Origin of the sequence: Methyloceanibacter methanicus (genome assembly GCF_001723285.1) — a bacterium.
GTDB classification, from domain to species: Bacteria; Pseudomonadota; Alphaproteobacteria; order Rhizobiales; family Methyloligellaceae; genus Methyloceanibacter; species Methyloceanibacter methanicus.
In genome coordinates this window covers 167,907-222,267 of sequence record NZ_LPWG01000011.1, presented here as the reverse complement: position 1 = coordinate 222,267, position 54,361 = coordinate 167,907, and the positions used below count along the sequence as shown (strand labels likewise).

Below are 54,361 nucleotides of genomic sequence, written 5' to 3'. Positions count from 1 at the left end.
TCGGGCGAGATCTCGGCGCCGCCCGGCGGCGGCGGCGGATTCCCATGACCATTCTCGCCGAACGGGCGGGCATACATCGTGAGACCCTGGGCAAGATTGAAAAGGGTGATCCCGGTGTGCTGATGGCCCACTACGCTTCCGTGCTGTTCGTGTTGGGGTTTGAGAAGCAGCTCGCCGACATTGCCGACATCACCCATGACCAGCTCGGCCGTGACCTTGAGGAAGAAGCGCTGCCCAAGCGCATTCATACCAAGCGGCGCAAACCGTCCCCGGAGCGTGAGTGATGGACAAAGAGGTTTTTGTGTATGTCGATCTTCACGGGACGCCCCACCTGGTCGGGCGTTTGTGGGCGCGTACGCGTAATGGCCGGGACAGCGCCTCCTTTGAGTATGATCGCGCCTGGCTGGATAATCGCGAGCGCTTTGCACTCGAACCGGCGCTCACGCTAGGTGAGGGCGCTTTTCATACGGATCGCGCGCTGTTTGGGGCCATCGGCGATTCAGCGCCGGACCGCTGGGGACGTGTCCTTATGCGCCGCGCGGAGCGGCGGCGGGCAGAACAAGCCGGTGAGCAGCGGCATACCCTTCGTGAGATCGACTTCCTTCTGGGCGTCAATGATGAGGCGCGGCAGGGCGCGCTGCGTTTTACCGCGGAGGAAGGCGGTCCCTTCCTTGCCGAAGATGGTGCGGTAAGGATCCCGCCGCTTGTCGATCTGCCAAGGCTTCTGAATGCTGCCGATCGGGTTCTTCCGATGACGCGCGCGATGAAGATTTGCGCTTGATCCTGGCGCCTGGATCATCGCTGGGTGGGCGGCGCCCCAAAGCCTCTGTTCGCGATCGCGACGGTCATCTCGCCATCGCCAAGTTTCCAAGCCGTGATGATGATTACGATCATGTGCGCTGGGAAGCTGTCGCGTTGACGCTTGCCGGTGATGCCGGGCTCAGGCTGCCTGACTGGCGGCTTGAGCAGGCTGGCGAGAAGCCCGTGCTATTACTGCGGCGCTTTGATCGCGTCGGCGCTGAACGGATACCCTTCTTGTCGGCGATGAGTATGCTGGGCGCGCAGGACAATGAAGCGCGCAGCTATCTCGAGTTTGTCGATGCGCTGCGCCGCTATGGCGCCGCTCCGAAAGAAGATATGCACGCCCTGTGGCGTCAGATCGTCTTTAACGTCCTGATCTCAAATACCGACGATCATCTGCGCAACCACGCCTTTCTCTATGAGGGCACGGCAGGCTGGCGCCTTGCACCCGCCTACGATCTCAATCCCGTGCGACCGACATCAAGCCAAGGGTCCTCACCACGGCGATCGATCTCGATAGCAACGATGCTTCGCTCGCCCTGGCGATGAGCGTTGCGGCGTATTTTGAGCTGAATGAGTCTGAAGCAAAGCAGATCGCCGCACAGGTTGGCGCGGCTGTCGCGAACTGGCGCGCGCGCGCGGCGGAGCTGGGGCTCTCGCGCACTGAAATCAATCGCATGGCGTCTGCCTTCGAGCATGACGATCTGGACGAAGCGCGTGCCCTGGCAGCAGCCTGAACGGCCCGATCTTTAAGTTAAAGATTGGCCGCCGGGGCGCGTCCCGGCGGCGTCGGCTTAGGGCCGCAATCCAGGGCCGACCGGGCGCGTCAGGGCCCTGCGGATATTCGTCAGGTTGAAATGCGCCGCGCGCAGTTCCGGCGCGTTCTCCGCCAGGTCCGGAAGCTCTGCGCAAATCCTTTGCAGCAGGACCATCAGCTCGGGTCTCGTCATGCGCGAAAGCTCGGTTTGAGTCAGCACTCTCATTATTTCCTCCATCGGTTTGACCGCGCCCATCGCGGCCTTCATGGAGGTCGTCCTGCGCCTTCGGCTGCGGGCTGCACCGCGAAGCGGCCGGAACGTCAAGAGGAGGAGGCTTTCGGCAACGAAAACTTGCGGCCGTCAAGTCGTCGAAGGTGCGAGGCATTGCAATGAAAAGGTCCGCATGGGAAGGGCGGAACGATGCGAAGGAAACAATGACTGACTCAAAACGGACGAGCGCAGCGCGGGCGGGTATGAGAGGAACGCAAGAAGTAGCTTTGCGCGTGACGGATCGCGCTCCAGCGATGCCGTGGGTAGTTCAATCTAGCGGGCAGTTGCGGGGCGCGTGCCGTCACACGGAACCGGGCTCTAGCGCTGCACGCCCGAACCCCGTCCTGGCCCCTGCGGAACCGCGGGCGGGTTTCGGCCCATCCGGTTCACGATCCCTCGCGCGGATCTTAACGGGGCTGTTGCCAGCACCGCGAGCGAGCGGCAATGCGGAGGAGCTGTCAGGTTCGCCGGCGTGAGCCGTCGCTGCCTGTGTGGCGGCCGAAAAGAACGAGCCGGGCGAAGTGGCACGTTCCGCTTTCCAAATATCATCCAGATCGCGCTGACCGCGATTCGGCCCGTCTTTTCACGGGTGATTCCAACTTCCGACATCGATTTCTTCTGGCGCTGCCATGGGCTGCTCCTTTTCGGCGCCGCATGGGGTTGTGTTCATTCAGTACGCCAAACCTGACCTGGCGGATCGGATGATGCAACGGGCGGCCCGCTCCGTTCGCTGCGCTCCCGCGTTGCCCGTTCCCCTCCGGTGCATCGCTCCGCTCATCGCCGGTCTGACCGGATGGCGTTGAAACAACACCATGCAGCAAAGGAGAAATCGTCATGGCTACCAACACGAAGAAGTCCAAGAAGTCCAAAAACCAACCCGTCGAAAAGATGCGCAACGGTTCCATCGTCGCCACGATCTGGAAGAACGAAAGCGAGAAGGGTGCCTTCTTCTCCGTCACATTCGCCCGCACCTACAAAGACGCTGACGGCGACTACCACGACGTCAACAGCTTCTCCGGCACGCAGCTTTTGCAGCTCGCAAAGCTCGCCAACGAAGCCGATACCCGCGTCCGCAAGCTCCGTCAGGACGAGCGCGCCACCGATGACGATGAGGACGATCAGGAGGAGGCCGCGTAAGCGGCCTTTTCTTTTCGAGGAAAATCAAAACCGAGGACCGGGAAGCAGCCGCCTAAAACGGCTCTTCTCACCTCACCAAAGAAAGGAACGACACGATGAGAAATCCGGCCCTCAATTGTTACAGTCTGGACGACGATGTCCTCGACGCTGAACAACGCGAAGTCATGGAGCTAATCGGCGAGCGCTGTGACTTCGGTCACTGGATCGACGACTATCTGATCGATCTCGACCTCAATCATGAGGCTCCGGCCGACACGATTCGTACGGTCCGTCCCGTTCGCGATGGCGAGCTCCCCTTCTAGGCGGTCTTTCCATGCACCATCAGCCACCAAAAACAAAAAGGAGAACGCTTATGGCCACGCTACCTCCCAACCCCGACGGTCAAAACAACCGGCGCGCCGCATTCGCTGAAACCGCGCTTGCCGCCTATATGAGAAATAACGCTGTTGACCCTGACAGCTGCCTTGCCGACCTGCTCTGCGATCTTATGCACTGGTCAGACCGCAACGACTTCAACTTTGCAGATGAGCTGTTGCGCGCGCAGGGCAACTACGACGCAGAGACCGCCAGCGCCTAATCAATCGCGTCCGGTCATAGGGATCCCATCGCGAAGAACCCTCGATGTCATCTGCGGCCGCCATGCCACGATAAACGCGCCGTCTTCACCGTTGCCGCTCACGCGCAGCGCGCCATCGATTACGTGCGCGGCTTGCAGGCGCGTGCCGAAGTTGCCGCCGCCTAGATCATGATCGTCATCGCCGTCGGCCATGGCGGCGGCGATCATGGCCATGGTGACCATGGCGGTCAGGTCTGTGGTTTGAGAATAGGCGGATTAATTCACTTTGAGTGAAGGAATGCGATGTTTTTCAAACTAGAGAGATGGTTTGAGAATATGCTATTCTATTCAGCGTGAGTGAAGACACGTATAACTCTCCTGCGCCTGACTTCAAATCCAACGTCAATTTGTGCGTACGGGTGCGAACGGTGCGCAGGCTCAGCGCGACGCCTGTGCGCGCCGGCGGCAGCTCCCACTCGTTGAGCGCGAAGTCCCGCCGCGAACCGTCAGCTTCGATAAGGCCGCGCAGACTGGTGCCATGCTGGGGCAAGAGGGCTGGGGCACACGCATAGTCGCCAAGCGTCGCGCCAAGTACCAGGGTCGAGAGCGGATTGTCGATGACCTTGCCAGCGACAACACCATCGACAATCGGGCTCTACAAGGCGCGAAGCAGCTTAGGCTGGCGACTATCTCAGGTCCAAGTGGCAACGATTGAAACCAGCGCCAAGGCGGCTCGGTAGTTGCGCGGCAGCCAATCGTATCTAGTGGTGATGCGGCGCCAGTTTATCAGCCGCCCGAACATGCGCCTGGTGACGTTGCGCCGCCGGTATGCGACACGGTCAAGTCGGGTCGATGGGGGTCCGCAATGGCATAGGCGTTCATTGCTTTGCATCTCCGGAAGGCCAGGCGACTATCTTCGGCCTGTCGCGCTCGAAGCCGCCGGGGAAGAAGACATTCAGCAAGTGTGCATTTCTGGACGTAGAAGATTTCGTCATTCGTCTAATGGCTGTGCGCACCGACACCGTCCTGTCCCGGTTTCAGTATCCACTCTGAAACGCAATACCGGCATCCGGTCTTGGCTTCATCTGCCTTGAACACCGCAGCCAGTTTTCCCATCTCGTAGCGCCGCTCGCCATCGGCAGGCAGGCTATGACGTCTCGTGCGGACATTGCACACCCGGCATCTGCCATTGACGCAGCACTCATGATCCGGGCTCCTCGTCCCAGCGGCGCTGCATCTCGTCAGGGTTCAGTTTCTCGATGGTTTGCGACAGCATCCATCGGTGGCCGAACGGGTCCAGCACCATCGCATTTCGCTCACCGAAACTCTGATCGGTCGGGGCGCGCAGGACTGTTGCGCCAGCATCGACGGCACGGGCCAGATCGTCATCGACCGCTTTCGTCGACAGGTGCAGCGTGACTGGCGAACCGCCGATCGTGTCAGGGCTGAGAGCCCCGAAATCCGGGTATTCGTCGGCGAGCATGACGATGCTGTCGCCGAATTTCAGTTCCGCATGACCGACCCTGCCGTCGGAGGGATCCGTCATGCGGAACTCTTCAGTCGCACCAAATGCAGCAATGTAGAATGCGATGGCCGCCTTGGCGTCTTTTGTGACGATGTAGGGACTAACCGTTGTGATCGAAGACATGGTTCATCCTTGCATTCTCTTTTTAATTACGTTACGAGTCGTAATGTAATGAGTCAAGGTCGATCAGATAAAAAAAGGCCCCGCGGCCGCCCGCCCAGCCAGGCTTCCCGGAAACGGGCGCTTTCGGCGGCGCACGACATCCTCATGGAAGAGGGGTTCGGGCGTCTGTCGATCGAGGCAGTGGCGGCGAAATCGGGAGTCGGAAAACCCACGATCTACCGGAATTGGGCGAATGCGTGTGAACTCGCCATGGCAGCGCTGATGGTGGCCGAGCCAGTGGATCTATTCGAGCGGGACGGCTCCCTGAAGTCCGGCTTGACCACGCAGATGAGAACGCTGGTGAAAGCATTCGCGACGACGCGGGGCCGACAGATCACCATGGCACTCGCGGCGGCAGACCCGGAAAGCGAAATGACGAAGGCATTTCGCAACCATGTGATCCTGTCCAGTCGGGAAGCAGGGCGGGGCCTGATTGAGCGGGCCGCTAAAAAGGGTGACATCACCGAACCAAGCGACATCGACGTTGTTCTGGACATCGTCTACGGACCGGTCTTTTACCGGTTGCTGGTTGGCCATCGGCCCCTGGATCGAACCTTTGCGGATCATCTGGTGGCCGCGGCACTCAAGATTCTCGAGTGAGCCGTCGATGACCAGAACACCAGCGGCATGCCTCGCGCCCAATGGTGCGTTGAGGATCGCACCGACCGAAATGCAGTCCCGCTGGTAGGAGGAGAAGGCCGGATGAACGATGATAGTCAAGTGCAGCTTGAAGCCGCCGAACAGGCCTTCAACGCGGCGATGGTCAGCAACGATCCGGATGAGATCCGAAAGTGTATTACAGATGACTGGGTACTTGTCACACCGGAAAGTGGCCCCTTGCCGGCAGAGAAGATGCTGGGCCTGATCGCGTCCGGCAGTCTTACGCACGACACGATGACGAAGACGATATATCACACCCACGACCTGGGCGACGTCGCAACGGTTACGGGACGCTGCCAGAACTCCGGGAGGTTTCAGGGTGCTCCCATCACCGCTGACAAATGGGTCACCGATGTCTATCGCCGGGTGGACGGCGAATGGCGCTGCGTCCTGACCCATCTTGCACCTGCCCTTGGTGAGCCGGACGGAGGGTCACCCGCAGATGACGACGAGTGATACCTTTCACGACTTGTCGCTTTCGCTGCATGGCGCGGTCGAGGTAGTTCATTTTGACAGGCGGGCCTACACGGTACGCCGAATCTTCGCGTCGCTCGCGTCAGACGGCGAAACGGCAAACCTTTACCTCACACCACCTGAGCAGGAGCATTGGTGCGGCCTCTTTCCTGATACTTTTGCGCCCGTCCCGAACAAGTGGGGTGCCAGGGGTTGGACTCAGGTCAGGCTTGCGACGATCGAGCCGATGGAGCTTCTTCCTGTGCTACGCGCAGCATGGTCCAATGGCGGTGGTTCGGAGCCGCCGGAATGACGACTGTACGGGTGAATGGCCATAAAAACTGACTGTGCCGGGCAGTGCCACGGACCCATCCGGGCCAAACGGACGTTCGAGCGGCGCGCGGCGAATTAGGCAGATGAGACCATATCGCAAGATTTCCACGTCGCGGCTAATGGCGGTTCTGCGGAACTTCCAGGATGTCTTCGTGCGCGCCGGTTGCGCCCCATCTGACGATTTCCGTCAGAATTGGAAGAAGCGCCTTGCCACGCGGTGCGAGTGAATACTCCACTCTTTTGGGCACGACCGGATATTCCTTGCGATGAAGCAATCCGAGTTCGGTCATGTCCTTCAATTCGCGGCTGAGGATGCGCGGGGTAATCGGTTTGCCCAGACAGCCCTTCACCAGCGACCTCCCGATTTCTCCGAAGCGCAGTGGACCACGGTGAAGGACGCACAGGATGTGCAGCTTGTAGCGACCGCCCACAATCTTGTTGAACGGCGATGGCCGGGCAGAGCGTGATATGGCTCATGTCGAGGCCAGTCAGGATCGAAACCCCTGGACCTCGATAGGTTTCATCATCCAGCGCCATGACAAATCTCCATACTATCGTTTTTCTCCGTATTTACGAAATCGTACTACTCCATGTAGCCTGCAATCAACGACGAAAAGGAGATCATAGATGGCAGGTGCAACAACCCTCGGCGACGATGGCAAGGTGACGGCGACGACGGACCCGAAATCGGGTGATATCCAAGCGGCGGCAGTCTTCGACACCACGCCAGAACGTCTGTTTCGTGCTCTCACCACCAAAGAAGTTTGCGACTGGTGGGTCCGGCCGGGCGTCTTCAATACCCAAGAATGGACCGGTGATGTCCGCGAAGGAGGGCTCTGGGCCGCGGCGGGTGTCGGTGGTGGTCGGCCCTACCAGCTTGAAGGTGAATTCATCACAGTAGATGGGCCGCGCGAGCTCGTGCATACTTGGAAGCCCGTAGGTGCGCCAATCGAACCGGCAACGCTGTCCTACAACATCGAACCTCGGGCGGACGGCGTGCGCCTGACCCTGCGCCATGCTGGCCTGCCGAATGAGGAGGTTCGCGAGAAAACGCGCGCGGGCTGGGAAACGAGTCTTGTTCGGCTTGGGGAAATCATTTTGGCGGAAAAGGGCTAACTTGCCCCGTGGCCTATGATGAAGTACTTGCCGCCGGCGTCCGCAACGCCTTGTCGGACGCGGGCAATCGATGGGAGTAGAAAATGGTGGGCGAAGGTTGCTTCATGGTCGGGGGCCAAATGTGCTGCAGCGTCATCAAGGACGCTTTGATGGTCAGCGTTGGGCGCGACGAATGCAACATGGCCTTGGCGGATATCTCTACCGTTCAGGCGAGTGGGGTGAGCCGATCTTCTCGCGTCCCGTTCTGCTTGAAGTCATTGGGCGCTTCATGCACCTCGAAGTCGTCGGCAAGTCGGAAACGATGATCTTCCCGCGCTTCCAGCAGCTTGATGCCGTGCGTAAGTTGATGGCTCACGCGCGCGATCATGGTGCGGGGAACGGCTATCGGGTCATGGCTTCAGGTGCTGGGCAACGACAAACGCGCCGTCTTCACCGCTGCTGCGCACGCGCAGCGCGCCGTTGATTGCCTGCGCGGCTTGCAGGGCGAACGGGGCATGCAAGGCGGCTGAAGCCGGCCGAGTCTTTTACGGCTTTGGCTTTAATTGACGAATAGGTTGCCCATCACTTTGCACGGTGCAATTAGCACCCTGTTGATGACTCTGATGAGCTTCCTGCACGTCGTCGTAGAGTCTGGTTCCCAAAACAGCGAGTGGAATAAATATCGCGGCAAGATAACTTGCGTGCTTAAAGCCTTTTTTGTATTCTTTTGTTTTCATAATAATCAAGTCAGTATCAGTAATAATAAACGACACGTTGTCACAAGATGGAAATTAAATCAACGCCCCAATTTATTGGGCTTGATGTCGTTATTAAGCACGATAAACCATTTATCGCGCCTGTATTATTGTGGACTTTTATTGATCTTGAGCGGGCGGTTTCTGACGCAAGCCGGAAACAAATTGAAGAAATAGCCGAAACCTATCCTGATTTATCAAACGAGTTTCTTGGTTTTGCACTGGATGCGCTCGAACGAAACAGATATCGCCTGGTCTGGCTTGAAGGCGTTGAGCCCGGCTCCAATAAGTTTAAGGGCAGCCTTGCAGGAGTTGTCGGCTGGCTGGCTCTGCTCTTTGCCACCAACGTTACGGGCGATGTTCTTGAGAAGAAGGAGTGGTACGGGGAACTCGTTGAGCAGCTGGACAAAAGTACAGATCGCCTTGGCGAACTGATTGTGGATGATCTGAGAAGAACTTTTCATCCGCAGGGCCTTCCGGACGGCGTCAAAATAGACGCCCAGATCGTCGGGGGATCGCGTACGCCTGGTTGTCTATCCGAGCCCCGAACAAACGGACCCCGCGTTCTTTGATATTCCGCCGCCTCCCAAAAAATGAGCGGCATGATCCGGGGCGTGAAGTAGTACACCTTGAGGGTTCGGCTGCTTTGACCAGCCTGTGACCAATCCCTGCCTGCGCGGGGTGCCTATCTTCCGATCAGTCGCGGCCGTGAAGGCATCCGCGGCAGAACAGGAGGAATTGAGATGGTCAATCAAGCACATGCCGATCACGGCACGGTTCTTCGCCCCGATCAGGCGGCCTTCGTCGTCAATGCCGACGGCAGCTTCTCTCTTCTTGTTCCCGATCTAGCGGAAGGAGAAGCCTACTCAGCCGCTCAAATGCTCGTCGTGGCCTTTGCAGCCCGTCTTGAGGACGAGGATTTTCGCGAGGATATGTTTGATTTCCTTAGCGATCTCCATGCTGAGGGCGGACGGCACTGAGCTGCCCTGTCGGGGAGATGGGTGTTTGCCGGACTCAGAGTCCGTTATTTGCGATTTTCACGCATTAGCATTAGAAATACCTGTTTTTCATGTATATTTCCATGTGTTATGATATTTCACAGAAAGGAAGCGTTTTTCGACATTGGGGCCGGTTAGGGGGCGGTTTTTGTCGGATAGAACAGTTTTGTCATAGCTATGAGCGATCAAAATCATTTTTCAGGGCCAGTTACGGTTTTTCACGAGCGGCGGCTTGCGGAAAGGGCCACGCCCGCTGGCTATGCTGCGCTCATCGACGCCTATGATCTGAACGTCCCTTTGCCACGCACTCTGTCCGCCATCGGCGCTCATCACAGGATCGTGGAGGAGGGCGGCTGGCGCATCTACACACCAAGATATGCGCCGGACCCCACGCTCGCAGATCACCTGACCTTTGCCCTCAAGAATGAGAGCCTCGACCTGGCCGTACTCAAGCGCCTGTTCCTGAAGACCGGAGCGGGGCCGATCGAAGAGGTCGTCAAGGCCAAGCCGACGGGCAGCTATGCTCGCCGTCTCTGGTTCTTGTATGAGTGGCTGACCGGGGAGCGCCTCGACCTGCCAGACGCCGATCGCGGCGCTTACGTCGAAATCGTCAACCGTGACCAACAATATGCCGGCAAGAGCGAAACCTCTGCACGCCATCGCGTAAAGAACAATCTGCCGGGCACGCCTGACTTTTGCCCGCTTGTCTTTCGCACGGAAACGCTGGAGCGCTTTATCGCGATGGACCTTCAGGCGCGTGCGCAGGAAGTTGTCGCCGCTGTACCGCGCGACTTGCTGGCGCGTACGGCGGCTTTCCTGCTGCTAAAGGATTCAAAGTCCAGCTTTGCCATTGAAGGCGAGCGCCCGCCTCAGGACCGTATTCAACGGTGGGGCCGGGCCATCGGTGAAGCTGGAAAGCAGCCAATTGACCTCGATGAATTGCTGCGCTTGCAACGCATCGTTATTGGCGATGCGCGCTTCGTGCATCTTGGCCTGAGAAGAGAAGGCGGGTTTGTTGGCGAGCATGATCGCGACACGCGTATGCCCATACCAGAGCATATCAGTGCCCGGCATGAAGACTTGGACTCACTGGTTGCTGGAATGACAGCCTTTGATGCACAGACGGTCCAGGAACTCGACCCTGTCATTGCTGCAACGGTGCTCGCCTTCGGCTTTGTCTATATCCATCCCTTTGAGGACGGGAATGGCCGCCTGCACCGTTATCTCATTCATCACGTGCTGACCGAGCGCCGCTTCAATCCGCCCGGCGTTATCTTCCCGGTCTCGGCGGCCATTCTGGAACGTATAGATGACTACCGCACCGTTCTTGAAGATTACTCAAGGCGGCTATTGCCTGTCGTTGAGTGGGAGCCGACCGAAAATGGCAATGTCCGGGTCTGAACGACACGGGGGACTTCTATCGATTCTTCGATGCGACACCGCAGGCTGAGTTCCTCTTCGCCTGCGTTCAGAAGACGATAGAGGAAGACCTTCCCGAAGAAGCTGCCTTTCTCCGGCGCTATGACGCGTTTCGGAGTGGGCTTAGCCTCGTTGTCGATATGCCAGACCGGCTCTCAGACCTTCTCTTCCGCTTTCTGGACCGGAACGGGGGGCAACTCTCTCAGCGCGCGCGCGCCAGAGAATTTGCCGCGCTCAGTGACGAAGAGGCCGCGCGCATTGAGGCCATTTATAGCGAAACATTCGAGGGCTGAGTAGCTCTGTGCCCGCTTGGCCCGTGACCATTCTTCAACGTGATTCCACGCGTGGAATGGCTTCGCTACGCCTAGCAAGTCCAAATTCTGTTGCCGTCACATCGCAAAGATCCAGCGAGTCGACTCAGCCCGCTTGCAGTGCGTTGCCATGGCGCACGACGCCCTCGTGACAATTTCTGCTAAAGACAGATACCTGCGGCTAGCTGCGCGACAGAAAGGAAGCAATGACGAACGTCACAAACATAGCCTTGGTGCATCGTCTTTTCGAGGACGGCTTCTCCAATAACAACGCAGACATTTTGCGGGAGGTGCTGGCGGAGGATTTTGTGCAGAATTCGGTTGGCGCCATGACAGGAGACGAGATAGCTGCGGATGGTGCCTGCGAGACCGTTATCCGAGAAATGCGTCAGTATCACCAGGCGTTTTCGGGCTGGAGCGTCACGTTAGAACACATCATGGCTGAAGGGGATCATGTGGCGGTCCGCTGGATCGGAAAGGGGCGGCACACCGGCTCCTTCTATGGCGACTCGCCGACCGATAACGAAGTGTTGCTGGGCGGCAATTCGCTCTACCGTATCGCTGACGGCAAGATTGCGCAGGGCTGGGTATACAGCAATGAGACAGGTTTCCGCAGCACGTTGGGACTCTCCGAGGGTCCGCCTGCAGGGCCAGGCGAGGCCCTGGTACGCCGCTTCTGGAAAGAGGTCATCAACGGGCACAATCCCGATGCGGCGGACGCGCTCCTTTCACCGGACTACCGTCAACATGCTCCGGGCATTGCGCAAGGTCCTGAAGGCTTCAAAGCGTTCTTTCGCGATCTGCTGGAGGGCAGCAGCGGGATGCGCGCCGATGTTCTCGCAATAGTTGACACCGGTGCCATCATTGTCTCGTTGACCGAGATCAGCTTCGACGTGCCGGGGCCGGGTTGGCCGAGACAACTGCGCATTGTGGACGTATTTCGAACCGACGGTGACCGTCTGACAGAGCACTGGGATACGTCTGGTACCTAGGCCGTTGACTCATATCCATGATCTGATCCCAGACGCCAGCCTGGCGCCAGCGAACGAAGCGATTGTAGCACGTTATTTGGGGACCGCAGCCCTCTGGCACATCGCGCCATAGTGCACCCGAGCGCAAGACCCAAAAGATGCCGTTCAGAACGCGTCTGTCATCCACGCGGGGAATGCCGCGTGGCTTGTTCGGCAGCATCGGCTTAATGATGTTCCACTCGTAGTCGCTGAGTTCATAGCGCATGATTCGAAGCTCCCAAAACGGGAGCTGGAATCACATCTATGCCGACGGCATCAAAACGCCATTTCCGCAGTTGGAGGTAATGCGGACTAGACGCGGGCATGGCCTTTTGGGCCGGCTTTGATCCAAAGCGGCTGTGACGCTCAGCCAGAGGATGCGACCCCGCACGAGGGGCCACATCCGATACTATTGTCGGTACTCAGTTATCCCTGATGACGGGCGGCGGGTTCCACTTCCCTGTCAGAGCGGGCGACTTGGGTGCGTAGAGGCGCATCGTCAGATTGAATGGCCCCTTGGGCGCCGGCAGCCAGTTCGCCTCCTTGTCTTTCCCGGGGCTCTCGTGCTGGAAGTAGAGATCGAGCGAACCGTCGTCGTTGTACTTGAACGGCATCCAGTTCGACACGGCAAAACGGTTGAGTTCGTTCGCCACCTGAAAGCCCTTCGGGTCGTACAGTGTAATCGACCAGAAGGCGTTTACCGGCGGAATCTCATCTTTTTCGAAGTGAATCTTATAATTGTTATTGCCGTCGAGCGGCTTGCCCTCCTTGTCGCCGATGTTCAGCGGATAGACGGCATCTTCAGGCACATTCGCGCCAAGGCCTTGCTGCGTGACGATCGAGCGCTTCAGGTAGTAATTGCCGTAGACTCCCATCGTGTCGGTGTTCATCGACCAATAGTTCACGACCTCGGCCAGCTTCGGCAGCTTCCACGCCATCAGCTCTTGCGCAGCTTTTGGTGCCTGTTCGATCGCCCTTTTGACGACCGGATCGGCGCCGTCGAAGTCAAAGCTCTTCCCACGCTCGATACCGAGCCGTTCCATGCGCGCGATGATCGGTTGATCGGTAAAGTGTGGCGGGTGCAGTTTCAGAAGTTCAGCCGCATAGGTGAAGAACTTGGCCCCGCTCATGGTATCGACCTGCTCCTTGGGCGGCGTCTTCATGTCGACGTCGGGGTCGATTTTCCTCGGCTCCGGCCTCCAGTCCTCGTTGTCAATCTGAGACAGCGGCCGTAGCGTGATGGCGTCCTGGATCTTATGGACGGCATCGTAGTCTGCCGGACCGTCCGTCTTGATGCGGCCGATGATCCACACATAGGGCGTGGACGCCTTGAGCTCGGTGACACCTTCCGGAATGGAGCCCGTCCAACCTGGCGGCGTGACGAGGAAAGTTTGCGCCTCGGTGCCGGTGGTGCGCCAGCCGGGAGACGCAAAGACGTCGGTCCACATGTCGAGCACAGGCAACAGGTAGTAGCGCCCATCCGTATTCGGCACCGAAACGACCATCGGCTCCTTAGTCAGGTCGAGCCACGCGGCCGAGTACAGCGTATCGAAGTTCGGCCGCACCACGGTCTTAAACTCCGCCGTGGGATAGGTAGGGACGTTGACGAACATGTTTGTGGGGGCTTTGAAGTCACCGACCTTGTCGACATTCGTGGATTGCCGGCGCGTCAAGTCCATCGTCACCAGAGAGTAGAGATAGACATAGGCCTCGGTCGCGATGTCATTCGCCTCGTCCTGCGACAGCGCCTTAGCCGGGGTGGCATAGGCTGGCGCGACTAGCAATGCGAGCCCTAAAGCAACTATCCGTATCATCATCTTTGAAACCCTCCGAGTTTGTTTATACGTTCCACCGGGAAGAGGAAAATCAGATTGACTTGCAGACCCCAAGTCGGATGTCCCTTGGGACACGTTTATGTCGCTCTAATGACAAATCTAGTCATCCCCCATGTCTCCTTGTGGGCACACCCCGGAATTGCCGCCCGCCGCGAAGGAAGGCCGCTTACCGGTCCAAAGCGGACTCTGGCAGGTCGTGTTTATGTGTTCACGCCCTAGTAGGCAGCAGCGGACGCATCTTGCGCCGAACTCCATTGCTTCTGCCGACTTGCGGTATTCGAGCATTCGACTTCGGCGTCTGCTAGCGCGGAGAACTTCGGGGCCCATGGTTTGGTCCGTTGGACTGTTGTTGCATTCTGCGCCTGATGGATGAACACAGGGAGCCCGAGGCAGAATTGGCGCTCAATGAGTTCGCTTGCTAGTCAACGTCATGTGGTCCGGCAGCTCGCTTCCGGCCAGTCACCATGGCGCGCACTAGGTTTTCGCGATGCCTGAAGCTCGTCCACAACACGCCGGCGACGTGCAGGCCCACCAGGACCAAGGCGACGTTGGCCAGAGTTTCATGGATCGCTTCCACAAGCTCAGATCCCCAATAGGCATCGGTAGTCATCAGCCATCCAGAGAGGCAGAGACCGAGGAGCGTAACAAGCAGGGCGATGATCATGGCGCCGCCCGCCGGGTTGTGGCCGAGATGCCGCACTTCGCGGCCCGTCACCAAATCTTTGAGGTACCCGGCGACGACAAGGGGAGACTTCACGAAGCGGCTGAATCGGGCGTGATCGGGGCCAACAATGCCCCAAACGAGACGCAGCGCGATCAAAGCCGCCACCGCGTATCCCGCCCACAAGTGGAGCGATTTCCACCCGTCGCCGGAGAGCCAGGCAACCACGAAGCTGGCTGCCAAACTCCAATGAAATACGCGGACAAAGACGTCCCAAACCCTTGTCGTCGCCATGGCACTTAACCCTCCTTGACGACTTCGAAGGTCTTGGGATCGAAGTAGGTCTCGGCCCGCTGACCTTTGCCGTCGAAGCCGTAGACCTCGTAGCAACCGTCATCGATTTTGACGCGCTTGATCTTCCAGCCTTCCGCTTTGAGCTTTTGGCGCAGTGCCGGCTCTGGCTGCCACTCGGACTTTGGAACGTTGCAGCCTTCGCCCGCAGCCGCAAAGCCGGTCATGATGAGCGTTAGGCCTGTCGCGACAAGAAGTGCTTTTCGCATTTCTACCTCCATGGGGTTGGTTGTCGATGTCCAAAGAGATAGAGGGAACTGCTGACGCTTGCCTGAAGGCTGGACAGCTGGATTTTCAGCGTGCTGTAAGGTTCTGAGGGCAATCCTCGCTGCTGCTATATCCGCCGGTTCCCATGCGTATTCTCCTGATCGAAGACGAACCTCTCCTTGGCGACGCCATTGCCACACACCTCAAGCGTGCCAATCATGCTGTTGATTGGGTGCAGCGGCTCGATGATGGAGAGGCAGCGCTACGAGCGGTGGACTATGGCCTGGTCCTGCTCGATCTTCATCTCCCGGACGGAAGGGGGCTCGATCTCCTTCGCGCGCTCCGCGCGGTGGATGACAATCGGCCAGTCATCATCCTCACGGCTCGCGACCAGATCCGAGACCGCATCGACGGCCTCAACGCCGGGGCAGACGATTACCTCGTCAAGCCCTTCGATCTTGATGAGCTGGTCGCGCGCATTGCAGCGGTGCAGCGAAGGTCGGCGGAAAAGGCGAGTTCATCGTTCCGAGTAGGCGACCTCGTTGTCGATCAACTCGCCCGCAAGATTTGTCGCGACGGTGCAGAGATTCAGCTCACGGCACGCGAGTGGGCGGTCCTTGACTGTCTGGCCGGGCGTTTGGGGGCGACCTTTTCGAGGGCGCAACTGGAGGAGTCCTTGTATGCGTTCGGCTCCGAGATCGAGAGCAACGCGGTTGAGGTCTACGTCAGCAGATTGCGCAAAAAGCTCGGCACCGACGTCATCCGTACGGTGCGCGGCGTCGGCTACCGGTTGGATGGTTAGACCATGCGCGCTTGGAGCATGAGCCGCCGCTTAGTCGGCACTCTCGTTATCCTGGTCGGCGCTCTCTGGCTCGTCGGCGTCGGGATCGCCGCCATGTCCATTCGGCATGAGATCGACGAAGTGTTCGATAGCGCGTTGCAGGAAACGGCGCAGCGTCTCCTGCCGTTGGCGCTGGACGACCTTGATAGCCATGATGATGAAGAGGCGCCGGAGCGAGAACTCGCCGACCCATTTCCGATGGAAGAGCACGAGGAGTATCTGCTCTATCAAGTCCGCGACGCGCGGGGCCGGGTGCTATTGCGCTCCCACGATGCACCTGTGATTGCCTTTCCAGTTCCACTGAGCCGCGGTTACTTTGAGGACAACGGCCGAAGATACTTCACCGAAGAGTCCGCGAATGGGCAACTCTTCATACAAGTAGCGGAGGTCGCTGAAGAACGACAGGAAGCGGTCGCCGCGCTGTGGATGGGTTTGATAGCCCCGCTGCTTGGTCTGTTGCCAATCTCTGCAATCGCTGTCGACTGGATGGTCCGACGCGCAACGCAACCGATTACAAAGGTGCAGAGCCAGATTGCCAAACGTGGCGGGGAGAACCTCGACCCCATCGATCCATATGGTTTGCCTCTGGAGCTGATGCCGATCATCCAGGACATGAACCGGCTTCTTCAACGACTTGAGGCTGCGCTCGATGCAGAACGATCATTCGCCGCCAATAGCGCACATGAGCTGCGTAACCCTATAGCCGCGGCTCGTGCGCAAGCAGAGATTGTCGCGGAAGTCTTGCGGGATACGCCTGACGAGGTTCGTGCACGTCAGCTCGTGGATACACTGGGACGGCTGAGTAAGCAGATCGAAAAGATGCTCCAGTTAGCGCGCGCCGAGGCTGGGCTCGGCTATGCGCGTCCCGAGACCGATCTTGTCCAGGTCGCGCGTTTGTTGGTGAACGATTATTCGCAGCGACCCAAACTGGTCGATCGCCTTCGCTTTGATGCTGGAGACGAGGATAGCGTGATTGTTGGCATCGATCCCGATGCGCTCGGTATTGCGTTGCAGAATCTGATCGACAACGCTCTAGCACATGGAGCCCCTGATACGCCCATTATGATAGCGGTCGGCCCCGGCGCCATCGTTAGCGTCGTCAACGAAGGGCCTGCCGTAAGTGCAAGCGAACTCCCAGCACTCACCAAGCCCTTTGAGCGCGGCGACGCGCGGAGAGCACCAGGCGCTGGACTTGGGCTTTCCATTGTCAAGCAACTGATGCGTCAGGCCGATGCGCGTCTGGAGCTTTTCTCTCCGGCCCGAGGAAAGGATAGCGGCTTCGAAGCAATACTGATATTTCCTCGCGTGCACGCTCGGCTCGATCTCAAGGGCTAAGCCGCCACGTAACGAATGCCTGATCGTTGCGGGCGGTAAGTTGGCCGATGCCGGCGCACACTCGTGCACATTGGGCGACGACACGCAAGGTGCCCAAGAGGAGGTCAAGTTCAAGAAGACTAGTGGACTGGATCTTCGCATGTGTCAGGGGCGACTTGGGCCGATCTCCAAGAACACGCATCAAGACGACCCAGAGGGGCGACGACTTCCGAGGCACGTTGGGTTGTCGATGGGTTCGGATCAACGATTGCGGACCGAAACGCCCGGCGACGCATTCGGACAGCGGTTTGCTCGGTACGATCTGTTCTATAACGTCGAGATCTAGGACGCCGACAGTTAGCCGACTTTCACTGACTGTCGGCGGTGTGCGGACGTTCAGACCGTCCATGTATGGACGGCCTTGACGGATCTGCCTTCCGCAGTGCGGTTGGGCTAGTCTGTTCGTCTTGCCGGTGAAAAGCGAACCGAGGCATGGCGCAACGGGCCGTGCCGGAGGGTCCCTCGCAACGCTGCACGAACTGGAGGTGCGTGCGACGGAGCCGAACCTAGCGATAGTCGTTTGGACCAGCAATCAGACGGAAGGGCCTATGGATTTTCCGAGGCGGGTTCGTAGAAGGTATGCCCATTTTCCTGCCTCTGTCGCGCGATGCTCTCAGCGGCGGCAGCGCACACCGCAGCGGTCTCGATCATAGCGTCGTAGAAGTTGTCCGTATCCTCCCGCGTCCAGCTATGAGGGTCACGCATCCATCGGACAGAACAATATGAGATGTAGGCACACCAGCGCCATGGGTCATTCAGAGTATCATCCAACTCGTGGCCCCACATGCGGTCCTGCATCGATCGAACCCGCATGATGTTTTCAAACACAGTTGGATCGCCACACAAGGGGTATTCTTGCAGTCTGTTACGAGACTCGAGCAAGTCACTGCTTACCATTTGTTTTGCGAGGTTTAGCATGTGACGTGTTATTTCGGCCTGCAGGGTGAATGGATGCATGAACATTACTCCCGATAGCAGTTCAAACCGGGGCTCCAATGAAAAGGCTTCATTCTGGACAACGCCAGTCCAAGGCCATGCGTTAGGAACTCGCTCGTGGCCCCGCTGCTTCAACGTTAGCCCGAAGCCGAAGCCACTTGCGTCCTTTATTATACCAGCCGGACGACACGGTCCTTGAAGATTACTTGAGGCCGCTATTACCCGTCGTTGAGTGGGGGCCCGCCTAATGTGGCAACGTTCGGGTTTTGAACGACACCAGGGGCTTCTATCGGCATCTTCGATGCGACACTGCAGCCCGAGTTCCTCTTCGCCTGCGTTCAGATGACGACCGAAGAAGACCTGCCCGAAGAAGCGGCCTTTCTCCGGCGCTATGACGCATCTCGGAGCCAGCTTAGCCTCGTCGTCGATAACCGGACCGACTCTCAGACCTTCTCTTCCGCTTTCTGGATCAGACCATCGGGAAGTTCTCTCAGCGCGCGCCAATGAGATTGCCGCACTTGGCGATGACGAGATCGCGCGGACTGGGGCTATCTACGACGAGATATTTGAGGACTGAAATTGCGGCTTATCGCCTATAGATTCGCACTGTTTTGAGCTGCGCGTCGATGGCTTCGATGACGCGCCTGGCTTGCCCTCTTTCGACTGTTGCTCTGCGGATCCAGCTTGTCCGCCCTGAGCCAAGTCAGACGAAACTGCGGTCAGTCCGCCTTGGACGATACGTGCGGATCAGGTATGCCCGGTGGCATCGGACGATACATTTTGAACGATGCCCGATGCCCTCGTCAATCGAGGCAGCGCCGTACATGGCTGGCACGGAGCGGACATGGCCTTGGGCAGCCGCAAGGCCTGCTTCTGGGACGAGGCGGCCGTGCCATGTGGGTCCTTACAAAGTCAGCCTTTCACTGCCCATGGCGGACACCCACCAACATGTCTTAGGTCGGCCCCGATCACTTTTCTCGCGAGGGTTTTGCCCAGGCCCACCGTCGAGAGTGGCCCCTCCGTCTTCCGTTAATCGTTCAGCTCCGAAAATTTGGGCTAACTGCGCTCAAGAATGTCCTTCAATATTGCAGCACTGCTGTGCCCTTCGTCTCTAGCTGCAAAGACCAGAGTGACGGGACCCTCGGCGCGCAACGCCCGCAGTTGATCCAAAAGGTGTTGTTTCTCCGTCAACTCCGCCTGATAGCGCTCTCTAAATTCCTCCCACCGGGCCAGATCGTGACCATACCACTTGCGCAAATCTGGGCTTGGAGCGATGTCTTTCAACCAATCGTGCAAAGCGGCCTCGGCTTTCGCCACACCTCTTGGCCACAGGCGTTCCACGAGGATGCGATAGCCGTCGGTCTTTGCGGCTGGTTCATAAATTCTTTTGATACGGAACAATTTGGATCCCTTCCCACAGTCCCAAGTCGCACATTAACCGTAGCACCCGTGCGTTGCGGGCTGCTCCAATCCACGCGCTCCGTCGGTCAGTCCGCAGTGCAGGACCCGGCTGGCGACGGCAGAGCATCCAAAATCTGGGCCGCCATCAACCTGGCACAGCGGGCGGGTGCGGCCGAGCGGGTCACATGGGCGACCGCCGTCGCTCCTTCGATCAGCAGGTTGATCTCTTGAGCGAGCCGCTTGGGTTCGGCGAAACCGCCGGTGTGGGTAAGCTCTTCCAGATAGGCAACGACTAAGCGCTTGTGGGCTGCTGCCTCTCGGAATACCGCGCTCGTTTCGTCCCCAAACTCGGCCGCGGCGCTGATGAACGGGCAGCCATGGAATGCCTCGCTTTCAAACCATTCCTCCAAGTAATCAAAGGTAGCGAGTATTCGGTCTCGCGGCGTGCGGCCATGTTCCTCCACAAAGCGGCGCATGTCGTCGCGGAACCCCTCGTCAATGTGGCGCAGCACCGCGAGGATGAGGCTGTCCTTCGTCTCGAAGTGCCGATAGAGGGTGGTCTTGGCAATGCCGGCCTCTTCGATCAGACGATCGATGCCGGCGGCGTGATAGCCGTTTCGGTTGAATAGGGTAGCGGCAACGTCGATCAAGTGATCCCGTTTTTCGGCTCGCTTCATGGCCTACCTCGACAAGTTAAAGATACCGATCTGTTTCATATAAATGCCGAGGCCGGGCAGCGCAAGAAGTGTCCTTCTCGCCGTCTGATTAGGCTCCGCTCACTCGATCGTTACCGCAACTGAATTGCAAAACAATACAGATCTGTCTATTTTCAGAATCGATACAGATCAGTATCGAATTTGCGTACCCTCTGATCAAAGACAAATGAAGGAGCACAATGATGGACATCCGCTTCGTTACCCGCCGAATCCACGCGTATCTCGACTATCCCGTCGCCTTTGGGCTGATTGGCTTGCCGTTCCTGCTAGGGCTCGGCGCCAGCAATCCGCTGGCTCTCTGGCTGTCGGTCGCAACCGGCGTCGCAGCTTTCGTGCTAACGGTTCTGACCGATCATGAGACCGGCATCATCCGCGTGGTGCCCTATTCGCTGCATGTCGCCGTCGATTTCCTGGTGGGACTGGTATTCGTTGCAGCACCGTTCTTGTTCGGCTTTTCGGGATTGGATGCCTGGTTTTACTGGCTGAGTGGCGGGGCAGTGCTGACCGTGATCGCGCTCAGCCGACCCTTGTCCGAGGCGCGCGAACCAGTGTCCGCCTGAGCAGACCTTCCGTTCGCACGCCGCTCGACATTCGACGGCGAGGGACAGACTTCGCCGTCGATGAGCATGAACAACTGAGTTGGGCGAATTAATTGGTGCCCAAGGAGTACCTCACATGACACGCTTTATTGTCGCCGCCTTTGGCCTGCTCTCCCTTTCGGCAGTCCTTATCAACGCCGCCCAGAGCGCTCCCGAAGCAAAAGCAGTCGCCGAATTGGAGGCGCTGTTGCATGTCCCAGCCGCAAACTACCGGCGCGACTGGGTTCTGCTCGGCACGTTCTCCGTTCTGGCCGACGATCCCTCGAAGGGTGCCAAGGAATTACACGTGGTCTATGCGGAGCCGGAAACCGTGGACGCTTATCGCCGGACCGGCGCTTTTCCCGACGGCTCGGTGCTCGTAAAAGACGTCCTTGCGGCCAAGAGCGAGAGGCTCACCACAGGCCTTGCAAGTTATGCCGAAACCCTTGTGGGACGTTTCGTCATGGTCAAGGACGAAGGCGAGAAACATGCGGGCAAATCTCCGCTCTGGGGCGACGGCTGGGGCTGGGCGTTCTACGAAGGAAACGAAACCGAAGAGACCGTCACTACCGACTACAGGCAAAACTGTCTCGGTTGCCATGAGCCCGCGCGCAGTCAAGATCTGATCTATGTTCAGGGCTATCCGGTGTTGCAGCGGTAAAGGCCTGGGCGTCCGGACACTGCTAGCGCAACATCCGCTCCTGAAGCGACGCGCACTTTAGACGGTGTCTGTGTCATGCCTTCAGCTTGGGCGCGTTTTTTTCTTGCAAGGCCAAGGCGGCGGGCGCGCCGAAGTGTGGGTCAGGCAGCCCCCTGACGGTCACGGCCAAGCTGCGACACCAGAAAAGGTTCGTTGATCGTCAGCCAGGTCTCGGCGATCAGGCCATCCTCCATCCGGTAGAGCGCGACACCGTCGAAGAAGACGAGCGCACCATCCGGCTCAATGCCCTGGAATAAGTCGGAATGGGTTGCGTGGATTTCCCAATGGGCTGAGACGAAGTCCTCAGCGGCGATGGTCTTCAGCGTTTCGAAGGTCATTTCGCTGAAGGACCGGCGGAAGATGCGGAAGAAGGCTTTGTAGCTTTCCCGGTCATAGAACTCGCCGCCCGGAAAGCCGTGGCAGATGATATGCGGTACAACGGTTTCATCGATGACCTCGACATCCTCGATATTCGTGGAATGGTCCCGGCCAAAAACCTTGCGACCGTAGCTTTATTGCGTTCGAACAATTGGTGGGCCACGCCGTTTCCTTTCGTGGTGATGTGCCTCAGCCGATGGCGGCTTCGATATGCGCAATGTGCTCGGGGCCGACTGCGTCGGAAGTGCCACGGCCATATGCGCTGCGGATGATGCCGGTCAAACCGTCGATGCCGCGCGCCACCGGAAGGTGACCTGAGAGGACATGAGCCGGAGCGAGGTCATTGAGGTGGTTCAGGATCGCAGCAAGGGCCATCCCATCCATATGTGCTAGCCATGGCGCGTCAATCGACGACCAGCCGACAAGCCCCTCGCGCAGCGTTGCGGCGGGCACTTCCGCAATGTCGCCGACCATGCCTGGCAACAATGCACCGAAGGCATCGACGGTGAAGAGGACCCGTTCGTCCGAGTCCAGGAATCCCATGGTTTCGGGCGCGTCGTAGTAAGGCGGGCGGACCTGGTGCAGGCGGCGGCCGCTGACCTCCAGCACTTCGCCTGGTTCAAGCAGGCGAAGCCGCTCTGCCGCGCCCACGCCCATCATGCCCATCTTCCCGGCGCCGAGGAAGTTGGTGATGACCTGCGCATTCGGCGCGGCGGAGAGGAGGCGATTGAGATTGCCGATATGGTCGGCATCGGTGTGACTGAGCCAGATCCAGCGCAAATCCTCGAGATCGAGTTCCGCTTCTAGACGGCCGATGAAATCCCCAGACAATGACGCAAGGCCGGTATCGACGAGCATCGGCTCGCGCCCTTTGAGCAGGAAGGCATTTACGGGGAGCGCGCCCAGACCGGGAACCGGAAGCCAAGCTGGGAGAACTGACCAGTCGTTGGTAATTGCGGCGGCGGGCAGGGATATAGGGTGTTCTATCGGGGTCATGAGATGTCCATTTAGATAAACATATGCGATTATTGAAATTGCGTATACTGGCCCACATTCCGTTTGTCAAGATTTCAATAGCCACTATTGTTCCTTCAATGACCGAACATAAACGTCCTTACCGAATGCGCCGGCGTGCGGCGTCCCAGGAAGAGACCCGGCGGAAAATCGTCGAGGCGACGATGCACCTGCATGAGGAGCTGGGGCCCCGGAACACGACAATCAGCAGCATTGCCGAACGGGCAGGGGTGCAAAGGCTGACGGTCTACCGTCACTTCCCCGATGAAATGGCGGTCTTTCAGGCCTGCACGTCGCATTGGCTGGAGCAGCATCCACTTCCCGATCCGGCCGACTGGGCAAACGAGCGCGATCCGCTTGCCCGATACCGCGCGGCAATCCGGGCGTTCTACGACTACTTTGCGGGTACGCGGCGAATGTGGACGGTTTCGTTCCGTGATGTGGCCGAGGTTCCAGCGCTGCAGCAGCCGATGGCCGACGTGGCGGCCTTTCTGGATGACGTGGCAGATGACCTTATCCGCGCATTCGGAAAGGCAGCGTCAAGCGACCAAATCGCGGCAACGATCCGCCACGCGCTGCACTTCCTGACCTGGGCCGAACTCGAGGATCAGGGGCTCGACACTGATCGCAAGCTCGAGCTGGTGACGCATTGGCTTTGCTGTAGCCGGTCCTAGGCGCTCGCGGGGGACTTGGCCGCCGGTCAATCGCGTCGACAATGTCCACGGTGACCGCCAGCTGGTTTGCTCGTGTCCGCCCATGAAGTCTACATCAAAGCCGGGCAGACGGACCAAGAAACGCGGGTCTCGCAGGCAGAACCCTGCATCGTATTGTGACAGGTCTCCTCTGGTACTCTGACGAAGCAGTGGACGAATGGCTTTGCTGAGGGAGGGCCGCCAAGTTTGAAACAGTGCCTTGGCGGCTTCCTCTAAGCCGCCACTTTCGCGTGCAAGCGTTTTGAGACGCAGCCGACGTGCCGATGATCAGTTCCACAGCAACCACCCACAACGCGCAGGTTCGGCAACAATCCAACAAGGTCTGCATGAAGCGAACCAAACTCCTCAGGATCGCCATCGTCTAGAGACTCAGCCACGTCGAGTTCCGCGTGGCTCAGGCGAGATGCGTTCGCGCGAACGCCTCCGATCCGGCCGATCCAGTCTCCCCCCGCACATAGAGCGTCACGAAAGTGGTCGGGATGAGCGCAGTTCACCATGTAGTAGATCGGCGCTGTGCCAGTAGCAGCGTCGACGCGCCCAACCGCTTCCTCCAACGATTCGCCCGTTGGGAGGCATCCGTTGGTCTCCACCGTGAACGACACCACGATCGGCCGTCCCACCGCAATGGCCGCCTGCGCAATCCCGGTGGCCTCATTGATGTTGGTCATGGTTATTGCAGAAATCATATCAACACCGGCGCGTGCTAGGCAGTCAATTTGTGGCCGATGCAGGCGGTAGGCAAGCCCGGCCTCCGGCACTTCATCTGGCGCATAGCCATCGCCCGCAGGGCCGACGACACCGTTCAGCACGATCGGCGAAACACGAGACTGCCAGTTAGCGCGGATGTCCTTGGCGAAGGCAACGGCGTCTGCGGTCAGCCGCAGCATCTGATCCGCGGATTTGTCGAGTGCCGGTCCCCAGCGCGTACAGCCGCGCCACGTGTTCGTGTCGAGCACAAACCCTGTTTGTGCGTTCAGGGCCATCTTCAAGAATCTATCGAAATAGCTACGCATGGCCTGCCGCGCATCGTCGTCGTCCATCAGAACGATGGCAGCAAACTGGGGCGCTTCGAAACCCTGCTGGAAGAACAGCCACGTTTCGAATCCGCCATCGGTCAAGAACAGCCGGTCGGTTTTCAATAGCGCTTCTACGTACGACATCTGCCGCCTCCATACGGTGTGAACGTCAGACACGGTATGTAGGTCGAGCCCTCTAGGAGAAAAGTCGACTTGTGGTACAGGTCGCACAAGATAATTTTGCTGGGAGCGCCAGAGAGTTACGCGCTAGTAGATTGCCGGTTGCCATTGAGGGACGTAAAGTTCCGCACCGATGGTACTGTACTCGCAGTAGGGATTTGGAGGGCAACGTCGTGGCGCGTGGGGAGGAGACACGCAAAAGGATTCTGGACGTCGCTCAAGATGCCGTCCTGGCCAAGGGCTTCGATGCAACCTCAATTGATGAGATTGTGGTCAACGCCGAGCTAACAAAGAGCGGATTTTTCTATCACTTCAGGGATAAGAATGCACTCGCACTCGCTTTGATCGAGCGCCACATCGAAGTCGAGGATCAACTCTTCGACGACCTGCTTCAACGCGCGTACGAGCTCACGGAAGACCCTCTGCAAAGGGCATTGATCGCTCTCAAGCTATTGGCCGAATTGATTGAAGATATGCCCAATGGGCATCCCGGTTGCGTGGTGGCGACGGCGGTCTACCAGGATCGACTGTTCGACCGCGAGGTCCGCGAAGCGAACCGTCGCGCAGTTCTCGGCTGGCGCCGCCGGTTCCGCGCCATGTTCGACGATGTCGTCGCGGTCTACACCCCACATGACGACGTGGATTTGGACCAACTCGCGGACATGGTGAGCTCTGTCATTGAGGGCGGCATCGTCATGGCGCGCGCACTCGCGGAGCCATCAGTCACTGCTCAACAGATCATGCTGTTGCGCTCCTACGTGAATATGCTCTTCTCGCCACGAATCAAGCTGGCGGAGAAGTGAAGGTCAGTCCGTTCTTGGCACTTAGGGGACAGGCGTGCAGGCGCTAGGCAGGTCCGGTTTTGCAAGAGAGACGGACGCTCTTTGCAGTCCGAGCGAAGTTTTCCGCTGAACCCAACTAGCTATCAAGTGACTGATTTTTTGGAGGCCTCTCTTGCAATCAGCCCAGATGCATCCCAGAGCCTATCAAAGGTATTGCGAGCCCTGGAACATCGCCCCTTAGCTTGTGCTGCGGTCATCAGCGTACGCTTATCGGCAACCCAACCTGACCCCGAAGTTGTCTCCTTCCAGGTCGTTTCGATGCGCGTCCATGGAGATCGGCCCAAGCCGCCCCTGGCACATGCGAAGATCCAGTCTAGCTGGCCTTCTTGAACTTCACCGCCTCCTGGGCACCCTGCGTGGCATCGCCCGGTGTATAGGAGTGTGCGCCCGTGCCGGCCAACTTGCCACCCGCAACGATCAGGTATTCATCACGTAGCGGTCTACCGGCGAAGAAGTCCTCCAATATCTCACGCGTGCCCGCAGCATACCGTGCCTGAGCGGTCAAGCTTGTGCCGGAGACATGTGGAGTCATGCCGTGGTGTGACATCGTTCGCCAGGGATGGTCGCTTGGAGCCGGTTGCGGGAACCATACATCGCCCGCATAGCCCGCGAGTTGACCGCTCTCAAGCGCGCGCACGACGGCGTCGCGGTCGGCAATCTTGCCGCGGGCCGTGTTCACGAGATACGCGCCGCGTTTCATCTGCCCAATGAGTTCGTCGTTGAACATATGCTCCGTTTCGGGATGAAGCGGTGCATTGACCGTCACCACGTCACAGACCTCAACCAGAGCTTCGGCGCTCGGGTGATACTCCAACCCAAGCTCCTTCTCTATCTTGTTGGACAGGCGGTACTTGTCCGTATAATGCAGTTTGACGTCGAACGGTTTAAGCCGCTTCAACACCGCAAGCCCAATGCGGCCGGAACCGACCGTTCCAACGTGCATGCCTTCTAGATCGTATGCACGCTCGACGCAGTCGGCGATATTCCAGCCGCCCTTGATCACCCACTGGTACGACGGGATGTAGTTGCGCACCAGCGACAGGATCATCATCACCACGTGTTCGGCGACACTGATCGAATTGCAGAACGTCACCTCGGCGACAGTGATGTTCCTGTCGATTGCGGCTTGCAAATCGACATGATCCGAACCGATACCGGCAGTGATGGCGAGCTTCAGATTTTTGGCCTTGGCGATTCGCTCCTCGGTCAAATAGGCCGGCCAGAATGGTTGGGAAATCACCACATCGGCGTCCACCAACTCCCTCTCGAACTCGGAATCGGGTCCGTCCTTGTCGGACGTCACCACGAACTCGTGCCCGGCATCCTCGAGAAACTTGCGAAGTCCAAGTTCGCCGGAGACGCAGCCAAGCAAGTCGCCCGGCGTGAAGTCGACCGTGCTCGGGGTCGGTATCGTCATTCCGTCGGGGTAGCGATCGATTTTAGGGATGCCGTCTCGCGCATATTTGGGCGGGTAGCCATCGACGGGATCGTCGTAGAGGACACAAAGAACCTTTGCCATATTCAGCACTCCTTTGCGACATGGACTCGCGTGGGATGCTTCCGCCTGTGCCCGAAGCAGGAATCAACGACGACGTGTTGTCACATGCCGCTGTTTTGGGACCAGGACGCCGATTGAGACGATCGGCCAGATCCGCGTTCATTTCCAAAGCCGGCGGGCCTTTTTTTCTGATGCGCTAGCTCGACGCCGGCGTCGTGGCCGCGCCCTCTTAATGCGCCCCCTCGGACCGGACTGTCCGATCAATTCTGTGTATGGCCCATTATGTGGTGATCACAGGCTTCGCTGGCAACCTGCACGCGGCGCGCGGCTATCGATCGCCATGGATGAAGTGTTCCAACTGTTCAATTACGAATTGCTGATCGCTGATGACACTGTTGACCATGTCACCAATCGATACGAGCCCGACGACGCCCCCTCCTTCCAGCACCGGCAAGTGCCGAACGCCCCTTTTGGTCATGATCGCCATACACTCTTCCACCGTTTGGTCAGGTCGGACGCACGCAACGCGTGTTGACATGATGTCGGCAACCAACGTTCCCGACGATGTGCGTCCCTTCAACGCGATCTGGCGCGCATAGTGCCGTTCGGTGATGATACCCACAAGCTTTTCCCCCTCCATCACGACCAGCGACCCGACATTGTTGTCCGCCATCATTTGAAGGGCATCGAATACGAGCGCGCTTGGATGGATGACGTGGACCTCGCGTCCCTTTACGTCGAGAACATGTTTCACCAAGGTCATTGGACGTTACCTGTTAGCGCCATGAAGCCGCGCAAGAACAGTACATGTGCGGAGCTGGGGACCTTTCTCGCGAGCGCAGACGCTCATCGCCAGCCCTCCGCAACTTGCCATGGGCGCGTCATCCGTGTCCCGCTCATACGACCACCTTGCGGTACAAATGCCAGGTGGCATGCCCGAGTATCGGCAACACGATGATAAGGCCGATGAACGCCGGCAGAGATCCGATCGCCAGGCTACACGCAACGATGAAACCCCAAACGGCCATGGTGCCTGGATTCGTGGCGACGGCGCGAACAGAGGTAATTACGGCTCTGTAGAGCCCCACATCGCGGTCGAGCAGCAGCGGGAACGACACGACACTGATCGTAAGTACCAGCGCCGCGAAAAGGAAGCCAACGCCCATGCCGATAACAATCATCCACCAGCCCGTGCCTGTGGTAAAAACGTCGCTCGCGAATGCCGTGATGGAAGCCGGCTGCTCGGGTCCAACCGTGAACTGGAATATGGCATAGGCTGCGGCGAGCCAGAGCACGAAAACCCCAAGCAGGCCTATCCCCAACATCACGATCGCAGCGAAGGCCGGAGAGTGAGCCACGCCGAATGCGTCTACCCAGTTGACCGTGGCACCTTGCTCACGGCGGCGGCTCATCTCATACAGGCCCACTGCCACCACGGGACCGACGAGCGCAAAGCCGGACGCGAGCGGAAACAGCAGCGGCAGCACATCGTAGCCAATAGTGAACCACGCGAGCGCAAGGCCTATCACCGGGTACACGAGGCAGAGGAAGACGACGTCACTTCGGCACGCCTCGAAGTCGTCAATGCCTTGTGCCAGGGCCTCCCGGAGATCGGCGACGCCAATACGGCGGACCGTTGGCAGAGGAGCTTTCTGGGCTTCAGAACTACCCAGAAGCGCTTGCCCAATCGAGGCGGCCGATACGGCGGTGGCGCCGACTTGATGCCATATCCACTCAACGGGATTCCTAATATGTTGTGCGTCGGTCATCGTTGCTCCTCCCAAGAAAACCTGGTTCGAGCGGGTGCAAACTGTCCCCCGACGACTTACCGAACCGCGTGCGAACCGCGTGCGAACCGCGTCAAGCTCAGTAATTATACTCCCTTTTGCACAACAAGTCGTGCTGCGGCGCGGGAGGCGCTTGATTGTGAATCGGCGCGCAAAAGGTCTGGGTCGTCAGCAACTGTGAACATTTGACGGGTTTGTCGTAACGCAGGATTTTCGGCTCATCGTAGCCCTTGAGGGAGCGAAAATGAGACGAAAATCCGTGCCCTGGTCTAGTTGGGACAGGTTTGCCATATCGTGCCCGCAGCTTCTCCGGGGGCGCGGGTTTCTCAACTGATGCCGCGATACTTGGCGCGCGTGCGTTTCTGTCAATGCCCGGCCCGCACCGACCGTGTGGGGCATGACAGGTCCGCGTCTTCGCCCGCCGGCTTCGTCCGCGTTGATGAGAAACCGCTTACAACGGGAGGAGCAGTATGCGGATCAAAGACCTGATGGCTCACCTGGAGACCTACCATCCTGACGATCCCGTCGCGGCCTCGATCTGGCTTGGCCCTGATGTCGAGGCACGTGTTGCCGGTCTCGGCTGCTGCCTGACGGAGGATCAGATCGCCGATGTGCTTGCCGACGTTCACTACGACTTCGATGCCAATTACGGCATCAGATGGGACACGTTTGACGGCTACATCCGCGGCATGGCGGTGGACGAGGGCGCCTGATCGATTGCCGGTCGTGCTAGTGCCGGCATGGCCAGCCATGTGCGGTCAGAGCTGGTGGGCTACGGCTAACGCTACCGTACAGTCGAACCACAGAAATTCGCAAAATTGGCGAACTCACGCAGTGCTCGTGTACTAGCAAAGCATAAAACTCCTGCAACAATTCTCGCTTTACGCGAACTTTTGCAGGATGATTATATGCGTAATGTTTTGAGATGCGCATCGATTCTCGCGGTCACGCGCTTGTATTGCGGTAGGTGATCCTTCTCGGCCTGCCACACCTCATGGAACCGTGCCACCGTTTGCTTGGCGGTATCGAGCACAAGCTTTTCGGGGAGGCCGGCTTTGCCGGCGAGATAGGAGAGTTCATCCAGCGTATAGCTGTCAAACCGCTTCGAGCGCGCAAATTTCAGTGCGGTCTCTTCATCCTCTATGTAGGGGATCGTGGACACCAAGTCATAGGCCGGCGACAAGGCAGCGTTGCGCCGATCCGGATAGATCAGCGACCAGTTTTTTAAGTGCATATCGGCATTGCCGGTCAGCGTGCAGAACGTCAAGCGGCGGATGAACTCTTCGATTCCAGCTTCGCCTGTTTCTGCGGCGAGGACCGTCGCGACATTGCGATAGCTCGCCTTTCTATATTTGTCGTCGTGATATACGCGGAAGATTTGCGCAAAGTCCTCTGTATGCACGGGGCCATCCGGCGTTCGGTCGAAACGTTTGATCGCAAAGGCCTGACCCTTTAGATCACCGATGCCTTCCGGTAAGCCCCTAATCGCGTCGATGTCGATCAAAGTGATTTCCGGTACATCGATACCGACAAGTCTCGCGATCGTAAGCATCGCGAATTCATTTTCGGGGACGCCTTCGAACCGCGCAGAAGGCAGTTTAACGATCCATGATCCGCCAACGCCTCTTGCCGGGATCGTCAGCCCCTTGTTCGCCTGACCGTCATTAACGGCCGAAAACTTTAGCTGAATACCGGCGAGCGAAAACCGCAGAGCATTCTCCCGTTTTTCCGCGGGAGTCTCGGCGTCCGAGTTTTCGATGTCGATCGGCCACGCTTCATCATCGGCTGATTCAACAGTGATTGCGCCTGATAGGTCACGGCCCAGTGCCCAAAGCAGGAAGAACTCGCGCTTTTGGTTCACGCCAGCTTGGTGCGCGAGATATTCCCGTAAATGACCTTCGGGCAGGAGGTTTGAGAAATAGGGAAGAAGGCGCGTTTGCGTGACAGGCAACTGCGTGATTAGCTGTCCGAAATCATCCTTGAAGCCGAGACTCAGGGTAGGGCGGTTTTCATCGGCGGCATACTCTTCCGTGAAGGCGAATAGCGCTCGATCACTTTCCAAGTAAGTCAGCGTTCCAATCGTCTCGCCATAAAGCTTCACATTGAGAACAGAGACGCTAGCCATGATCGTCCCCCTCGTCTTCGTCGAGGCGGTAGGCCGGACGTGGCAGAATCGTTGTTTGCGGGATGTCGTGAACGAGCTGATTGCGAAGAGCCTGAGCCGAGCGCGCGGCCTCCTGCAAAAACTTGATTTGCTCAGCGGGAAGCGACGCCGCTTTGGCGATGTCACGATTGGATTCCGTGAGTTTCTGAATCTCGCGGATTGGTTTGGCGAGTTCCCGAACCGCTTCCAGCTCTTTGCCGATGTTGAGGTTCTTAAATGCCCGGAAGCTGTTTTGCAGTTGGGTCAAAACACTGAGATCAGGATAGGCGGTCCGTAATCTTTTGAGTGTGTCTAGCGTGCGGTTGAGTTCTTTCAACGCAGGGACGGGAACTGGCGAGGGACCAACACTGCGAACGACATTGTTGACGGCAGGAAGGGCCTTGCGCGGCACGAGCTTCAGTTCCAAGTCGAGCGCGCGCGCTAGTTCGATCAAACTAGATAGCCTGATATCAGCGCCGCCGCTTTCAATCTTCGAGATATGACTTTGCGGCACGCCAGTGCGAGCGCTCAAGGCCCTCTGGCTAAGGCCCTTGGCTTCCCTGGTGCTCTTGAGCGCGTCGATTATATCCTGCGTAGCATAGGTCATGATATGTTTCTCTATATCAAATCGTTCATTTGATATAGTTTAGCATATCACAAAATCGAGGGCCGTGTCCATGCATGATATGCAATAGCCTATCACTATGAGCATTTGATCTGTCAAAGCAGATAAAATGTGGGCGGGAACGAGTTGATTTTGCTGCGCTTCATGACGCGCAGACTGCCCCTTCAAAGCGAAGCGGCAGGCACGCCTTGAGTGCTACACACGCAATAATTTTTAGTATTCGAGCACCCTCGCGGGGTATTATTGAATAAGTATCTACAATAGGCTAAATATTAATCTTCAATAGTTGGGGGGATGAGTTATTTATGAATAAGATACTATCAAAAATATTCTTAAGGCAAACAACACGCTCTCCGAAAGAGATGTTGCGCCAGGGATTATACCGTAATGATCTCGATCAGGTCAGGCAGGCGATAAAGAATGGCGTGGACGTCAATTCAGTTATCGATGCTCCGCGTGACAGACCCCTTCATCTTGCAGTGGATTACGCAGATGACCACATCGTTTTGGAGCTCATTGAAGCCGGCGCACGCGTTGAACTTGCAAGGCATGAATACCCCTGCCGCACTTTCCCATTGTCGCATTACGCGGAATTAGCAGGCCGTCGAAACTTGGCTAAGCTGTTTCGTGAGATAGAAGAAGTCCGTAAAAAACCTAGAGCGAATAACTCTCCGAACCCCTGATCACGCAAGGAGCACTTGCTATGGCGACCGAAACGGTGATTGGCGGAGCTGCAGCATCTCTGTCGCTTCTGGATAATCTTTATACACTCGTCAAAAATGCAAAGGACAAAAAGGGCGGAGAAGAACTCTCCACCGCTGAGATTGTCAAGCAGTTGCCAGCGGAAGCCTTCAGCGTCGCAAAGCAAGTATCCGCACAGCTCATAGCGCTTGAAAAGAAAATGAAGAAAGCCGGCGTAGACCTTGAGACGCCGGTAGGCGAACTGGAGAGCAAATATGATTGGTGGAAACGCAAGCAGTATTCGCCGGAGTTCAAGGCGAAGGTGGCCCTTGAAGCTTTGAAGGGCGAGGAGGCAGTATCGGAACTGGCAAGCCGGTTCGGTATCCAGTCGACGATGATCCATCAATGGAAACGGGCGCTGCTGGATGGCGCGTCCGGCGCGTCCGAGCGTGGCGGCCTGTTGCTCACCCCGCCCGAGAGGGCATAATCAGGCCGGGACTCTAATCCCTGTCGGGGAAAAGTTCAGTGGCAAGTCAGTGGCCATCAACAAAGGCGTCGCCTGGAAAAGGAAGCCTTAGGCGATCGGAATGGCTTGAGAAGGGCGTGTTGAAATCTTTCGGCTATACAGTCGGTAGCGTAAATGGCGAACCTCGGCGGGTGCGGCGACATATTCTGATTGAACTGTTCCGCGGTGCGGTCCCGACCGCTTTTCCGTTGGACTATCTCCAGGGGTGGGGCGAACCATCATCCACTTCGCGTCTTCGTAAGATGGCGGAGGCGATCGCGGGTCTAACGCGCAACGCGAAGCGACAACAAGGCTTGCGCATGGCAGCCGCCATTGAGGATTGGGAGGCAGATTTGGATTTTCTCTACCAGGAAATTTATGTGGGCAGATTTGGTTTCCAGTGGCCATCAACCATATTGGCCCGGTAGCGCTCGGACTGCCTCTCCCGGCAGGTTCGCTCGCCCGACCAGCCCAAAGGCTCCCCAGAGTCTACCAAAGGTGTTGCGTGCCCCCGCAACCAATTTCATCGAACCGGTCACTTTCACTCCGCACTGGAAGCGTCGCCGCGCGCCGGTCGGGGACCGCGGCGTTACCAGGAGCCGCTGTGTCTGGCTGCATCGGTCTCGATCACCGTGGCGAGCCGCTTCGCGTCCTCATCGGTCCAGTCCTCGGGGGCGGTGACGGCACTCCAGGCCGAGATGTAGTCGGCCACCGCGTAGTCGTGTCCGTGTCCCGGCGGGACCTCCGCCGACAACATCATGTCGATCCCGACCTGCAGGGCGGTGATGATCGGATACCAGCGCAAGAGCGGCGAGACATCCTCCCCACGCGGGGGAACCAGCCATTCGGGCTGCCGGTAGAACATGCTCTCCTCGAAGAAGACGATCGCGTCGCTGGGGTAGACGATGTAGACCATGCGGACCCGACCCCAGTCGGCCGCGGCCTTGCTCGCATCGCCGCCATGGCCGATCACGCGGAAGTTCGCGCCGTCCTCGAACACCGGCCGCCACGAGGGCGATCCTTCGTCCCGGTCGCGCTGAATGGCGCGCCAGATCCGATTGCGAAACGGCGGGCCCGACCAGACGGCCCCGTCGAACGAATCCCCAAGCCAGGCGTGTATCGGCGGCGAGTCTTCCGAGGCGAGCGAACCAAGGCTGAGGCCGAAGAGATAGAGCCTCGGACGGCTGTCTTCGGGCAGCCCTTTCCAGTAGCGATAGACGGTCCTGAACAAGGCAGCCGCCGAGGCTTGCGACCGGCCGGGTTCGAGGACCAGCGAGAACGGGCTCTCCAAGTAGGAATACTGAACGGCGACAGTCGCGATGTCGCCGTCATGCATATATTCGAGCGGCGCGATGCCGTTATTGTCGACCCAGCCGGTGCCCGTCGGTGTCGCGATGACCAGCATCGACCGGGAGAACGCGTCCATACGGATCAAATCCGCCAGTGCCGCCTCGGCCTGTTCGTCAGGCGTGTCCGCGGCGCGGAGCCCGGCATAGACGCGGATCGGCTCAAGGGCGTGGCGTCCGGTGAAGACCTCGATGTCCGATTTTCTCGGTCCCTCCGTGACGAAGCGTTTGCCGGCCCGGCCAAGCTCCTGCCAGGCGATCGAAGAGCCCGGACCGCCCGATCGGGTATCCACGGTCGGCACGGCGGCTCCCGGCGGATCGGTCACGTCCACGAGCGCTTGGGCGCGGTCGATCGCGCTGATCGCGGCGCTGACCAGCGTGCCGTTGACGATCGTGATCAACAGCACAACGAAGATCAGGGCGCCGAGCAAGCCTGCGATCCGCCGTGGCATCCAGCGGTAGACCCAGGCCGACGCCATTCGGACTCCGCCGGTCACGAGCCGGCCCAGAAGGAGCAGCAGGACCGCCGAAATGGCCGCGATCAGCAGCACCATGAGGAGATTTGCCGTCTCGGCCGGCGGCATGTTCAGCCGAGCCCGGACTTCGTCCTGCCAGGCGGCCGCCTGCGGCACGTAGATGACCGCGGCAACGGCACAGGCAACAGCCAGCACGATATTCGCCGCTCGGCGCCAGGGGCGCGGCACTTCAGGCAATTCGAGATAGCGCCAAAGAACCACGCCGCCGTGTCCGATGGCATAGCCGATGGCGAAAGCCAATCCGCCAAGGAGCCCCTGAAAGATCGGAGGGCGCGGGATCAGGGACGGCGTGAACATCAGGCGAAGAAAATGACGCCGACAAAGACCCCCACGTAAGAGGGAAGCCACCAAGGGGATGCGTCAGAAGCGGCTGCCGCGGAGGGTTTGCTTTTGGTCATGCGTTCCGAAGGGTCTAGGGCCAAGCTGCGTGTCCGACGCTATGACCCGACGAAGAGTTGAATGACAACCGCATTCGCCAAGTCCACGAAGAACGCCGAAACGAGCGGCAGCACAATAAACGCCAATGGGCTCGGACCGAAATGCTTCGTGACCGCGCTCATATTGGCGATCGCGGTCGGGGTCGCGCCCAGCGTGAACCCGGCGAAACCGGCCGACAGGACCGCGGCAAAGTAGTTGCTTCCCATGAGGCGGTAGAAGACGAAAAGGATGAACAGCGCCGCCAGCGCCGCTTGCAGGAGGGTTGTCGTAATCAACAAGCCGGTGGAGCCGCTGAGCGTCCACATTTGCATGCTCATGAGCGACATCGCCAGAAAGACCGAAAGACTGAAGTCGGACACGAGCGCCAATGCGGGCGACCGGGACGGCCATTTCAGGTTCGGGATCAGCGAGGGGACCGTATTGGTGAGGACGATCCCGGCCAACAGACACGGGACGAAAAGCGGCAGCATGACGCCTGCTTCTTGCAGCGCAACGTGTGCGGCGTACCCTGCGATGATGGCGATATTCGCCACGAGCAGAGACCGGATGACATCCACGTAGTCGAAATGGTCCGTGCGTTCGTCGTTGTCTACGATTACGAAGGCCGCTTCCTGATCCGGGTCGGACTTCAGGTCGTTCTTCTCGATAAGATACTTGGCGATCGGACCTCCGAGCAGGCTGGCAACGATCAGTCCCATCGTCGCCATGGCGACTCCGAGCTCCGCCGCTCCCGCCACGTTGCGGGCCTCGGCGATCCTCGGTCCCCACGCGATGGCGGTGCCATGTCCGCCAATCAGCGATGCGGTTCCAAGCAGGACGCCCACCTGGCTGGGCAATCCCCAGAGAAGCGCCACGGCCGCGCCCGCGAGGTTCTGCAGCAGCATGAAGACGACGGTGGCACCGAGCATCAATGCGAGTGGCAGACCGCCGCGAACCAGGTCTGCGAAGCGCGCATTCAGTCCGACTGTCGTGAAGAAGTAGACGAGCAGCGCGTCGCGCGCGCTGAGATCGAATGAAATTTCCCGGCCGAAGAATGCGTAGAGTGCCCAGGTCGTCAACGCGACGGCGATCCCGCCGCTGACGGGCTCGGGGATGTTGTAGTCGGCGAGGAAGCGGATCTTCTTGGTCAGGTACTGTCCGGCAAAGAAGACGACAAAGCCGACCGTAAGCGCAATGAAGGAGTTGATTTCAATCGAATGTGTCATGCCGGATGAGATGCTTGTGTGGTTTCCGCCGCGCAGCTGCGTATCCATACGGCAAACGGGCGCTCACCACTACCAGATGCGGGCACGACACTGTCGGTATCCGCGCTGTCGGTTCGGGCCGCAATGGCGAGGGGGCCCGCTGGGCATGCCGGCGCTTCTCGACACGCCATAGGGAGGTGTGTACCGTCGGCGCGTTTCCTGGGTCCTGTTGCTTGCATGGTGGCCATGAGCCGTAGCCCGATCCTGGTCGATCTCGCACTTCAAGGTGGCGGCGCGCACGGCGCTTTCACCTGGGGCGTGCTGGACCGCCTTCTCGAAGAAGACTGGTTGAAGATCGAAGGCATCTCCGGGACGTCCGCCGGCGCGATGAATGCCGCTGTGCTGGTCTCGGGCCATGCGGCGGGCGGCGCGGCGGGCGCCAAGGCCAGCCTCGAGGCGTTTTGGCGCAGCGTGTCGGACGCCGCCAGATTCAGCCCGTTCAGGCGCAGCCCCTTCGACATCCTCTCGGGCCAATGGACGCTCGACAATTCGCCCCTGTTCATTGCCTTCGACCTCATGGCGCGGATCGTGTCGCCCTACGATCTCAATCCCAACGGGTTGAACCCCCTGTCCGATGTGTTGGCCGAATGCATCGATTTCGATCTGATCGACCGGGCCCCGATCAAATTGTTCGTGACGGCCACGAATGTGCGCACCGGGCGCGGGCGCGTGTTCCGGAACGCGGAACTCACGCCGGACGTGCTCTTGGCCTCGGCCTGTCTGCCGGCCATGTTCCAGGCGGTCGAGATCGATGGGGAGGCTTATTGGGACGGCGGCTTCGCCGGCAATCCGACCATCACCCCGCTCGTCCAGGAGTGCGATTCCACGGACACGATCCTCGTGCAGGTGAACCCGGTCGAGCGGCCCGGCACGCCACGTTCGGCCCGCGAGATCGTCAATCGCGTCAACGAAGTGTCCTTCAACGCGACCCTCCTGAAAGAGCTGCGGATGATCGCCGTCCTTCGCCAGGTGACCGATCCGGGCAATGCCGAAGGGGCCCGCTGGGCGAACATGCGCATTCACCGCATCGCGAGCGATCTCATGAAGGAGCTCGGCTACTCGTCCAAGCTCAACGCCGAGTGGGAGTTCTTGACCATGCTTCGCGACGAAGGGCGGCGCACGGCCGGAGCCTTTCTCGACGTCCATGCCGACGATCTCGGGTCGCGCTCGACGTTGGACCTTCAGCACTTCGTCGGGCCCGTGTGATGCTGCTGGGTTTGCTCGGCATCCTGATCGCGCTGGGCCTGCTCATGTGGCTGTCGTTTCGCGGCTGGAGCATCCTCCTGCTTGCGCCCGCCGCCGCACTCCTCGCCGCATTCGCCTCGCGCGAGCCGCTGCTTGCCCATCTCACGCAAATCTTCATGAGCGGCGCGGCCCAGTTCCTCGCGCAGTTCTTCCCCCTCTTCCTGCTCGGGGCGCTGTTCGGGAAGCTGATGGAGGACAGCGGTTCGGTCGAGGTGATCGCCCGGTTCATGACGCAGAAGCTCGGAAAGGCCCGGACGATCCTCGCGGTCGTGCTCGGCGGCGCTGTCGTCACCTATGGCGGCGTCAGCCTGTTCGTTGCGATTTTCGTCCTCGTGCCGATGGCGCAAGGCCTGTTCAAGACGGCCGCCATTCCGCGGCGGCTTATGCCAGGGACCATCGCGCTCGGAACGATGACATTCACGATGTCGGCGCTCCCGGGGACGCCGGCGCTGCAAAACGCCATCCCGATGCCCTTCTTCGGTACGACCCCGTTCGCCGCTCCTGGGCTCGGCATCATCGCCGCCGCCATCATGCTCGGCTTCGGCCTGTGGTGGCTCTCACGGGTGGAAGCCGCGGCCCGGCGCGCGAGCGAAGGGTTCGACGAAGAGACAGGCCCCGAACTGTCCGCCGACGATCCGAGCCTCCGCGAGCGGGCGGCCATCGCCAGCGAGTTCGACCCGGCCGAACTTCCGCACGGGCGCCACACGCGCTCCGATCCGAGTTTCGTTGTCGCCTTGGCTCCGCTCGTTGTCGTCATCCTGGTCAACCTCTTGATGAGTGTTGCCGTGCTTCCGCGCCTCGACACAAGCTTCCTCGCCGAAGAGAAATGGGGCGCGACATCGCTTGCAGGCGTCGGTGGCGTATGGGCCGTGGTGGTTGCCCTGTTCGTGGCGATCGTCACGCTCGTAGTGCTCAACTATCGCCGGCTGCCGTCGTTGCGCGAAACCATGGATGCGGGGGCGACCGCCTCGGTCTTGCCCGCGTTCAGCGTCGCGAGCCTCGTCGGCTTCGGCGCGGTGATCGCCGCCCTGCCTGCCTTCGGCCTCGTCCGCGATTGGGTCCTCTCCATCGGCGGCGGCCCGCTCGTATCGCTTGCCGTCGCGATTAATGTTCTCGCCGCACTGACCGGATCGGCCTCAGGCGGCATGACCATCGCGCTCGATACGCTCGGCCCCACCTATATGCGCCTTGCGGGCGAGGCCGGCATCGATCCGCAGCTGCTCCACCGCGTCGCGGTGATCAGCGCCGGCACGCTGGACAGCCTTCCGCACAACGGCGCCGTCGTGACACTGCTCGCCGTTTGCGGCGTCACGCATAAGGAGAGCTATCTGGACGTGTTCATGGTCGCGATCGTCGGGGCCGTCCTTGCCCTTGTCGCGGTTATTCTGCTCGGCTCGGCGCTGGGCTCGTTCTGAGCGTTGCGCCGGGACACAGCAAGACTCTAGGCAGCCGAGGTTGGCGTCTCGGAGCGCGTCCGTTCGCTCCGCTCGAACCAGGTGACGTATAGGGTCGGCAGGAAGATCAGGGTCAGCACGGTCGCAACGAGCAGCCCGCCCATGATCGCGAAGGCCATGGGACCCCAGAAGACCGTGGGCGCGATGGGAATCATCCCAAGGATCGTCGAGATCGCCGTCAGGACGATGGGGCGGAAGCGCGCGCTGCTGGCATCGATGGCGGCTTCGCGGACCGGCTTGCCCTCGGCGCGCTCCGACTCGATCTGGCCAATCAGGATCACGGCGTTCTTCGTGATCATGCCGATCAAAGCGAGAATGCCCAGAATGGCCACGAAACCCAGCGGACGTCCCGAGACCAGAAGCGCCCCCACCACGCCGATCAGACCGAGCGGCGCGACACTGAGCGCAATCAGCAGGCGTTGGAAGCTCTGGAGCTGGAACATCAGGATCGTGATCATGATGAGCAGCATCAGGGGAATCACGGCGATGACGGAGGCCTGAGACTTCTGGCTCTCTTCGACCGTGCCGCCGACGGCGATGTGGTAGGCCGGCGGGAGTGTCTTGTTTAGCTCCTCGACCTTCGGCGTGAGTGCCGTGACGATCGACTCCGGAAGGACGCCCGGGGCGACATCGGCCTGCACTGTCAGCGTCGGCACGCGATCGCGGCGCCACACGACCGGCGCGGCCTGCGTATACTCGAACGTCGCGAATTGGCTCAAGGCAACCGTGCTTCCGTTCGGCAGCGGAACCGGCAACTGCCGGAGGGTCGCGAGCGATGCGCGTTCCTCGTCCGTCGAGCGCACGACAACGTCCACGAGATAGATGTCGTCGCGCACCTGCGAGATGGGAACGCCAGTGATGACGGTGTTCAGCACGCTCGCGAGCGCATCCGAGCTCAGCCCGAGCAGCCGCGCCTCGTCCTGGTCGATCTTTATGCGCACCTCCCGCGCCGGCTCGATCCAATCGAAATTGACGTTCTCCGCCGAGGGGTCGGAGGCGACCACGTCGGCGAGTTGCCGCGCGATCTCGCGCACCTGGCTGAGGTCGGGACCGCTGACCCGGTATTGAACCGGCCAACCCACGGGCGGTCCAAGCTCAAGCGGATAGATCCGGGCAACAACGCTCGGGAACTGATTGGCGAGCGCGTCTTCCAGCTTCTTCTTCAGCCTGTCGCGGGCAGGGACGTCCTTCGCCACGACGACGGCCTGGGAGAAGAAGTTGCTCGGCAATTGCACGTCGAGCGGCAGGTAGAAGCGGATGGCGCCCCGGCCCACATAGGTGCTCCAACGGTCGACGTCCGGATCGTTCTTCAGGAGCGCGTCGAAACGCTCGGCGGTGACCTTGCTCGCTTGAATGGAGGCGTTTTGGGGAAGGGTCAGGTCGACGAGAAGCTCGGGCCGGTCCGAGGACGGAAAGAACTGATTGGGGATCAGCGGAATGGCGAGGACCGACAGTCCGAACACACCGACGATGGCGGCGAGCGTGAGCCAGCCCGCGTGAACGGCCCTGGTCACCATGCGGCGGTACCAGCCCAGAACGCCGCCGCTTTCGGAAGCTTCGACCTGCTCCTTCGGCGGGGTCAGGATCATCGCACCCAAGAGCGGTGCGAAGACGACGGCCACGAACCAGGAGACGAGAAGGGCGATGGCGACGACGGCAAAGAGCGAGAAGGTATATTCGCCCGCCGAGCTCGCCGCGAAGCCGACCGGAACGAAACCGGCAATGGTCACGAGCGTGCCGGCCAACATCGCCACGGCATAGGTCTGGAAGGCGAAGGTCGAAGCCGCGAAGATGCCGTCTCCCTTCGCCAATCGACCAAGGGTCGCGTCGGTGGTCGTCATCGCATCGTCCACGAGAAGCCCCAACGCGATGATGAGCGCCCCAAGGGAGATCCGCTGCATGTCTATTCCGACGACGTCCATGACCAGGAATACGATGACGAGCGTGAGGGGGATGGCGAGCGCAACGACGAGGCCCGGCCGAATGCCGAGGCTGATGAAGCTCACCGCTAGGATGATCGCAACGGCTTGCCAGAGCGAGGCCGTGAATTCCGATATGGCGTCGTCGACCGTCACCGCTTGATCGGCCACCAAGACCGGTTCGATTCCCACGGGGAGATCGGCCGTGATGACCGTCATGGTCTCCTTGATTTCGTCGCCCAGAGCCAGAATGTCGCCGCCGTCCTGCATGGCGATGGCAAGGCCGATCGCGGGTTCGCCGTTGACCCGGAACTGCGGCTGAGGCGGATCGACATAGCCGCGCCTGATCTGCGCGATATCGCTAAGGCGCAGCATCCTTCCATCGATCGCGAAGTTGACGGCGGCAATGTCGGCTTCGGAGCGAAAGTTCCCCGAGACCCGCACGGACACCGTCTCGACACCTGTCTGGATGACGCCGGCCGGCCTCACCGTGTTTTGGGCCCGAAGGGCTGCGAGCAGGGCGGAACGGTCGATACCGAGGCTCGCCAGCTCCTTCATCGAGAACTCGATGAAGATCTGTTCGTCCTGCGCGCCGAGGATTTCGATCTGCGAGACGTCGGGAAGGCTCAAGAGCTTCGCGCGCACGTCCTCCACATAGTCCCTGAGTTCGCGCCGTGTGAAGCCGTCCGCCGTGAAGCCGTAAATGATGCCGAACGTGTCGCCGAACTCGTCGTTGAAGAACGGCCCGAGCGTTCCTGGCGGCAGGGTGTGCCGCATGTCGCCGATACTCTTGCGAACCTGATACCACGTGTCGGCAACCTCGGCGGCGGAAGCGCTTCCTTCGAGATTGACGAAGATCGTGGTGACGCCCGGTGTCGTCATGCTTCGGAGGAAGTCGAGATGCGGCGTCTCCTCCAATGTCCGCTCGAGACGCTCCGTCACCTGATTGAGCGTGTCGTCGATCGTGGCTCCGGGCCAAACCGCGTTGACCACCATGGTCTTGATGATGAAGGTCGGGTCTTCGGCCCGGCCCAGCCGGTTATAGGCGAGGACGCCCGCCGCGACGGCGACGATCATGAGATAGATGACCACCGAGCGGTGGTTGAGTGCCCACTCCGACAGGTTCAGGCGCGTCATGAACCGGATCCGAGTATTCGGACTTTTTGGTCTGGGCGCAGGGCCTGGACGCCGGCCGTGACCAACACATCTCCCACATCCAATCCCTGATCGACCGTCACGGTGGTTGGGTTGAACCGCAGCACCGAGATGTTCCGGAGCCTGACGACCGAGGTATCGGGATCGACGATCCAGACGGCGGGCTTACCCTCGGACTCCGTAAGCGCGCTCGACGGAATCTCGATCATCGGTTCGGCATCGCTTGCCATCGTACCGGTCACGGTGGCGCCGAGCCGCATGGCCTCCGGCACGTCACTCAGGCCGACCTTGACCCGGAAGGTCCGCGTGACGGGATCGGCTTGGGGCGATACTTGCCGGACCCGGCCCATCGCCGTGACGGAGGGTGCGTCCGCAAGGTGCACTGCGATCACCGGATCGGCCGGCGGGGAGCGCAGGACTTGCGCCGGCACGTCGAAGACCGCATCGCGCCCGTCCTCCCGCGCGAGCGTGACGATCATCTGTCCCGCCTGAACGACTTCGCCCGCGTCGGCGCCGACCGCGGTCACCACGCCCTCGGCATCGGCCGTGAGTTGGGTGAAACCGACCTGGTCATGAGCCTTGGCAAGCTGTGCCTCGGCGGCCTCGACCTGCGCCTCAGCCGTTCTCAGCTCGCGTTCGGCCTGGTCGAAATTCGCGCGCGTGGTCCATCCTTGGGCCAACAGAGTCTCCTGGCGCTCGAAATGATTCTGTACCTGGGTCTGCTCCGCGAGCGCCGCATTGAGACTGGCCTTCGCAGAGCGCAGTGCATTGGCCTCGTTGTCAGAATTAAGCTCCGCCAGGATCTGCCCCGGCTTGACGGCGTCTCCGACCGACACGGGCCGCGAGAGGATCTGGCCAGACAGGCGAAACCCCAGCGAAACTTGGTCGAGGGCTTCCACCCGGCCGGTCATAACCACCGGGACGCCCTTGTCGCTCTTCTCTAGCGTGACGGTGCGCACGGGGCGCGCCGGCGCTTCGTCCTCTTCCGGCGTGGCATCGCATCCCGCCACCAGAAGGGCGAGCCCGATGGCAAGGCCGAGCCGGACTGCGGCGGCGGGGAGCCGTTGGACGGCCCCCTTGCCCGCGTGCGCAGTTGGACGCCTGAAGGACGTGGACCTTTGCCTGATGCGGTCGTCGGAAGACGGGAGTGACGAGCGACAAATTTCGGCGGACATCGTGGCATGCGTCCTTGTTCCGTTGCCATACGGGTGTAGGCAGCCGGATGTAGGCCGTCAAGGCTGGTCGTCCGCTCCGCGTCTCGACGGCGGAGACAAAGGCGACTCGAACGCAATGGGAGCCACGGCCAAGGCTACCGTCGAAAGTACGTTATACTTCGCAGAGCACATCCACATAGAGAGAGAACGTTCCGATGAATGCGACCACGGCACCGAACTTCGGAGTTCTGCTAATCATCCTTTGCCTGTTGATCGTCGTCGCGCCGATGGCCACCACCTCCGTGGCCGTCATTGCGTTGGAATTGCTCTTCGATGCCGTTTTCATCGCCGGCGCGTACTGGTTGGCATCGGGAGGTCAAACGCGGCGGGTTTATCTGGGCCTAACGGTCTCGGTCTTCGTCGCCCGTTGGGTCGAGCTCTACATCGGGGGCGTCTGGCTGCAAGTGCGTCCGCGGCGGTAACATTGTCCTGGTTCGCGCTCAGCATCGTCCTCATACTCCGAGACCTATCGCGGCGGCGCGATGCCGATTCGAATACGATCATGGGCGCCGTTGTCGCCTATTTGTTTCTGGCGGTCGCGTTTGCGTATCTCTATGGCATCATCGAACATATTCAGCCTGGCTCGTTCGCCGGACTCCCGACCGGTGCCGGTCGCGAGCGTCTCGACGAGGCGCTGATCTATTTCAGTCTCGTGACGCTGACGACGGTGGGATATGGGGACATCGTAGCGGTATCGGGGCCCGCCCGGCCATTGGCGGGTTTGGAGGCGGCCTGCGGCACGCTTTACGTCGCCGTGATGATCGCAAGGCTGGTGGCGCTGCAGGTCGCAAGCCGGCTGTGGCAGGACGACAAACTCTGAACCCGCGCGAGAAAGTCTACCCAGCGTTTGCCGGCAGGCATGCCCGCTTTAGACAGTCAACGGAAGGGTCAGCACATTTCATCGGCCATGACGGGCTCATGCGGTTCGGACGGCCGGTCCGCGAGGGCCGTCCAGGCGGCGTATTGCGATAGAAACACGCGGCCATTCAGATGCTGCAGAAGATGTGCCGTCTTGAGCCGGTCCATCACCGGGCCTTTGACCTCCGAGAGATGGAAGCCGACTCCCATATCGCGCAGGCGGTCGTTAAGTGCCTCGAGGCTCTCCAGGGCCGAGTAGTCGACCGCGTTCACCGCCGAGAACATCAGGACGACGTTTCGGATGCCGCAACCCTCGGTCACGCGCACCAGAATCAGGTTTTCGAGAAAACGGGCGTTGGCGAAGTAGAGACTCTCGTCGACGCGAAGCATCAGGACGCTCGGATCCGTCTCGACCTTGTAGCGGTTGATGTTGCGGAAATGCTGCGTGCCGGGCACCAGGCCGATCTCTGCCACGTGCGGCCGCGACGTCTTGTAGAGGTGCATCAGCACCGAAATCGCGACGCCGGTCGCGACGCCGATCTCGACGCCGAGCAGCAGCGTCAGCAGGATGGTTGCGGCGACGGCGGAGAAGTCGGACTTCGAATAGTTCCAGGTCTTCTTGAGGATCGACAGGTCGACCAGACTCAGCACGGCGACGATGATGGTCGCGGCGAGAGTCGCCTTCGGAAGAAAATAGATGAGCGGCGTCAGCGCCACGGCGGCGATTGCCAAGCCGACGGCGGTGTAGGCTCCCGCCGCCGGGGTCTCGGCGCCGGCGTCGAAGTTCACGACCGAGCGCGAGAAGCCGCCGGTCACCGGATAGCCGCCCGTGAAGGCCGCGCCGATATTCGCGGCGCCAAGGCCGATCAATTCCTGATCGGGGTCGATGCGCTGGCGCTTCTTTGCGGCGAATGTCTGCGCTACCGAGACGGACTCCACGAAGCCGATGATCGAGATGAGGACCGCGGGCACGGCGAGCGCGGCGATCAGGTCGGGCTCCAGTCCGGGCATGGTGAGCGGTGGCAGGCTCTGCGGCACCTCGCCGACGATCGACAGGCCGCGTTCGTTCAGGCTGAAATACCAAGCCACCAGCGTCGTCGCCACGACGGCCGCGATGGGGCCGGCCTTGGTGATCAAGTCGGAAACCTTCGGACCGAGGCCCATGTTTCGCAAGGACGGTTTGAGACCTTTGCGGGCCCAGAACAGAAACGCGATCGCCGCGGTTCCGATGGCGAGCGTGATCGGATTGGTCTCGCCGAGATGGGCCGCGAGCGAGCCGAGCATCTCCGGCAGCGTATGGCCGCCCGCATCGACGCCGAGGACGTGCTTCAGCTGACTGCAGGCGATCAGGATCCCGGATGCGGTGATGAACCCGGCAATTACAGGATGGCTGAGAAAGTTCGCGAGAAACCCGAGCCGCAGGATCCCGAGCGTGAGCAGGAAGCCGCCTGACAGCAGCGCGAGGGTCAGCGCCGCGACCACATATCCGGCCGTGCCTTGTTCGGCCACTTGCCCGACGGCCGACGCCGTCAGCAGCGACACCACGGCAACAGGGCCCACGGCCAGCGCGCGCGACGTCCCGAAGATCGCATAAAGGATGATCGGCACGATGGACGCGTAGATGCCGGCTTCGGGGGGCAGGCCCGCAAGCAGCGCGTACGCAAGCGACTGCGGGATCAGCATGATCGTCACGATCACCGCGGCGACCAGGTCGTTGGAGAACGCGGCACCGTCATAGGTGCGGCCCCAATCGAGCACAGGAACGAACTTGCGCAGCCGATCGATCATTTTCGCCTCAAGATTACAGTATTGCAGGCCGGTCGAGTCCTTGCCTAGCCGCGAAAGAGCTCCGGCAGACAAGGCTCCGGAAAACGCGGGACAGGGTTCGCAGGCTCGCTTGAAGGGATCACCTGGACGCCACCTGGAGGCGCTCGGGCTTGGCCATCCACTCCTTGCCCTTGAGCATGGCCCACCAATAGATCGGCGGCAGCATCTTCTCTTTCAGAATCCAGGCGGCCCGGGAGGGTTTGGTGCCGTCGATGAGGAATTTCGGGAAGCTCGGCTTGAGCGCGCCGCCATAGCCGAACTCGGCGAGTACGATCTTGCCGCGCTCCACCGTCAGCGGGCACGAGCCGTAGCCGTCATACTGCGCCACCGCGGAGCCGCCGGCGATATCGGCCACGATGTTCTCCGCCACCGTCGGCGCTTGCTTGCGCGCGGCCGCCGCCGTCTTCGCGTTGGGCGCGTTCATGACGTCGCCCAGACTCCAGATATTGTCGTAGGTCTTGTGCCGCAGCGTGGTCTGATCGACGTCGACCCAACCGGCCTCGTCCGCCAGCGGCGACACCCGGATGAAGTCCGGCGCTTTCTGCGGCGGACACACATGGATCATGTCGAAATCCATGGTCACGATCGTCGGTTCGGTATCCGGCTTCGACACCTTGAACGTCGCGGTCTTGGCCGAGCCATCGATGGCGACCAGATTGTGGAAGAAGTTCAACGTGGCGCCGTACTTCTCCACGTATTTCATCAGCGCGGGCACATAGTCCTTGACGCCGAACAGGACGCCACCTGCGTTGTTGAACTGGATATCGATGTCCTTCAGAACGCCGCGGCGATACCAGGCATCGCCTGAGAGATACATCGCCTTTTGCGGCGCGCCGGCGCATTTGATCGGCATCGGCGGCTGCGTGAAGATCGCGCGGCCGTGCTTCATCCGTTGCACCAGCTCCCAGGTATAGGGCGCAAGGTCGTAGCGGTAGTTCGACGTAACGCCATTGCGGCCGAGCGTTTCCTCCAGCCCGTCCACGGCGCCCCAGTCGAGCTTGAGTCCAGGGCAGACGACGAGGCGGTCGTATTTGACCACGCGGCAGCCGTCGAGAATGACGGCATCGTTCTCCGGCTCGAAGGCGGCCACGGCAGCCTTGATCCATTTCACGCCGCTCGGAATGAGCGACCCCATGGTCTTGGCCGTATCCTGCGCCTTGAAGACGCCGCCGCCGACCATGGTCCAGCCGGGCTGGTAGTAATGGATTTCGGCCGGATCGACGATCGCGATGTCGAGATCGGGACTGCGGACCTGCAGGCTGGAGGCGACGGCGATGCCGCCGGCCCCGCCGCCGACAATGACGATGTCGTATTTGGCATCGCCCGTGTCGGTCGGGGTCTTGCCGCCATTGGCGATGCGCCGGGCGACGCCGTTCATGTCGTAGCCGGCCGCCTTGGCCGCCGCCAGGATGTCCGGCATCGGCAGCGCCTTGGACTGGCTCAGGGACCACAGCGTCACTGAGCGCGTGCCGGTGCGGCAATAGGCAAAGACGGGTCCCGGAAGCTCGCGCAGCGCGGCGCCGAACGCCACGGCATCGTCGTCCTGCACGAGCCCGGACTTCACCGGCAGATAGCGGGCCGCAAGGCCAACCGCATCGGCCGCCTCATGGATCTCCTCGAAGGTCGGCTGATCCGCACCCTCGCCGTCGGGCCGGTTGCAGACGATCGAGCGGAAGCCTTGCGCCTTGAGTTCGGCGACGTCGGCCGGCGAAATCTGGCCGCTGACCGACAGCGCGTCCGAAATCCGTTTCAGGTCCATCACCACGTCTCCGCTTAGAGCCCGTTGACCGGGACTTTCAGCATCGGCCGTCCGTCCTTGTCCTTCGGCACCTCGCCACCGCGCATGTTCACCTGCAGCGAGGGGATGATCAGCCGCGGCATGTCGAGCGTCGCATCGCGCTCGGTGCGGAACCTGATGAAGTCTTCCCTGGTCTTGCCGCTGCCGACATGGATGTTGTTCTTCTTCTCTTCGGCCACCGTGGTCTCCCAGGCATATTCACGTCCGCCCGGGGCATAGTCGTGGCACATGAAGAGGCGCATCCCGTCCGGCAGGCTCAGCACCTTCATGATCGAGTCGTACAACGTGCCCGCATCGCCCCCGGGGAAGTCGGCCCGGGCCGAACCGCCATCGGGCATGAACAGAGTGTCGCCGACAAAGGCGGCATCGCCCATCACATGCACCATGCAGGCCGGCGTATGACCGGGCGTGTACATGGCGAATGCCTTCAGGTTGCCGATCATGTAGGTGTCGCCATCCTCGAACAGGGCATCGAACTGGCTGCCGTCGCGCTGGAACTCGGTGCCTTCGTTGAAGAACTTGCCGAACGTCTCCTGCACGACCAGGATCTTCGAGCCGATGCCGAGCTTGCCGCCAAGCTCCTGCTGGATGTAGGGCGCCGCGGACAAATGGTCGGCATGGGCATGGGTCTCGATGATCCATTCGAGCTTGAGGCCCCGCTCCTTGATGCGGGCGATGATCTCGTCGGCGCTGTCATGGCTGATGCGGCCGGCCGCGTAGTCGAGGTCCATCACGCTGTCAACGACGGCACAGGCATCGGAGGTCGGGTCCTTCACGATGTAGCTGATCGTGTTGGTCGGCTCGTCGAAGAAGGATTCCACTTCCGGGTGGACGGTCATGTCGATCGGGTAGTCGGTCATGAGTGTAGTCCTTTCCAAAATGGGTGGCGTTGATCTGCTTTGGCTGAGGCGACCCCCGCGCGCGCCGCGCCGTCGGGGGTTGCGCCGTCAGCACGCCGTGCAGGTCTTCACGCACATGTCTTGAGGCCAAAGATGCTGTAGACGGGGCAGACGCGAACGGCCGCCACGACCAGCATCACGACCCCGAGAATGGCCGCGCCATATTTCCAGAGGGGAGTGTCCGCGAGCGGCAGACCGCTGAAAAAAGCGAACCACAACAATGCAACGCCGAGCGCTGCGCGGATAATCCGGTCGATCGTGCCAACATTTGCAGTCATGGCGGGCCTCTTTGGGGTCAAGTTCCCCACGAGGCTATCGGGTCCTGCAGGCAATGTCGGTGACGTAGTCACACACGCATCGGCCGGCGTATGGCGGGCTCAAGCAGAGGCCGCCAGCCGTTCGAGGGCCGGGGTGTCGCTCAAGGACACATGGCCCCGCGAGAGGCGGATCCAGCCGCGCTTTTGGAACTCGCTGAGCTGGCGCGAGATCACCTCGCGCGCGGTGCCGAGCTCGGTGGCAAGCTGCTGGTGCGTCACTTCGAGCTCGCCCGAGCCTCCCGCAAGGCCGACAAGCCGGTCCGCGAGCCGCACGTCGATCTTGCCGAAGGCGACCTCGTCGATGACACGAAACAGGTCCGTGATCCGCCGCGCATAAGCGGCAAAGACGAAATCGCGGAACTGGGGAGAGGACGCCGCAAGCTCGTCGAACACCACTCGCGGGATCGCCACGGCAGTCACGTCCGTCTCCGCCACCCCCTCGGCCGCGTAGGCTTCGTGGGCGAGGAGACAGGCCGTCGTGAGGACGCAGCTTTGACCGGCCTCGACGCGGTAAAGCACGATCTCCCGCCCGCTTTCGGAGGTCTGGGAGACCTTCACCGTTCCTTCGACCAGGAGCAGCAAATTGTCGGGGACAAGGCCGGGTCCAAAGACCTTGGTTCCGGTCGGGACCGTCACGACCTGACTGCGCTTGACGAGCGTTTCCTTGATCGCGTCCGGGAGACGGTTCAGCCCTTCGAAGCGCTTGATCCACGCAGCGTCATTCATCGAGAATGCCTTCTTCCAAATCGTCTGCCCGCTTGGGCGAGCGCTCCGGGCGAACCGGCTCGATCCTCCGTAAGGCGGATTAGCCACGTGCGATACCTGCCACCGGCAAGGAACGACCGCAAGAGGCGGGTTCGTGAACTTTCGGCGTCGGTCCTCGGCAAGACGCTTGCGAGCCGGCAAAGGCTTCGACCCCCCGCGCTTGGCAGGGAGCCTCGTGCTGGCGGGCCGATACGGCTCCGGCAGAGAGACGCCTAGCGCAGGTTGCTTTCGGGCGGAAAATTCGACGTAATTGAGCCGCAGAAGTGTCCGGTAAGGACAGACCTCTTATGGGAAGCGGCCATGGCGAACAAAGACGACTTCACACCAGAAGAATGGACCAAGGTGCTCGAGAGCATCGTCGCTGCCGGCCTTGCCGTTTCAGCCGTCGATCGAAGCGGCTGGTGGGGCACTCTCAAAGAAGCCGCTGCAAGCACCCCGGCGCTCGCTGAAGCCAAACGCGATCCCAATTCGAGCGAACTCATCACGGCGGCCGTTGCCGCATTTGAAAAATCCAGCGATGGAAGCATTCTTGCCATGCGCGAACGCTTTGCCCGGGCCGACCCCACGGAATGCGTTCAGCGCTCGTTGGAGAGCCTGCGGGAGGTTTCCGTCCTGCTCGATGCGAAGGCCCCCGACGAGGCAGTGGCCTTCAAGGCCTGGCTACGGGAGATCAGCCAGAAGGTGGCGGAAGCGGCCGTGGAGGGATCCTTTCTTGGCTTTGGTGGCGTCCGAGTCAGCGACGCCGAGAAGGCGACGCTTCGCGACATCTCCAAGGCGCTCGGCATGACATCCTAGCCGCACGAAGGCGGCACCTTATTGGCCGCAAAACGGCGGTGCCTTCGCGGGCAGGTTTGAGCCAAAGTCCTGTATCGCGAGGGAAAGGATTGGCTCCACGGACGATGACCGACATCGAGACGATCGACCGATGCGGTTCCGCGGTCGGATCTATCGCCTGCGGACTAAGGCTTCACGCCCATCTGTTTCAAAATGCTGATCGCGTCCGGATAGCCGGGGCTGAGCGTCAGGGCGTGGCGCAAGTCTGAAATCGCCTTGTTGCGATTGCTGCGGCCGCGCCGCGTCGCGTAAACGAGACCGCGCATGGTCCATGCGCGCGCGCTGTTGGAGTCATGGCGGATCGCATCGTTGCAGTCGGCTATCGCCACATCGCGCTGTTTCAAACCATTGTAGGCCAGGCAGCGATTGGAGTACGCGGTGGAGTAGGTCGGGTTCAACTTGATCGCCTTCGTATTGGACTCGACCGCTTTTTGGTAGTTCCCGAGTTCAGCCGAGATCCAGCCTATTTCGGCATGAGCCTGTGCATATTCGGGATAGATCACCGCGGCCGCTTCGAAATCGAGCAGAGGGACCAGCAATGCGACTTCATACCGGCAATCGGCGTTCTCCCCGGCCTTGTCCGACGACAGGTCCTTGCAAAGCTTTCCGTCCTTCATGATTTCGGGGTCGGCTTGGAGTTTCCTCTCCTTGCTCATGCCGCGCATGAAATACGCATAGGCCTTGTCCTGTGGAGACACGGACTCGTCCTTTGACAGAAGGTCGATGGCCGTGTCGTTGTCTGCGATTGCCTCGTCGAATTTCGACTTCCGCACATAGAGTTCCGCGCGTTCGAGATAGTGACTCGCGGCTTTGCTCTGATGCTTGTCGATGGCGGCATCGAGTTCGGCCAAGGCCCCGTCGATATCGCCCCGGTCGCGCAGGATCAGAGACCGGTTGTAGTGAACAAACTCTCTGTGATCGGGCAAGGCGAGCGCGCGGGCGTAGTCCGAAAGCGCGAGGTCGAGGTCCTTCTTGTAGTGATAGGACATCCCGCGCATGTTGTAGTCTTCCCAGGTTGCGCCGCCTTGGCGAATGATGTCCGTGAAATCGGCAATGGCGCTGTCGTAATCCTTGTTCGTGAAGTGCTTGACCGCCCGAGCGCGCAAATCGCCGAAGGCGTCCTCCTTGTCGGGCTCGGCGTCGTCGGGCCGGTCCACTTTCGCGTCGTCCGGGCCCGTCCTCTTGAGGTTCGTCCGAGGACTTGTCTTCTAGTGGCTCGTCCGAGGAGTCGCCCTCTTGAGGCACGTCCGCGGACTTGTCCTCTTGAGGCGCGTCGTTGGCCTCTTCCTGGGCCTCGTCCGATGGAGTGTCCTCGTCGGTCTGTATCTTGGTGTCGGTTTGCGCACCGCTTTCGGTTGCACCCTCATCGCTCTCTGTCTCAGCTTCGTCGGCGGTAGCCTCCTGTGTCTCCTCGTCCGCGGGTGGGGCCTGCTCGTCCAAGGAGGCCCCATCCTCTTCCGAATCTTCTTCCGTCTGCGGTGCGTCCGTACCCGGCGTGTCATTTTGGGCGATAACGTCAGGGTTGCTGCTCGGTGCGAAGGCATAGACGGCCGCGATGACCATCAGCACGAGTACCGCCCCGGTTGCGAGCCAAAGGCGCGGAACGCTACGCAAGAAGTGCGGCTTCGGCGCGCCGGCTTTGGCTTTGCTCAAGAGCGGCTTGGCCTTGCTCAACAGGCTCTGTTTGGGCGCGCCGTCTTTCTTCCCGCCGCCGTCTTGCCGGACCTCGACGGCGCCTCTGCCGCTGTCCTCGACGCCCGGCACGGCGCCGCAGACGGGACAGGCGTCGTTTTCATCGGCGTCGTAGACATGACCTTCGATGCAGCGAATGAGTTTGGTCATGGTTGCTGTCCGTGCTTGCGCAGGTCCTGCAAGAATTTTTCCGCCCGATCCCGCGCGGCTCCCGGAGGCATCTTAGCAATTTCGGCCTCCGTTTCCTTGATTTGCAGGCCGGCACGGCGTCGCGCGTCGGTGATGCGATCTTCAAGGCTCGTTCGTTGGGGGCTGCCCGGGGCCGTGCGGTCGTACATGCGTTGCATGGCACCAAGCAGACGAAGGTCGCGCGGCGTCATGTGACTGGTGGTCAGATCTTCGTCCGCCGGTTTCTGGCCATTTTCGGTCCCGCCCTTCGTCTTCCCGTCCGTTCCGTCGATGAGCGCCCCAACCTCAGACTCTAAGGCGCGTAAATCCTTCAAGAACGCTTCCGTACGCTCCCGTTTTCTTCCGGCCGGCAGGGTCTTGAGTTGGTCCTCTGATTCCTTGATCTGCAAATTGACCCGCTGCCGCACCTCGAGCAGGAGTCCCGCCATGCCCTCGCGCGCGGGGCTTCGTTCCGGGTAGCGCCGGAAGTTCCGGACCAGACCGCGCGCGTGATCCAGCTGTGCCGGGCCGACATGGGTTGTGGTCGGTGCCGTTTTTCGGTCTTCTTCTTCGCGCTTGCGCCGTTCTTCCTCTTCCTTGCGGCGCTTCTCCTCCGCCTCGCGGGCCTTGCGCTCCTTCTCCTCGCGTTCCTTCTTGATCTCGGGAATGTTGTCCTGGGTCGCGAGGGCGAGCTTCACCAATCTGGCCAGCCATTCCTCCTCTTCCTTTTTCGGCGGCCGAAAGTGGATGCCTTTGTCGTCGCTGGTGAAGGCAAGCGGGATGCCGGCAATCTCTTTCGCGCCGAACGTCCACAGGACCGACGCATTGGATGCCCAGTCATCCACGAAGGCCGCCCTTGCGGCTGCGGCGACACTCGCGCTGCAGCTGCTCCCCGACCCGCGAAGAAAGACCCAAGGCTTGTCATTGACCTCATAGGTCCTGGCGGGATCGCGTTTGACGAGAATAATGAGGTAGTCCCCGTTGCCGATGGCCTGATCCGTGACCATGCCCGCGTTGGGAAGTGACGTCCGCACCGCGACCGCGCCGTTCAACTGCGAGATCGGGTCCTGCTTCGGCACAGCTCCGCCATCCATGCCAAAATTGGCTTGCAGCAAATAGTCGGCGCCCATTTCGGTCTTGTCCGGTTCGAATTTGTAACCCTCCTCTTGTCCGACCCTGAGAATGGACCCTTTGATTTTGACGTCGTTGCAGCTGCGCACATCGTAGGACGCCATGACGCCTTGGTACTGCTCGCGGGGCTGGTTCTTCTTGAGACGCCGCAGTTCCTCTTCCAGCAAGGCGATCCGAGCGAGCAGCGCGGCGATTTCCGCCTGGAGAGTCTTGTTCTCCGCGACGAGCGCCGCGTTTTCCTGCTTCAGCACCTCGTTCTCTTTCTTGAGCTTCTCGTTCTCGGCCTTGAGCGGCTC

General features: G+C 60.3%; 58 protein-coding genes and 4 pseudogenes (1 of these 62 running past the window's edge). 32 read left to right on the top strand and 30 right to left on the bottom strand.

What is annotated here, in order from left to right; genetic code table 11:
- Positions 1 to 44: 44 nt before the first annotated feature.
- From AUC68_RS15870 to AUC68_RS17710, 4 genes are read left to right on the top strand one after another with little or no spacing between them, the layout of a single operon-like run.
- Positions 45 to 284, top strand: coding sequence for an XRE family transcriptional regulator (locus AUC68_RS15870; protein WP_244500451.1), 240 nt, complete (start codon positions 45 to 47; stop codon positions 282 to 284).
- Positions 284 to 781, top strand: a complete 498-nt coding sequence (locus AUC68_RS17720) for a HipA N-terminal domain-containing protein (protein WP_244500450.1) — start codon at positions 284 to 286, stop codon at positions 779 to 781. Before AUC68_RS15870 ends, AUC68_RS17720 begins: the two co-directional genes overlap by 1 nt.
- Complete coding sequence (locus tag AUC68_RS17715) at positions 778 to 1,350, top strand: type II toxin-antitoxin system HipA family toxin (RefSeq protein ID WP_244500449.1); 573 nt, start codon at positions 778 to 780, stop codon at positions 1,348 to 1,350. Before AUC68_RS17720 ends, AUC68_RS17715 begins: the two co-directional genes overlap by 4 nt.
- Positions 1,347 to 1,538: a hypothetical protein gene (locus AUC68_RS17710; RefSeq protein WP_244500448.1), complete on the top strand. Its 192-nt coding sequence runs from the start codon at positions 1,347 to 1,349 to the stop codon at positions 1,536 to 1,538. Before AUC68_RS17715 ends, AUC68_RS17710 begins: the two co-directional genes overlap by 4 nt.
- Positions 1,539 to 1,595: 57 nt before the next feature.
- Here AUC68_RS17710 and AUC68_RS08550 read toward each other — a convergent pair whose 3' ends face one another.
- A complete protein-coding gene (locus AUC68_RS08550) occupies positions 1,596 to 1,784 on the bottom strand; it encodes a hypothetical protein (protein WP_069437454.1) in 189 nt (62 codons plus the stop codon).
- Positions 1,785 to 2,663: 879 nt separating this feature from the next.
- On the opposite strand from AUC68_RS08550, the gene AUC68_RS08545 reads away from it, so the two are divergent.
- The 4 genes and pseudogenes from AUC68_RS08545 to AUC68_RS18695 all read left to right on the top strand — a co-directional run.
- Positions 2,664 to 2,966, top strand: a complete 303-nt coding sequence (locus tag AUC68_RS08545) for a hypothetical protein (protein ID WP_069437247.1) — start codon at positions 2,664 to 2,666, stop codon at positions 2,964 to 2,966.
- Positions 2,967 to 3,061: 95 nt separating this feature from the next.
- Complete coding sequence (locus AUC68_RS08540) at positions 3,062 to 3,268, top strand: hypothetical protein (protein ID WP_069437246.1); 207 nt, start codon at positions 3,062 to 3,064, stop codon at positions 3,266 to 3,268.
- 50 nt (positions 3,269 to 3,318) lie between these two features.
- The gene (locus AUC68_RS08535; RefSeq protein ID WP_069437245.1) at positions 3,319 to 3,543 is read left to right on the top strand and encodes a hypothetical protein; all 225 of its coding nucleotides are present in this window, start codon (positions 3,319 to 3,321) and stop codon (positions 3,541 to 3,543) included.
- A 66-nt stretch (positions 3,544 to 3,609) separates the two neighbouring features.
- Positions 3,610 to 3,708: pseudogene (locus AUC68_RS18695) on the top strand (antirestriction protein ArdC); the annotation flags it as partial.
- Between the two features lie 505 nt (positions 3,709 to 4,213).
- Here AUC68_RS18695 and AUC68_RS15865 read toward each other — a convergent pair.
- Both AUC68_RS15865 and AUC68_RS08520 read right to left on the bottom strand, forming a co-directional pair.
- Positions 4,214 to 4,360, bottom strand: a pseudogene (locus AUC68_RS15865) (IS5/IS1182 family transposase); the annotation flags it as partial.
- Positions 4,361 to 4,723: 363 nt separating this feature from the next.
- On the bottom strand, positions 4,724 to 5,170 hold the full coding sequence (locus AUC68_RS08520) for a VOC family protein (RefSeq protein ID WP_069437242.1): 447 nt from the start codon (positions 5,168 to 5,170) through the stop codon (positions 4,724 to 4,726).
- A 48-nt stretch (positions 5,171 to 5,218) separates the two neighbouring features.
- Between AUC68_RS08520 and AUC68_RS08515 the strand changes: the two genes are divergently transcribed.
- The 3 genes from AUC68_RS08515 to AUC68_RS15855 all read left to right on the top strand — a co-directional run bounded on the left by AUC68_RS08515 (position 5,219) and on the right by AUC68_RS15855 (position 6,635).
- Positions 5,219 to 5,809, top strand: coding sequence for a TetR-like C-terminal domain-containing protein (locus tag AUC68_RS08515; protein WP_069437241.1), 591 nt, complete (start codon positions 5,219 to 5,221; stop codon positions 5,807 to 5,809).
- 102 nt (positions 5,810 to 5,911) lie between these two features.
- Positions 5,912 to 6,325, top strand: coding sequence for a nuclear transport factor 2 family protein (locus tag AUC68_RS08510; protein WP_069437240.1), 414 nt, complete (start codon positions 5,912 to 5,914; stop codon positions 6,323 to 6,325).
- Positions 6,312 to 6,635: an MmcQ/YjbR family DNA-binding protein gene (locus AUC68_RS15855; protein ID WP_083240561.1), complete on the top strand. Its 324-nt coding sequence runs from the start codon at positions 6,312 to 6,314 to the stop codon at positions 6,633 to 6,635. The genes AUC68_RS08510 and AUC68_RS15855 overlap by 14 nt, the downstream gene beginning before the upstream one ends.
- 136 nt (positions 6,636 to 6,771) lie before the next feature.
- Here AUC68_RS15855 and AUC68_RS08505 read toward each other — a convergent pair whose 3' ends face one another.
- The gene (locus AUC68_RS08505; protein WP_158008282.1) at positions 6,772 to 7,086 is read right to left on the bottom strand and encodes a winged helix-turn-helix transcriptional regulator; all 315 of its coding nucleotides are present in this window, start codon (positions 7,084 to 7,086) and stop codon (positions 6,772 to 6,774) included.
- A gap of 196 nt (positions 7,087 to 7,282) precedes the next feature.
- Between AUC68_RS08505 and AUC68_RS08500 the strand changes: the two genes are divergently transcribed.
- Positions 7,283 to 7,771: an SRPBCC family protein gene (locus AUC68_RS08500; RefSeq protein ID WP_069437238.1), complete on the top strand. Its 489-nt coding sequence runs from the start codon at positions 7,283 to 7,285 to the stop codon at positions 7,769 to 7,771.
- Between the two features lie 205 nt (positions 7,772 to 7,976).
- Here the strand turns inward: AUC68_RS08500 and AUC68_RS17705 are convergent, their stop codons facing one another.
- Positions 7,977 to 8,138 (bottom strand): hypothetical protein, encoded by a 162-nt coding sequence (locus tag AUC68_RS17705; protein ID WP_244500447.1) that lies wholly within the window; start codon positions 8,136 to 8,138, stop codon positions 7,977 to 7,979.
- A gap of 16 nt (positions 8,139 to 8,154) precedes the next feature.
- Here AUC68_RS17705 and AUC68_RS17700 point away from each other — a divergent pair.
- From AUC68_RS17700 to AUC68_RS08480, 5 genes and pseudogenes are all read left to right on the top strand, one after another.
- A pseudogene (locus tag AUC68_RS17700) lies at positions 8,155 to 8,280 on the top strand (antirestriction protein); the annotation flags it as partial.
- 254 nt (positions 8,281 to 8,534) lie between these two features.
- The gene (locus tag AUC68_RS16415; RefSeq protein WP_141701167.1) at positions 8,535 to 9,077 is read left to right on the top strand and encodes a hypothetical protein; all 543 of its coding nucleotides are present in this window, start codon (positions 8,535 to 8,537) and stop codon (positions 9,075 to 9,077) included.
- Positions 9,078 to 9,248: 171 nt separating this feature from the next.
- Entirely contained in the window at positions 9,249 to 9,485 is a 237-nt protein-coding gene (locus AUC68_RS08490; protein ID WP_069437236.1) for a hypothetical protein, read from the top strand.
- A gap of 195 nt (positions 9,486 to 9,680) precedes the next feature.
- Complete coding sequence (locus tag AUC68_RS08485; RefSeq protein ID WP_342027474.1) at positions 9,681 to 10,904, top strand: Fic family protein; 1,224 nt, start codon at positions 9,681 to 9,683, stop codon at positions 10,902 to 10,904.
- Positions 10,905 to 11,439: 535 nt separating this feature from the next.
- Entirely contained in the window at positions 11,440 to 12,225 is a 786-nt protein-coding gene (locus AUC68_RS08480; protein ID WP_083240560.1) for an ester cyclase, read from the top strand.
- A 13-nt stretch (positions 12,226 to 12,238) separates the two neighbouring features.
- On the opposite strand, the pseudogene AUC68_RS15850 reads toward AUC68_RS08480, so the two are convergent.
- From AUC68_RS15850 to AUC68_RS08465, 4 genes and pseudogenes are all read right to left on the bottom strand, one after another.
- Positions 12,239 to 12,469, bottom strand: a pseudogene (locus AUC68_RS15850) (transposase); the annotation flags it as partial.
- Between the two features lie 196 nt (positions 12,470 to 12,665).
- Positions 12,666 to 14,060: a DUF1254 domain-containing protein gene (locus AUC68_RS08475; protein ID WP_069437234.1), complete on the bottom strand. Its 1,395-nt coding sequence runs from the start codon at positions 14,058 to 14,060 to the stop codon at positions 12,666 to 12,668.
- Positions 14,061 to 14,496: 436 nt separating this feature from the next.
- Positions 14,497 to 15,033, bottom strand: coding sequence for a cytochrome b/b6 domain-containing protein (locus tag AUC68_RS08470; protein ID WP_069437233.1), 537 nt, complete (start codon positions 15,031 to 15,033; stop codon positions 14,497 to 14,499).
- A gap of 5 nt (positions 15,034 to 15,038) precedes the next feature.
- Positions 15,039 to 15,299, bottom strand: coding sequence for a PepSY domain-containing protein (locus AUC68_RS08465; protein WP_069437232.1), 261 nt, complete (start codon positions 15,297 to 15,299; stop codon positions 15,039 to 15,041).
- 143 nt (positions 15,300 to 15,442) lie between these two features.
- On the opposite strand from AUC68_RS08465, the gene AUC68_RS08460 reads away from it, so the two are divergent.
- Together AUC68_RS08460 and AUC68_RS08455 are read left to right on the top strand one after the other, a co-directional pair.
- Positions 15,443 to 16,099: a response regulator gene (locus AUC68_RS08460; RefSeq protein ID WP_069437231.1), complete on the top strand. Its 657-nt coding sequence runs from the start codon at positions 15,443 to 15,445 to the stop codon at positions 16,097 to 16,099.
- 18 nt (positions 16,100 to 16,117) lie between these two features.
- Positions 16,118 to 17,473: a sensor histidine kinase gene (locus AUC68_RS08455; protein WP_158008280.1), complete on the top strand. Its 1,356-nt coding sequence runs from the start codon at positions 16,118 to 16,120 to the stop codon at positions 17,471 to 17,473.
- A 2,031-nt stretch (positions 17,474 to 19,504) separates the two neighbouring features.
- On the opposite strand, the gene AUC68_RS08440 is transcribed toward AUC68_RS08455, so the two are convergent.
- Positions 19,505 to 19,849 carry a DUF488 domain-containing protein gene (locus tag AUC68_RS08440; protein ID WP_069437227.1) on the bottom strand — a complete coding sequence of 115 codons (345 nt, stop codon included), beginning with the start codon at positions 19,847 to 19,849 and terminating at the stop codon, positions 19,505 to 19,507.
- A gap of 86 nt (positions 19,850 to 19,935) precedes the next feature.
- Complete coding sequence (locus AUC68_RS08435) at positions 19,936 to 20,526, bottom strand: TetR/AcrR family transcriptional regulator (RefSeq protein WP_069437226.1); 591 nt, start codon at positions 20,524 to 20,526, stop codon at positions 19,936 to 19,938.
- Between the two features lie 218 nt (positions 20,527 to 20,744).
- Between AUC68_RS08435 and AUC68_RS08430 the strand changes: the two genes are divergently transcribed.
- Together AUC68_RS08430 and AUC68_RS08425 are read left to right on the top strand one after the other, a co-directional pair.
- Positions 20,745 to 21,125, top strand: a complete 381-nt coding sequence (locus tag AUC68_RS08430; protein ID WP_204376994.1) for an SPW repeat domain-containing protein — start codon at positions 20,745 to 20,747, stop codon at positions 21,123 to 21,125.
- A gap of 79 nt (positions 21,126 to 21,204) precedes the next feature.
- Positions 21,205 to 21,804, top strand: coding sequence for a cytochrome P460 family protein (locus AUC68_RS08425; protein ID WP_244500446.1), 600 nt, complete (start codon positions 21,205 to 21,207; stop codon positions 21,802 to 21,804).
- 140 nt (positions 21,805 to 21,944) lie between these two features.
- On the opposite strand, the gene AUC68_RS15845 is transcribed toward AUC68_RS08425, so the two are convergent.
- Together AUC68_RS15845 and AUC68_RS08415 are read right to left on the bottom strand one after the other, a co-directional pair.
- Positions 21,945 to 22,313, bottom strand: a complete 369-nt coding sequence (locus tag AUC68_RS15845; protein ID WP_083240559.1) for an ester cyclase — start codon at positions 22,311 to 22,313, stop codon at positions 21,945 to 21,947.
- A 97-nt stretch (positions 22,314 to 22,410) separates the two neighbouring features.
- Entirely contained in the window at positions 22,411 to 23,217 is an 807-nt protein-coding gene (locus tag AUC68_RS08415; RefSeq protein ID WP_069437223.1) for an MBL fold metallo-hydrolase, read from the bottom strand.
- 23 nt (positions 23,218 to 23,240) lie between these two features.
- Between AUC68_RS08415 and AUC68_RS08410 the strand changes: the two genes are divergently transcribed.
- Positions 23,241 to 23,909 carry a TetR/AcrR family transcriptional regulator gene (locus AUC68_RS08410; RefSeq protein ID WP_204376992.1) on the top strand — a complete coding sequence of 223 codons (669 nt, stop codon included), beginning with the start codon at positions 23,241 to 23,243 and terminating at the stop codon, positions 23,907 to 23,909.
- A gap of 251 nt (positions 23,910 to 24,160) precedes the next feature.
- On the opposite strand, the gene AUC68_RS08405 is transcribed toward AUC68_RS08410, so the two are convergent.
- Positions 24,161 to 25,108 carry a homocysteine S-methyltransferase family protein gene (locus tag AUC68_RS08405; RefSeq protein ID WP_069437221.1) on the bottom strand — a complete coding sequence of 316 codons (948 nt, stop codon included), beginning with the start codon at positions 25,106 to 25,108 and terminating at the stop codon, positions 24,161 to 24,163.
- Between the two features lie 209 nt (positions 25,109 to 25,317).
- Here AUC68_RS08405 and AUC68_RS08400 point away from each other — a divergent pair, with 209 nt between their 5' ends.
- Entirely contained in the window at positions 25,318 to 25,947 is a 630-nt protein-coding gene (locus AUC68_RS08400; RefSeq protein WP_069437452.1) for a TetR/AcrR family transcriptional regulator, read from the top strand.
- 352 nt (positions 25,948 to 26,299) lie between these two features.
- Here the strand turns inward: AUC68_RS08400 and AUC68_RS08395 are convergent, their stop codons facing one another.
- The 3 genes from AUC68_RS08395 to AUC68_RS08385 form a co-directional block, all read right to left on the bottom strand.
- On the bottom strand, positions 26,300 to 27,505 hold the full coding sequence (locus tag AUC68_RS08395; RefSeq protein WP_069437220.1) for an NAD-dependent formate dehydrogenase: 1,206 nt from the start codon (positions 27,503 to 27,505) through the stop codon (positions 26,300 to 26,302).
- Between the two features lie 307 nt (positions 27,506 to 27,812).
- On the bottom strand, positions 27,813 to 28,247 hold the full coding sequence (locus AUC68_RS08390) for a CBS domain-containing protein (RefSeq protein WP_069437219.1): 435 nt from the start codon (positions 28,245 to 28,247) through the stop codon (positions 27,813 to 27,815).
- Between the two features lie 133 nt (positions 28,248 to 28,380).
- On the bottom strand, positions 28,381 to 29,253 hold the full coding sequence (locus tag AUC68_RS08385) for a DUF2189 domain-containing protein (protein ID WP_069437218.1): 873 nt from the start codon (positions 29,251 to 29,253) through the stop codon (positions 28,381 to 28,383).
- Between the two features lie 488 nt (positions 29,254 to 29,741).
- Between AUC68_RS08385 and AUC68_RS08380 the strand changes: the two genes are divergently transcribed.
- On the top strand, positions 29,742 to 29,984 hold the full coding sequence (locus AUC68_RS08380) for a hypothetical protein (protein WP_069437217.1): 243 nt from the start codon (positions 29,742 to 29,744) through the stop codon (positions 29,982 to 29,984).
- Between the two features lie 191 nt (positions 29,985 to 30,175).
- Here AUC68_RS08380 and AUC68_RS08375 read toward each other — a convergent pair whose 3' ends face one another.
- Both AUC68_RS08375 and AUC68_RS08370 read right to left on the bottom strand, forming a co-directional pair.
- Positions 30,176 to 31,396, bottom strand: coding sequence for a type II toxin-antitoxin system HipA family toxin (locus tag AUC68_RS08375; RefSeq protein ID WP_069437216.1), 1,221 nt, complete (start codon positions 31,394 to 31,396; stop codon positions 30,176 to 30,178).
- On the bottom strand, positions 31,389 to 32,021 hold the full coding sequence (locus AUC68_RS08370; RefSeq protein ID WP_069437215.1) for a helix-turn-helix domain-containing protein: 633 nt from the start codon (positions 32,019 to 32,021) through the stop codon (positions 31,389 to 31,391). Before AUC68_RS08370 ends, AUC68_RS08375 begins: the two co-directional genes overlap by 8 nt.
- Positions 32,022 to 32,344: 323 nt before the next feature.
- Between AUC68_RS08370 and AUC68_RS16410 the strand changes: the two genes are divergently transcribed.
- From AUC68_RS16410 to AUC68_RS16400, 3 genes are all read left to right on the top strand, one after another.
- The gene (locus AUC68_RS16410) at positions 32,345 to 32,722 is read left to right on the top strand and encodes an ankyrin repeat domain-containing protein (protein WP_141701166.1); all 378 of its coding nucleotides are present in this window, start codon (positions 32,345 to 32,347) and stop codon (positions 32,720 to 32,722) included.
- A 20-nt stretch (positions 32,723 to 32,742) separates the two neighbouring features.
- Positions 32,743 to 33,207, top strand: a complete 465-nt coding sequence (locus tag AUC68_RS16405; protein ID WP_141701165.1) for a transposase — start codon at positions 32,743 to 32,745, stop codon at positions 33,205 to 33,207.
- A gap of 119 nt (positions 33,208 to 33,326) precedes the next feature.
- Positions 33,327 to 33,653 (top strand): hypothetical protein, encoded by a 327-nt coding sequence (locus AUC68_RS16400; protein ID WP_158008279.1) that lies wholly within the window; start codon positions 33,327 to 33,329, stop codon positions 33,651 to 33,653.
- Positions 33,654 to 33,814: 161 nt separating this feature from the next.
- Here the strand turns inward: AUC68_RS16400 and AUC68_RS08360 are convergent, their stop codons facing one another.
- Both AUC68_RS08360 and gltS read right to left on the bottom strand, forming a co-directional pair.
- Complete coding sequence (locus tag AUC68_RS08360; RefSeq protein WP_069437214.1) at positions 33,815 to 35,404, bottom strand: alpha/beta hydrolase; 1,590 nt, start codon at positions 35,402 to 35,404, stop codon at positions 33,815 to 33,817.
- 140 nt (positions 35,405 to 35,544) lie between these two features.
- Positions 35,545 to 36,750 (bottom strand): sodium/glutamate symporter, encoded by a 1,206-nt coding sequence (gltS, locus tag AUC68_RS08355; RefSeq protein WP_069437451.1) that lies wholly within the window; start codon positions 36,748 to 36,750, stop codon positions 35,545 to 35,547.
- 225 nt (positions 36,751 to 36,975) lie between these two features.
- Between gltS and AUC68_RS08350 the strand changes: the two genes are divergently transcribed.
- Positions 36,976 to 37,995, top strand: a complete 1,020-nt coding sequence (locus AUC68_RS08350; RefSeq protein ID WP_069437450.1) for a patatin-like phospholipase family protein — start codon at positions 36,976 to 36,978, stop codon at positions 37,993 to 37,995.
- Positions 37,996 to 38,000: 5 nt separating this feature from the next.
- On the top strand, positions 38,001 to 39,449 hold the full coding sequence (locus AUC68_RS08345; protein ID WP_069437449.1) for a GntP family permease: 1,449 nt from the start codon (positions 38,001 to 38,003) through the stop codon (positions 39,447 to 39,449).
- A gap of 26 nt (positions 39,450 to 39,475) precedes the next feature.
- On the opposite strand, the gene AUC68_RS08340 is transcribed toward AUC68_RS08345, so the two are convergent.
- Both AUC68_RS08340 and AUC68_RS08335 read right to left on the bottom strand, forming a co-directional pair.
- A complete protein-coding gene (locus tag AUC68_RS08340) occupies positions 39,476 to 42,544 on the bottom strand; it encodes an efflux RND transporter permease subunit (RefSeq protein ID WP_069437213.1) in 3,069 nt (1,022 codons plus the stop codon).
- Positions 42,541 to 43,737: an efflux RND transporter periplasmic adaptor subunit gene (locus tag AUC68_RS08335; protein WP_083240557.1), complete on the bottom strand. Its 1,197-nt coding sequence runs from the start codon at positions 43,735 to 43,737 to the stop codon at positions 42,541 to 42,543. Before AUC68_RS08335 ends, AUC68_RS08340 begins: the two co-directional genes overlap by 4 nt.
- Positions 43,738 to 43,931: 194 nt before the next feature.
- On the opposite strand from AUC68_RS08335, the gene AUC68_RS16780 reads away from it, so the two are divergent.
- A complete protein-coding gene (locus tag AUC68_RS16780) occupies positions 43,932 to 44,198 on the top strand; it encodes a hypothetical protein (protein ID WP_069437212.1) in 267 nt (88 codons plus the stop codon).
- Between the two features lie 80 nt (positions 44,199 to 44,278).
- Positions 44,279 to 44,596 carry a potassium channel family protein gene (locus AUC68_RS16775; RefSeq protein WP_158008278.1) on the top strand — a complete coding sequence of 106 codons (318 nt, stop codon included), beginning with the start codon at positions 44,279 to 44,281 and terminating at the stop codon, positions 44,594 to 44,596.
- Positions 44,597 to 44,664: 68 nt separating this feature from the next.
- On the opposite strand, the gene AUC68_RS08320 is transcribed toward AUC68_RS16775, so the two are convergent.
- From AUC68_RS08320 to AUC68_RS08300, 5 genes are all read right to left on the bottom strand, one after another.
- Complete coding sequence (locus tag AUC68_RS08320) at positions 44,665 to 46,422, bottom strand: SulP family inorganic anion transporter (RefSeq protein WP_069437210.1); 1,758 nt, start codon at positions 46,420 to 46,422, stop codon at positions 44,665 to 44,667.
- A 118-nt stretch (positions 46,423 to 46,540) separates the two neighbouring features.
- Positions 46,541 to 48,220 (bottom strand): bifunctional protein tyrosine phosphatase family protein/NAD(P)/FAD-dependent oxidoreductase, encoded by a 1,680-nt coding sequence (locus AUC68_RS08315; RefSeq protein WP_069437209.1) that lies wholly within the window; start codon positions 48,218 to 48,220, stop codon positions 46,541 to 46,543.
- Positions 48,221 to 48,234: 14 nt separating this feature from the next.
- Positions 48,235 to 49,119, bottom strand: coding sequence for an MBL fold metallo-hydrolase (locus AUC68_RS08310; RefSeq protein WP_069437208.1), 885 nt, complete (start codon positions 49,117 to 49,119; stop codon positions 48,235 to 48,237).
- Between the two features lie 107 nt (positions 49,120 to 49,226).
- A complete protein-coding gene (locus AUC68_RS08305; RefSeq protein WP_069437207.1) occupies positions 49,227 to 49,436 on the bottom strand; it encodes a YgaP family membrane protein in 210 nt (69 codons plus the stop codon).
- A 99-nt stretch (positions 49,437 to 49,535) separates the two neighbouring features.
- Complete coding sequence (locus AUC68_RS08300; protein WP_069437206.1) at positions 49,536 to 50,201, bottom strand: Crp/Fnr family transcriptional regulator; 666 nt, start codon at positions 50,199 to 50,201, stop codon at positions 49,536 to 49,538.
- Between the two features lie 339 nt (positions 50,202 to 50,540).
- Between AUC68_RS08300 and AUC68_RS08295 the strand changes: the two genes are divergently transcribed.
- Complete coding sequence (locus tag AUC68_RS08295; RefSeq protein ID WP_069437205.1) at positions 50,541 to 51,035, top strand: hypothetical protein; 495 nt, start codon at positions 50,541 to 50,543, stop codon at positions 51,033 to 51,035.
- Positions 51,036 to 51,199: 164 nt separating this feature from the next.
- Here AUC68_RS08295 and AUC68_RS08290 read toward each other — a convergent pair whose 3' ends face one another.
- Entirely contained in the window at positions 51,200 to 52,231 is a 1,032-nt protein-coding gene (locus AUC68_RS08290; RefSeq protein ID WP_069437204.1) for a tetratricopeptide repeat protein, read from the bottom strand.
- Positions 52,232 to 52,912: 681 nt separating this feature from the next.
- A protein-coding gene (locus AUC68_RS08280; protein ID WP_069437202.1) for a hypothetical protein crosses the window boundary here: on the bottom strand, positions 52,913 to 54,361 show its 3' portion. 516 nt of this gene lie beyond the right edge of the window; 1,449 of the gene's 1,965 nt are visible here — the last part of the coding sequence; its start codon lies off the right edge, out of view; its stop codon occupies positions 52,913 to 52,915.

Bases quoted from the DNA above. Each gene is read 5' to 3' on its own strand.
- AUC68_RS08510 (WP_069437240.1), top strand. From the start codon at position 5,912: ATGAACGATGATAGTCAAGTGCAGCTTGAAGCCGCCGAACAGGCCTTC.
- AUC68_RS15855 (WP_083240561.1), top strand. From the start codon at position 6,312: ATGACGACGAGTGATACCTTTCACGACTTGTCGCTTTCGCTGCATGGC.
- AUC68_RS16415 (WP_141701167.1), top strand. From the start codon at position 8,535: ATGGAAATTAAATCAACGCCCCAATTTATTGGGCTTGATGTCGTTATT.
- AUC68_RS08540 (WP_069437246.1), top strand. From the start codon at position 3,062: ATGAGAAATCCGGCCCTCAATTGTTACAGTCTGGACGACGATGTCCTC.
- AUC68_RS08360 (WP_069437214.1), bottom strand. From the start codon at position 35,404: ATGTTCACGCCGTCCCTGATCCCGCGCCCTCCGATCTTTCAGGGGCTC.
- AUC68_RS08465 (WP_069437232.1), bottom strand. From the start codon at position 15,299: ATGCGAAAAGCACTTCTTGTCGCGACAGGCCTAACGCTCATCATGACC.
- AUC68_RS16405 (WP_141701165.1), top strand. From the start codon at position 32,743: ATGGCGACCGAAACGGTGATTGGCGGAGCTGCAGCATCTCTGTCGCTT.
- AUC68_RS15870 (WP_244500451.1), top strand. From the start codon at position 45: ATGACCATTCTCGCCGAACGGGCGGGCATACATCGTGAGACCCTGGGC.
- AUC68_RS08310 (WP_069437208.1), bottom strand. From the start codon at position 49,119: ATGACCGACTACCCGATCGACATGACCGTCCACCCGGAAGTGGAATCC.
- AUC68_RS08405 (WP_069437221.1), bottom strand. From the start codon at position 25,108: ATGTCGTACGTAGAAGCGCTATTGAAAACCGACCGGCTGTTCTTGACC.
- AUC68_RS08350 (WP_069437450.1), top strand. From the start codon at position 36,976: ATGAGCCGTAGCCCGATCCTGGTCGATCTCGCACTTCAAGGTGGCGGC.
- AUC68_RS08385 (WP_069437218.1), bottom strand. From the start codon at position 29,253: ATGACCGACGCACAACATATTAGGAATCCCGTTGAGTGGATATGGCAT.
- AUC68_RS08460 (WP_069437231.1), top strand. From the start codon at position 15,443: ATGCGTATTCTCCTGATCGAAGACGAACCTCTCCTTGGCGACGCCATT.
- AUC68_RS08370 (WP_069437215.1), bottom strand. From the start codon at position 32,021: ATGACCTATGCTACGCAGGATATAATCGACGCGCTCAAGAGCACCAGG.
- AUC68_RS08435 (WP_069437226.1), bottom strand. From the start codon at position 20,526: ATGAAGCGAGCCGAAAAACGGGATCACTTGATCGACGTTGCCGCTACC.
- AUC68_RS08500 (WP_069437238.1), top strand. From the start codon at position 7,283: ATGGCAGGTGCAACAACCCTCGGCGACGATGGCAAGGTGACGGCGACG.
- AUC68_RS08395 (WP_069437220.1), bottom strand. From the start codon at position 27,505: ATGGCAAAGGTTCTTTGTGTCCTCTACGACGATCCCGTCGATGGCTAC.
- AUC68_RS08430 (WP_204376994.1), top strand. From the start codon at position 20,745: ATGATGGACATCCGCTTCGTTACCCGCCGAATCCACGCGTATCTCGAC.
- AUC68_RS08520 (WP_069437242.1), bottom strand. From the start codon at position 5,170: ATGTCTTCGATCACAACGGTTAGTCCCTACATCGTCACAAAAGACGCC.
- AUC68_RS17710 (WP_244500448.1), top strand. From the start codon at position 1,347: ATGAGCGTTGCGGCGTATTTTGAGCTGAATGAGTCTGAAGCAAAGCAG.
- AUC68_RS08390 (WP_069437219.1), bottom strand. From the start codon at position 28,247: ATGACCTTGGTGAAACATGTTCTCGACGTAAAGGGACGCGAGGTCCAC.
- AUC68_RS17705 (WP_244500447.1), bottom strand. From the start codon at position 8,138: ATGATCGCGCGCGTGAGCCATCAACTTACGCACGGCATCAAGCTGCTG.
- AUC68_RS08335 (WP_083240557.1), bottom strand. From the start codon at position 43,737: ATGTCCGCCGAAATTTGTCGCTCGTCACTCCCGTCTTCCGACGACCGC.
- AUC68_RS08545 (WP_069437247.1), top strand. From the start codon at position 2,664: ATGGCTACCAACACGAAGAAGTCCAAGAAGTCCAAAAACCAACCCGTC.
- AUC68_RS08515 (WP_069437241.1), top strand. From the start codon at position 5,219: ATGAGTCAAGGTCGATCAGATAAAAAAAGGCCCCGCGGCCGCCCGCCC.
- AUC68_RS08415 (WP_069437223.1), bottom strand. From the start codon at position 23,217: ATGACCCCGATAGAACACCCTATATCCCTGCCCGCCGCCGCAATTACC.
- AUC68_RS08320 (WP_069437210.1), bottom strand. From the start codon at position 46,422: ATGATCGATCGGCTGCGCAAGTTCGTTCCTGTGCTCGATTGGGGCCGC.
- AUC68_RS08300 (WP_069437206.1), bottom strand. From the start codon at position 50,201: ATGAATGACGCTGCGTGGATCAAGCGCTTCGAAGGGCTGAACCGTCTC.
- AUC68_RS08375 (WP_069437216.1), bottom strand. From the start codon at position 31,396: ATGGCTAGCGTCTCTGTTCTCAATGTGAAGCTTTATGGCGAGACGATT.
- AUC68_RS08455 (WP_158008280.1), top strand. From the start codon at position 16,118: ATGAGCCGCCGCTTAGTCGGCACTCTCGTTATCCTGGTCGGCGCTCTC.
- gltS (WP_069437451.1), bottom strand. From the start codon at position 36,750: ATGACACATTCGATTGAAATCAACTCCTTCATTGCGCTTACGGTCGGC.
- AUC68_RS16410 (WP_141701166.1), top strand. From the start codon at position 32,345: ATGAATAAGATACTATCAAAAATATTCTTAAGGCAAACAACACGCTCT.
- AUC68_RS16775 (WP_158008278.1), top strand. From the start codon at position 44,279: ATGGGCGCCGTTGTCGCCTATTTGTTTCTGGCGGTCGCGTTTGCGTAT.
- AUC68_RS08410 (WP_204376992.1), top strand. From the start codon at position 23,241: ATGCGATTATTGAAATTGCGTATACTGGCCCACATTCCGTTTGTCAAG.
- AUC68_RS08295 (WP_069437205.1), top strand. From the start codon at position 50,541: ATGGCGAACAAAGACGACTTCACACCAGAAGAATGGACCAAGGTGCTC.
- AUC68_RS08315 (WP_069437209.1), bottom strand. From the start codon at position 48,220: ATGGACCTGAAACGGATTTCGGACGCGCTGTCGGTCAGCGGCCAGATT.
- AUC68_RS16780 (WP_069437212.1), top strand. From the start codon at position 43,932: ATGAATGCGACCACGGCACCGAACTTCGGAGTTCTGCTAATCATCCTT.
- AUC68_RS08485 (WP_342027474.1), top strand. From the start codon at position 9,681: ATGAGCGATCAAAATCATTTTTCAGGGCCAGTTACGGTTTTTCACGAG.
- AUC68_RS08550 (WP_069437454.1), bottom strand. From the start codon at position 1,784: ATGAGAGTGCTGACTCAAACCGAGCTTTCGCGCATGACGAGACCCGAG.
- AUC68_RS08340 (WP_069437213.1), bottom strand. From the start codon at position 42,544: ATGACGCGCCTGAACCTGTCGGAGTGGGCACTCAACCACCGCTCGGTG.
- AUC68_RS08475 (WP_069437234.1), bottom strand. From the start codon at position 14,060: ATGATGATACGGATAGTTGCTTTAGGGCTCGCATTGCTAGTCGCGCCA.
- AUC68_RS08535 (WP_069437245.1), top strand. From the start codon at position 3,319: ATGGCCACGCTACCTCCCAACCCCGACGGTCAAAACAACCGGCGCGCC.
- AUC68_RS17720 (WP_244500450.1), top strand. From the start codon at position 284: ATGGACAAAGAGGTTTTTGTGTATGTCGATCTTCACGGGACGCCCCAC.
- AUC68_RS08380 (WP_069437217.1), top strand. From the start codon at position 29,742: ATGCGGATCAAAGACCTGATGGCTCACCTGGAGACCTACCATCCTGAC.
- AUC68_RS08305 (WP_069437207.1), bottom strand. From the start codon at position 49,436: ATGACTGCAAATGTTGGCACGATCGACCGGATTATCCGCGCAGCGCTC.
- AUC68_RS08490 (WP_069437236.1), top strand. From the start codon at position 9,249: ATGGTCAATCAAGCACATGCCGATCACGGCACGGTTCTTCGCCCCGAT.
- AUC68_RS08480 (WP_083240560.1), top strand. From the start codon at position 11,440: ATGACGAACGTCACAAACATAGCCTTGGTGCATCGTCTTTTCGAGGAC.
- AUC68_RS08470 (WP_069437233.1), bottom strand. From the start codon at position 15,033: ATGGCGACGACAAGGGTTTGGGACGTCTTTGTCCGCGTATTTCATTGG.